Origin of the sequence: Pseudogemmobacter blasticus (assembly GCF_003071405.1) — a bacterium.
Classification (GTDB): domain Bacteria; phylum Pseudomonadota; class Alphaproteobacteria; order Rhodobacterales; family Rhodobacteraceae; genus Pseudogemmobacter; species Pseudogemmobacter blasticus.
This window is the reverse complement of sequence record NZ_CP020470.1, coordinates 2472501-2529835: the sequence shown is the minus strand read 5'-3', so window position 1 is coordinate 2529835 and position 57335 is coordinate 2472501. Positions and strand designations below refer to the sequence as shown.

Sequence of the window (57335 nt, the reverse complement as noted above, 5' to 3'; positions counted from 1 at the left end):
AGGCCTTGCAACTGCTGGGCTTCCGGCAATGATACGGGAACCGGGCACCTGGGGGTCCGGCACCAATCTCTCGACAGGGGCGTAATGCGATGCTGACTCAGGCAGGGGTAACCGAGGGCCGTGCGCCCTTTGGCGAATATCAGACCTGGTATCGCATTACCGGCGACATGGCGTCCGGGCGCACGCCCCTGATCGTTGTCCACGGCGGCCCGGGCTGCACCTGGGATTATGTCGAAAGTTTTGCCGCCCTGGCCGGGGCCGGCCGCGCGGTGATTCATTACGATCAGATCGGGAACGGAAACTCGACCCGGTTGCCGGACAAGGGCGCGGATTTCTGGACGGTCGACCTGTTCCTTGCGGAACTGCGGAACCTGATCGCCCATCTTGGCATCGAAGGTGGCTACCATCTTCTGGGGCAGTCCTGGGGCGGGATGCTGGGCGCGGAACACGCCGTCACCCGTCCGGCGGGGCTCAGGGCGCTGGTTCTGGCGGACAGCCCCGCGTCCATGCCGGTCTGGATCACGGAAACCGCCCGGCTGCGCAACGCCCTGCCCGCAGAAACCCGCGCGGTGCTTGATCTGCATGAGGCGGCGGGAACCACCGACCATCCGGATTATGAAGCCGCAACAAAGGTGTTCAACGCGCGCCATGTGTGCAGGCTGAACCCCGCGCCCGATGGGGTGCAGCGCACCAACCGCGCCATGGCCGCCGATTCCCATGTGTACAACCTGATGATCGGCCCGAACGAGTTTCACATCACGGGCACGCTGAAAGACTGGGACATCAGCGACCGTCTTTCACGGATCACTGTGCCGGTCCTGCTGATCTCGGGCGCCTTTGACGAGGCCACGCCCGCCACGATACAGCCCTTTGCCGACAACATCGAAGATGTTCGATGGCATATCTTTCCAAACTCCAGCCATATGCCGCATGTTGAGGAGTTTGACGACTGCATGAAAAAGGTTGGAGCGTTTCTGGCCGAATGTGATGCAGGTACCGAGTGTGTTCAGAGCTTTGCCACGGTTCGGGCCGGGCAATAACCACAGCGGCAAAGACCGCAATCTCATCCTGAGGGAGTCCCTAGAAATGTGTGAAACACGGTCTCTGATGACCAGGCTGCGTGGCCATATCCTGTGTGGCGCGGCGGCACTGGCGCTTGGCACCGCCTTCCAGCCGGCCTTTGCGGATGACGGCCACTATGGCGGCACGCTGAAGCTGCTCGGCGTTTCGTCCGAAGGCACGCTCGACCCTCAGATCAACTATACGGCGCGCTACTGGCCGCTGTTCATCTGGACGCATGACGGCCTGATGGCGTTCAAAAAGGTCAATGGCCCGGAAAGCGCAGAAGTGGTGCCGGATCTGGCCGAGGACATGCCGGTGCTGTCGAATGACGGCAAGACCTACACGTTCAAGCTGCGCCAGGGGATCAAGTTCTCGAATGGCAAGGATCTGACCGTGGACGACGTGGTTGCGTCCTTCCAGCGGATCTTCAAGATTTCCAGCCCGACCTCTGGCAGCTTCTACAATGGCATTGTCGGCGCGGACAAATGCCTTGCCGAAGCCGCCACCTGCACGCTGGAAGGCGGCATTGTGGCCGATGCCGCAACGAACACCATCACCATCAACCTCGTCGCCCCGGATGCGGAATTCCTGTACAAACTTGCCGTGCCGCACGCCTCGATCGTGCCTGCCGACACGGTGATGAAGGATGCCGGCAATGAGCCGATCCCCGGCACCGGCAGCTACATGTTCGAAAGCTATGACCCGAACGCCTCGCTCATCATGGTGCGCAATCCGCATTTCCAGGAATGGAGCAAGGAAGCCCAGCCCAAGGGCTATGTCGACCGGATCGAATACACCTTCGGTGGCACCGAAGAGGCTGCGGTCAATGCGATCCTGAACGGCCAGGCAGACTGGATGTATGAGCCGGTCCCGACCGACCGTCTGGCCGAACTCAGCGTCTCGAACCCCGATCAGTTGCGCGTCTCGCCGCTGGTGGCGTGGTGGTATGCGCCGATGAACGTGAACATCGCGCCGTTCAACAGCCTTGAGGCGCGCCAGGCGCTGAACTACGCCGTTGACCGCGATGCGCTGGTCTCGATCTTCGGCGGCCCGGCACTGGCCACCCCGGTCTGCACCATCCTGCCGCCCGACATGCCCGGCCATGTTGACCGCTGCGACTACACCGCCGATCCGGGCGAGCTTTGGTCCGCCCCCGACATGGACAAGGCACTGGCGCTGGTCGAGGCTTCCGGCACCAAGGGGCAGAAAGTCACCGTCGTGACCGATGATTCCGTCACCTCGCGCGGTGTTGGCACCTATCTGCAGACCGTACTCAGCGATCTCGGCTATGACGCGACCGTTCAGTCGATCTCGGGCGACATCCAGTTCACCTATATCCAGAACACCAACAACAATGTTCAGATCTCGGTGACGCAATGGTATCAGGATTACCCTGCCCCCTCGAACTTCCTGAATGTCCTGTTCGGCTGTGACAGCTTCACGCCCGGTTCTGACAGCTCGGTGAACATGTCGGGCATCTGCGACAAGGGCCTTGATGACCGCATGAAGGCGGCGATGGTTCTGGGTTCGACCGACCCGGAAGCCGCGCTGAAGGAATGGGGCGACATCGACTATGACATGATGAAGCTGGCCCCCGCTGTCCCGATGTTCACGCCGAAGGACGTTGACCTGATCTCGACCCGCGTCGGCAATTACGAGTTCACGAGCCAGTTCCACTGGCTGGTCGGCACGGCCTGGGTTCAGTGATCTGACGTGATGACGCCTGACTCTGACAACAGCGCTCTCTCCCCGGTGGTTCCCGCCGGGGAGGAGACGGGCGCGCGGCGCGGCCCCTGGAAGCGTGTCTTCCAGGGGCTGATCGCCAGCCCGACCGCAATGATTTCCGCAGGGCTTCTGATGCTGATCGTGGTCGCAACGCTGCTTGCGCCCGTCTATGCGAAACATGTCGCGGGAACAGACCCGTTCCGGTCCGGGCTGTCGGCAAAGATCAAGATCGACGGCAAGCCCACCCCCGTGATGCAGCAGTCAACCGAAGGGCTTGGCCTGGGCGTCACGCCGATCGGCCCGACCTGGGGGCCGCAATACATGCTGGGCGCCGATGGCCAGGGCCGCGATGTGGCGGCCAGGATGCTGTATGGTGGCCGCAATTCGCTGCTGATCGCCGGGGCGTCCACGCTGATCTGCCTGTTCTGCGCCGCGATCATCGGCATCGCCGCCGGCTATTCGGGCGGCATGGTGGATGGTGTCCTGTCCAACCTGATCGACATGATCTGGGCCTTCCCGGTCTATCTTCTGGCGATCTCGCTCTCGATCGTGATGATCGGCAAGAGCTTCGCGCTTGGGCCGTTCGAAATATCATCGGGCAGTCTGATCGTGCCGATCCTGATCATCGGCCTCGTCTATGTGCCTTATGTTGCGCGGCCCATCCGCGGGCGCGTCATGGCAATCAACCAGTCCGAATTCGTCATGGCGGCACGGGGTCTTGGCATCCGCCGCTGGAAGATCCTGCTGCGCCATATCCTGCCCAATGTCTCGACCACGCTGATCGTGTTCGCGCCCATGCTGATGGCACTGAACATCGTGACAGAAAGCTCGCTTTCGTTCCTGTCGGTCGGTGTGCAACCGCCGAATGCCAGTTGGGGAACAATTCTCCAGGACGGGCAGACGCTGCTTTACTCCCGCCCCTGGGTGTCACTGGCGCCAGGCCTTGCCATCATGGTGACGGTGCTTTTGCTGAACCTGTTCGGGGATGTGTTGCGCGACGTGCTTGACCCGAAATCGGCACGGGGGCGCTGAAATGCTGGCAGCCATCCTTTCGCGGCTTTTGCGCATGGTCGTGGTGATGTTCGGGATCTCGGTCATCACCTTCCTGATCTTCTTTGCAACGCCCTCTTCCGACCCGGCCGCCCGCATCGCGGGCAAGAACGCCGCCCAGGAAACCATCGAGGCGGTCAGGAAGGACTTTGGTCTCGACCGCCCGCTTTACGTTCAATACGGGCTGATGATGCAGCGGCTGTTCATCAGCCAGGACCTGACCTCTTTCGCCAATCGCGGCCAGAAGATCATCCCGACCGTGATGGCCGCCGCCCCTGCCACGCTGTCGCTGGTCTCTGGCGCCGCCGTCCTGTGGATGCTGGGCGGTATCCTGACCGGCATCACCGCGGCGGCCTTTCGCGGGCGCTGGCCCGACAAGATCCTGATGGGTCTTTCGATGATGGCGGTCGCGATGCCGGTCTTCTGGGTGGGCGAGATGGTGAACCTTGTCACGCAGAACCGGCTGCATGACACCTGGGCCTTTTCCTGGGTGCCGGCGCTTGGCTATACGCCCTTCTCGCAAGACCCCGGCCTCTGGTTCCGCTCGATGGTCTTTCCGTGGCTGACGCTCGCCTTCCTTTACATCGGGCTGTATGGCCGGATGCTGAGGACCGGCATCATCGAGACCTATCAGGAAGATTTCATCCGCACCGCCCGCGCCAAGGGGCTGACCGGCCGCAAGGTGCTGCTGAAACACGCCACCCGTTCGGCCATCATCCCCATCGTCATCATGTTCGGAATGGATTTCGGCGTGCTGGTCGGCGGCGCGGCCGTGCTGACCGAGGTGGTCTTCGGCATCAACGGGGTCGGACGGCTCACCTATCAGGCGCTTAAGGTGCTTGATCTGCCGATGATCATGGCGACCGTGCTCTACGCCTCGTTCTTCGTGGTGATCGCCAATGCCGTGGTTGACCTTCTTTGCCTGCTGATCGACCCAAGGATGCGCCGCGCATGAAAGAACCTGCTGAAATGACCGCGCCGATCCTGAAGATCGAAAACCTGTCGGTCGCATTCCTTGGCGCGCGCAATAGCTGGAACCGCGTGATCGAGGGGCTTTCCTTCGACATCCGCCCGGGCGAGACGGTGGCGCTGGTCGGTGAATCCGGCTCTGGCAAAAGCGTGACCTCGCTTTCGGTCATGGGCCTTCTTGACCCGGCAACCAGCAAGGTCGAAGGCCGCATCCAACTGGCCGGGCATGAGGTGCTGAACCTCGATGAGGCGGGCAAGATCCGCCACATTCGCGGCCAGGCGGCGGCCATGATCTTTCAGGAGCCGATGACCTCTCTGCATCCGATCTATCGGGTCGGCGATCAGATCACCGAGGCGCTGACCTCGCATCGCGATCTGCCGAAGGCCGAAGCCCGCAAACAGGCGATTGCCCTGCTGGAGCGCGTCCGCATCCCCAATGCGGCGCGGCGGATGGAGGATTATCCCCATGCGTTTTCGGGGGGGATGCGCCAGCGCGTGATGATCGCCATGGCGCTGGCCTCGCGCCCGAAGCTGCTGATCGCCGATGAGCCGACCACGGCGCTTGATGTGACGGTGCAGGGCGAAATCCTTGATCTGCTGAAAGATATTCAGGCCGAATACGGCATGGCGATGCTGTTCATCACGCACGACATGGGGGTCGTGGCGGAAATGGCGGATCGCACCGTCGTCATGCTGCGCGGCCGCACGGTCGAACAGGGGCCGACGGCCGAGATCTTCGCCCATCCGCGCGAACCCTATACCAAGGCATTGCTGGCCTCGGTCCCGGTGCTGGGCAGCATGAAGGGCAAGCCCGCGCCCCTGCGCTTCCCGCTGGTCGACATGAAAACCGGCGTCGCCGGAGAGGCGCTGCCCTTGCAAAGCAGCCCCGACCTTTCGAAGCCGATTCTTGAGGTGCGCAATCTGGTGACGCGCTTCGATGTGCGGGGCGGCCTGCTGAACCGGCGCGTGGCGCGGGTTCATGCCGTCGAGAATGTCTCGTTCCGCATTTTTCCAGGCGAGACCCTCTCGCTGGTCGGCGAATCCGGTTGCGGCAAATCGACGACAGGGAAGTCGATCATCCGGCTTACCGACCACGCGACCGGCTCGGTCGCGATGGCGGGGGATGAGCTGTTCACCCTGCGCCCCGAAGCGTTGCGCCTGAAGCGGCGCGAGATCCAGATGATCCCGCAAGACCCGCTGGCAAGCATGAACCCCAGGATGACCGTGGGGGATGCGCTGGTCGAGCCGTTCACCGAACACCGGATGGGAACGGTCCCCCAGGCGCGCGAAAAGGCCGCAAGGCTGATGGAACAGGTCGGCCTGACCCGCGACATGCTGGAGCGCTATCCGCACGAATTTTCCGGCGGTCAGCGCCAGCGCGTCTGCATCGCACGGGCGCTGATGCTTGACCCGAAGCTGATCATCGCCGACGAATCCGTTTCGGCGCTGGATGTCTCGGTCAAGGCGCAGGTGGTGAACCTGCTTCTCGACATCCAGGACCGGCTTGGCATCGCGTTCCTCTTCATCAGCCATGACATCGCCGTGGTAGAACGTGTCAGCCACCGGATTGCGGTGATGTATATGGGCGAAATCGTCGAGATCGGCCCGCGCGCGGAAATCCTGGAACGCCCGCGCCACGCCTATACGCGCCAGTTGATCGGCGCGGTCACGGTGCCGGACCCGGGCCGCCGCCACCTGCGCCGCAACCAGCAGATCAAGGAACTGAAAACACCGATCCGCCCGCTGGATTTCAGACCGCCGGCGCGGCATTACGAAGAGGTGGCGCCCGGCCATCTGGTGATGGTCGAGGCGTAAGGAAAAGGGCGGCCTTTCGGGCCGCCCTTTTGTTTCAACCGCGGAACTTCGCCGCCGCGCCAGAGGTGATCCATTCCTCAAGAAGCTGGACGCCAAAGCCCGCCCCGCCCGCGCGGGCATGAAGGCGATCCTGGTCGATCAGCTCTTTTCCGGCAATATCAAGATGCACATAGGGCACGCCTTCCGCGAAGGTCTTCAGGAAGGCTGCCGCCACCGGGGCATCCCCATCTTCCAGATCGCGGCCATGCTGGCGCAGATCGGCAATCGGCGAGATCAGGTTTTCCTCATAGGCCGGGTCCAGCGGCAGGCGCCAGAAGCGCTCGCCCGTTGCCTCGCCCGCGGCAAGCAGGCCATTGGCCAGCTCGTCATGGGTGGCGAAAAGGCCGGCAAAGGCATGGCCAAGGCCGCGCATCACCGAATAGGTCAGCGTGGCAAGATCGACGATGGCTTTCGGCTGGAACCGGGTTGCCGTGTAATGCAGCACATCGGCCAGCACCATCCGGCCCTCACAATCGGTGTCAAAGACCTCGACCGTGCGACCCGACATGGTGGTGACAATGTCGCCCGGCTTGTAGGAACTGCCCGAAAGCATGTTCTCTGCCACGCCCAGCACGCCGACGACATGCACCGCCGCCTTCTGCCGCGCCAGCGCCAGCATCGCGCCGATGACCGCCGCCGCTCCGCCCATGTCCCCCTTCATGGTGAACATCTGCGGCCCGGTCTTGATGCAAAGCCCGCCCGCGTCAAAGCACATGCCCTTGCCAACCAGCGCCAGGGGCTGGCCTTCCGCCCCCTTGTAACGCAGCACAATCACCCTGGGGCCCCGCGCCGACCCGTTCCCCACGGCCAGGATCGCCCCCATGCCAAGGCGTTCCAGTTCCGCCTTGTCCAGCACCTCGACCGCAATCCCGGCCGCCTGCAGCGGCTCAAGATAATCGGCAAAGTTGTCCGGGTTCAGATGGCTTGCCGGATAGTTCACCAGCGTCCTGGCCAGCGCGACACCGTCAGCCACCGCCTCACTGCGGACAAGCGGCTTGGCCTCGGCCTCATCATGTTCCAGCGTCAGGGTCAGGTCGAACGCCTTCTCCGTTCGGGCCATCAGGGCAAAGCGATAATTCCTGAGCCGCATCCCCAGCAGGATCTGGGCAAGAAGGTCATTCCCCGCCAGCGCGGCACCCGCCGAGGTTTCGAACAGAACCAGCGCCGTCTGTTCCCCTTCGTTTTCCAGATGCCGGGCCAGCGACGACCCCGCCCTGCTGGCCGAAAGCGCCGTCAACGCCGCCGGGTCCCCCAGATCCAGCACAACCACGCGGCGTGCCTTCAGCCCCACCGGGGCCAGAATATCAATACAGTCGCCCGACTTGCCGCTGAACCGCGGTGCCGACGCCGCCCGACCGGCGGCCCCGCCGATGGCATGATCCACGGCCCGGGCCTTCGGACCGAAACCACCATGCCCTGCCCTGAAAATCACCACCGCACCGTCAGTTTCCCAAGCGGTCGCCGCACTCGAACGAATGGAATGAGTTGAGATAGCCATCGAGCGATTCCATGATTTGATCATTTCCCACCGTTCTAGATTGCCCGTCCCGCGGTGAATAGAGCCGGTTCGGAAAATCTGAACAGCCAGACCAAGCCGCCCCCACGCCACAGAGGAGACGGCCATACCCGGCCCACCTCCCCCTCTGCGCCGCCCCCGGGTGGGGGCGACTGCGGCGACCACGGCAATCTGCATCGCCTGTTCCTGGTTTCGATCCGCGCCCCCGGGTGGGGGCGACGCGCGGTTCTATGAGCGGAACCCAGATGTCATGCGGTTTCGATCCGCGCCCCCGGGTGGGGGCGACCGGCACGAAGGCAGGCCATGATCGCCGCCTTGGTGTTTCGATCCGCGCCCCCGGGTGGGGGCGACAACTGCCCAATGCCTGTTCCAGCACCGCGTCAGCAGTTTCGATCCGCGCCCCCGGGTGGGGGCGACCCCTGATCGCTCTGGCTGGATGCGTCTCCACCGAGGTTTCGATCCGCGCCCCCGGGTGGGGGCGACATGGCCGTATCCGACTATTCGACCACGCCAAGTGCGTTTCGATCCGCGCCCCCGGGTGGGGGCGACGGCAGGACGGAGGGCGAGACGTTTTTAGCGGTGCCGTTTCGATCCGCGCCCCCGGGTGGGGGCGACACTCCATGCCGGCGGCATTCATGTCGCCCACCCACGTTTCGATCCGCGCCCCCGGGTGGGGGCGACCTTACAGGGCCGATCCACACGTTATCGACGTGGTCGTTTCGATCCGCGCCCCCGGGTGGGGGCGACGCTTCGGCTTCCGCCGCCGCTCTGGTGCGTGCCTGTTTCGATCCGCGCCCCCGGGTGGGGGCGACGTCCCGCAGGTCTGCGGCGATGCGTTCGATCAGCTTGTTTCGATCCGCGCCCCCGGGTGGGGGCGACCCTACCTCCACATCAACGTCAAGCGATGCGCGGCTGTTTCGATCCGCGCCCCCGGGTGGGGGCGACGATTTGCGCAGCGCACCGGCCCCGAGGTTGAACGTGTTTCGATCCGCGCCCCCGGGTGGGGGCGACTTGTTTGGTATTTTCGCGTTGTGAGCGGCGGCGTGGTTTCGATCCGCGCCCCCGGGTGGGGGCGACCTCCATTTCGCTCACCGATTTCTACAATGCGCAGTTTCGATCCGCGCCCCCGGGTGGGGGCGACTTACGCTCCGCGGTTGTGCCCCGGCTTCAAAGTCCGTTTCGATCCGCGCCCCCGGGTGGGGGCGACCAAGCATATTTCAACTTGACGTTTCGTAACGTGTTGTTTCGATCCGCGCCCCCGGGTGGGGGCGACCCCGCCGCCTCAAGGAGGTCAACTCCCAGAAGGAGTTTCGATCCGCGCCCCCGGGTGGGGGCGACCCTTCAAGGACGAGTGGACGTGGCTGACCGGAAAGTTTCGATCCGCGCCCCCGGGTGGGGGCGACGCGGATGCGCGAAGGCGGAGGCCAACCGGACGAGGTTTCGATCCGCGCCCCCGGGTGGGGGCGACTGCAGGGCGATCACCGTTTGCACGGCGGCATTGAGTTTCGATCCGCGCCCCCGGGTGGGGGCGACGTCCTGATCCTGATCCAATTTCGCTCGACCCAAGGTTTCGATCCGCGCCCCCGGGTGGGGGCGACGCTCAGCGTGGACGCCAGATCGGCCTCGATCTTGGTTTCGATCCGCGCCCCCGGGTGGGGGCGACAGGGCAGCGTCACCCTCTCGCTGGCCTTGAAGATGTTTCGATCCGCGCCCCCGGGTGGGGGCGACCCACGCGCCCCTCTTGGCCATATCCTGCGGCAGGCGTTTCGATCCGCGCCCCCGGGTGGGGGCGACCTGCTGGCCCCGCACGGGCCGAAGGGGGCCGCATGTTTCGATCCGCGCCCCCGGGTGGGGGCGACCGCGCGGCAGCCCGAAACTGCCGCTGCGCCGGCGTGTTTCGATCCGCGCCCCCGGGTGGGGGCGACGCTGGCGGATGGCGAAAGCCGCGAGGCCGCAGAATGTTTCGATCCGCGCCCCCGGGTGGGGGCGACTTCGGGAAGCAGGGTTCCCTTTCCGTCGATCTTGAGTTTCGATCCGCGCCCCCGGGTGGGGGCGACTGTGGGGGTATATCTGGCGGAGGACAAAAAGGAAATCGGGCCTTGGCCGCGAATGCCGGGCGGTTCTGGTTCCGCCCGGGTGTTTTCCGGCGCAGGCGGCAGGAATGTTTCACGATTTCAAAGAGCTGGAAAGGGTGCGAACCTCGGCGGGGAAGGCGCCATGCTGCAGGTTCGCAGAGGAGGTCAGAGGATCAGCGGGCCGTTCAGGTCTTTCGCGGGTTTCGCGCCCACATGTTCGATGCGGCGTTCCCAGTTGGCGCCAAGATAGTAGTAGCGCAGGCTGTCATGGGCGGGGTCGATCAGCCCCTCCAGCCGCGCCTTGAGCCGGGTCCATTGCGCCGGGTCAACCTCAACCTCGAAGACCGAGAACTGGACGCGCTGGCCGTAATCCTCGCAGGCCTGGGCGATCTTGCGAAGGCGTTTCCTGCCGCCCGCTTCCAGCGTGTTCACATCATAGGTCACAAGGACGAGCATGTCAGGTCCAGAACCATGGCGGATAGGCATCCATGTCGCCGCGCAGGTGGCGGGCCAGAAGCTGCGCCTGAAGATGCGGCACCAGCCCCAGCGGGGCCTTTTCGTCCAGGAAGGCATGTTGGCGCTCTTCTCGCTTGCGCTCTTGCCAGGCGGTCAGCACCTTCTTGCGCCCTTCGTCCGTCAGAAGCACGGCGCCGCTTTCGGTCTGCCGGAAATCCCCGGCCCGCAACTGGCGCCGGTTGACAAGCGACAGCGCCAGCCGGTCGGCCAGAGGCGCACGCAGCTCTTCCATCAGATCCAGCGCCAGCGAGGGGCGGCCGGGGCGATCCCGGTGCAGAAAGCCCACGGCCGGGTCGAGGCCGACACTTTCACAGGCTGACCGGCAGTCATGTGTGAGCATGGTATACAGAAACGACAGCAGCGCATTCATCGCATCCAGCGGCGGGCGGCGCGACCGGCCGGTCCAGCGCAAGGCAGCGTCGGGGCTGCGGATCAGGCGGTCGAAGACGGCAAAGTAAAGGTTCGCGGCCTCGCCCTCTGATCCGCGCAACTGGTCGGTTGTCCTGTCGGAAAGCTGCACCCGGCGCAGGATCTGGGCCATGCGTTCGGTGGCCTCCTCCAGCCCCGGGCCGGCTTCGTGGTCACGGATCGCCCGGCGCAGGACAGCGCGCTGATTGGCGATCTTGGCCAGAACGAAAGACCGCACGATGTCGGCGCCACGGTCATTCCCGGTTTCCGCCAGCCGGTACTGCGCGCGGCGCAGCAGAACATTGCCCTGGGCTGGGCCTTCGACGCGGGCCTGAAAGCGGCCGGAACGATCAAGAAGGACAAGCGTGATGCCGCGCTCGGCACAGGCGCCGATCAGCGCAGGCGTGACAAGAACCGGGCCGAACGCCACAACCGAAGCCAGCATGTGCAGGGGAACGCGGGATTTCTCGGCGCCGTCGATCATGGCAACCAGGTTTTCGCCATCCTTGTGCAGCGCGGCCCCTTCCGAGGTGACATAGGCGGTGTTCAGCAGCTTTTTCATGGGTCCGTATCCTCAAGCGCCCTTGCAACCGCCCGGTCACGCCAGGCGCGGGCGGGGCGGCCACAGGCTTCGGGGCGGCAGAGGTCAAGCAGGGAACAGGCCCGGCAGCGGGATTTCTGCAGCGTGGGCGGCGGGGTTTCCTCGGCGGCAAAGACGCGGGCCAGATCGACAACGGCAGCTTCCGTCAGGGCACGAAGGTCTGCATCGAAGGGAACGATGACCCGCCGCCGCGTCTCGGCGTAGAACAGCGCGCCCTCGGGAACGGGACGGCCGGTCATCTCTTCCAGACACAGCGCCTGCGCACAGAGCTGCGCCTCGTCGGCGCGGTGCAGCTTGGGCTTGCCGCGCTTGTATTCCACCGGAAAGGCCGTTCCGTCGGGGCCGAACTCAACCAGATCGGCCACGCCCGACAGGTTCAGCCGCGCCGATCCGAGGGGCAGCGACAAGACCCGCCGCGCCCCTTTGATGCGCCGGGAGCCGCCCTTGTCGGCCACCGTATGCAGCACATCCCCTTCCGCCGTGAAGCGGTTTTCGGCCCAAAGCCGCTCCAGATGGATCAGCGCCGCCTGCCGTAGGCAATAGACAGCGTGCTGGATGGCCGAAAGGGGGATGGGTTCCATCTACACCAGGTCCAGAATCTCCACCCCCTCCGGCAGGCCTTCACGGTCGATCTCGATCACATAGTCCGAGAACCGCCGGGCCGGCGCCAGGTTGCCCAAGCCCCTGTCATCCAGCGCGCGCCACTCCCCTTCGACATTGCGGCCGATGCGGACCCGGTCAAACAGCTTGTGGGCCGGGGCGTTGCCCAGTGCGTTCTGGTGGCGGAAGACAATCAGGCGGCGGGTGGTCATCTCGCCCCGCGCGGCAGACCGATCATGCTCGAACATCGAGGTCAGGGCTTCGAACAGCAGGGCAAGATCATCTTCCGAAAACCCGGTCTTTTCCGCAAACTTCGCCGAAACGAAGCCATGGGCAAGGTAAAGGCCGTAGGGAACAATATGCTTGCGCCCCATGGTGCGATTGTCGCTGCGCTGGTCGTCCCCGCCTTCAGCGGCTTTCTTCTTTTCGGCCTCATTGGTGGCGGCCATACGGGTGACGGTGATTTCGACCGGCATGATCGGTTCAACCGAGGTGGCAAAGGTCATCTGCACCGGCCCCTTGACCTGGCCACAGTTGATGCCGGTGGACATGACGGCGCCGAAGGTGCGCACATCGAAGAAGTTGGCGCACATCCAGTCGCGCAGTTTCAGCGCCTCGGCGTCGTCCTTGGGGTTGAGCTTGGCATCCTTGGCCGCCTTCGTGTCATCGGGGCGCAGCGCAACATAGGCCTTGCGATGCATCTCGTTCAGGATGGCGCCTTCCTGAACATAGATGTGGTGCCCCGCCTCGCCCGTGCGGGCAAGGTCAACATAGTTGCGGATCTTGCGCTTGAGGCTGACATCGCTGACGAGACCGTGGTTGGTCTCCGGGTCAAGCCGCGGCATGTTGCCGGCGTCCGGGTCGCCATTGGGGTTGCCATTGGTCACATCGAAGATCAGCGCAAAATCGTGGCGGCGGGAAAGGGGGGTCATGGGGCTGTCCTTTTCGGCAAATCCATAGGGGAAATCGGGCGGTCAGGCGCTGGCGTCCGTCACGGGGGAACCCTCGGGGTCGGCCTCGTCGCGCTTGCGGAAGAAATCGCTGCGCTGGTGGTAATACCCGATGCCGAACAGCGCCTGTTCCGCCGCCGAAAGCGATGACGGGATCGGGTCGTTCCCCGGCTCCATCAGATCGGTGATCGAGGTCAGCAGCTTTTCAAGGTTCACCGCCCGTCCCGCCGACAGTTTGCGCAGCTTGGAAAAGTGGTTCTGCGATCCCGCATCCAGTGTGCGGAACACCTTCTGCGGCGTGGCCGAGGCCGCACCATAGAACTTGTCCTTGATCGTGGCGTTCACATGGCCGCCCAGCGCGGCGCGCTGAACCTCTTCATAGACGGCGAACAGGCGGCCAAGGATATAGCCCTTGTTCTGATTGGCAGGATCAAGCGCCACGGGGGCCTCCATGGAAAGGTTGCGTTTCAGGACAGATTTCAGGATGGCGGCGCGATAGGCATTCACCTCGCCGTCGGAGCGGACCCGCATCAGGGTGGTGGACAGCAGCGTCATCGGATAGCGGCTGCCGGTAAGGATGGCGCGCATCCATTCCCCGGCGATCAGGGGGGGCACGTTCTCGCGCTTGCCCTGCACGGCCAGTTCCACCAGATACCGCCAAAGCGGCGGCCAGCCGTCGCGGGGCGGCGGCTCCAGCGCCATGTCGGCCAGAAAGCGCTGATAATTCGCCACAAGCTGGCCAAAGGTGCTGTCCCAGTAGAACCGCACCGACAAGCGCGCGGCATTGGGCGCAAGGCCCAGAACATGGAACCGCGCGCCCGCAAGATCGGGCAGGATCTGCACCAGCGGCTTGCCCTCGCGGATCGCGCCCAGCTTTTCGCCAACCTTCTGCGCCAGGGTCGCCTCGGTTGCGGCAAGATCGTCCCGGGTTGGCGCGGTATCGAAAAAACCGGCGAACAGGCTTTCGGCCTCGGCGGCCGCGCTCTCCTCGGCCTCGGCCCAGAACACCGTCGAGGTGTCGCCGATCTGCAGGCGATGGTGCTTGTCCGACAGGAACAGGTTCAGCGCGGTCGTATAGGCGAAGGTCGCCGCCTCGGACACCGGGGCATTGTCGCCCTGTTCGTGGCCGTAAGATTCATAAGCATCCGAGTTGAATGAAACCAGGGCCGCCCCAGCAACCTGAGCGCCCCACACGCCCTTGATCGCCGCATGTGTTCGGGCAATCGGGGATCGTCTGCCTGTCAGCAGGCAGATGGCATCCGCAGAGCTTTTACCTTCAACAGCCTTCCAACGTTCCCCTTCTGAGGACCAAAGGGCGTGGAGTTCGGGAAGTTCATGCAGAAATACCTTCGCAGGATTGCCAGCGAGGGCGAAAACGACGCCTTCCGTCGGCGGCTTTGCCATGTCGAAGTAATCTGCAACGCAGCACGGATCCCAGGTTTCCAGAAAGCGGCAGAAAGCCCGCGCGTCAGGAAGTTGAAGGTCACGCAAGTATTCCAGATGCTTGGCTTTGAAGGCATCGAACCTGCAATCGTTCGGATCACCCAGCAAGCCCGCGCCTAGCGCGTAATTTATGTTATCCCAGGTGAAATTCGGCCTTGGCGTGCTTCCAGACCGTTTGGGCGCCGCCGGCACCTGCATGATCCGCGGACTGCGCTTCTTGTCCGTTCCGCGCAGGTCGGCAACCTCGGCAACCGTGCCATCCGGGTTCAGGATCACGCAGAAACCGATCTTCTCTGAAGAATAGCCGTAGGGCGGCGCGTGCGGCAGGCGGTCATAGGCGGCGGCAAGGGCCGAAAGCAGGCTCATTGCCGGATCTCCGGACTGCCGGGCTGGGGCACCTCCATCACACCATCGCGCAGGCTGGCGCGGAACAGCAGTGACGGGCGCCCCGGTTTGGCGTGGTCGATGTCCCACAGCATGAACCCCAGATCGCGGGGGGTGCCAAAGCCAAGCTCGGGGGTTTCCGCCTCGGGGTTGCGCGGGGGAAGGGGCGCGCCGGGGGCGATCAGCGCGAAATCGGCGGCGAATTCGCGGGTGCCCAGGCAGGGCTGATGAAAGCACTGCCCCCGGGCCGCCCGGCGGTTGAAGATGTCCAGATGCTTGCCTTCGCTGTCATCGGCATCCGCGCGCGGGGTCAGCACGAAATGCGCCTCGATCACATAGGCCGGCGCCACCAGCACGGTCGACGCACGCTGCTGGCGGTCTTCATCGACCAGAAGCTGCACCCCGCCAAGATCACCCCGGTTCATCGCCTGCCTGATCTTGCCCGCCGGGGCCTTGTGGCCCACCTCATTCCTGCGGATCGACTGGAACCGGATCGGCTCCAGCACATGGATGCGGTCAATCACCCAGCGGATGGCGGGCTTCCAGTGGATAGCCTCCAGAACTCCCCGCGCGGCCGAGGGCGGCATGACATCATAAGATGCCCGCTCCACCTTGAGTTCCGGGCGCGTGAACAGCGCATGGCGCCCCCGGACGTGCAATCTTATGCCATAGGACATGAAATCCCCCACACCACAAATGCCACCAAGAGGCGATTAAAATCTTTTATACTTTTCCATAAGGCGAATTGCCTGACAAATTCTTTTTCGCGAAATATGAAGCAAATGATTTTCAGAAGGCCTTGGCCTGACGCAATCAACTCAGCCGGCCTTGTCTTGGCATCAGCCCTGCGCGGATGGAAACTTTGCCAAGGCGGTCGCGGCACCTTGGGGCCGGTCCGTCAGGGGCCGGGCGCCTTCAGATGAACATCTGGTCCTCGCCCAGATCCTCGGCCCCTTCCCAGAAAAGGCCGATGTCGCGGCGATAAAGCTCGGTGCCCGACAAAACAAAGAACTGGTCGCCGCGCTGCTCTGCCGCCACGAAGCCTCCCTTGCCATTGACCCGCAGCTTTTCCCGGTCGCGGGCGGGGATCTGCACGGTATAGGGCTGCAAGGCCCGGGCGATCTTGCCCGAAGGGATTTGCCCGAAAGCAAGTTGCCGGATGGCGTCATCCGACCCCTCGCAGGGGATGATCACCGGCAGAAGCGGGCTGTCCACCATGCGATAGGCGGCCGCAACGCTGCGATAGGCAAAGTTCACCGGGCCTCGGGGGGTGAACAGGAACCTGTCCAGCAGGCCTTCGCTGTCCAGCCGTGCATCACCGGCCCGCCAGTAAACCTCTTCGAACCAATGGCGAATGGCCTGCGGGTCGCCCAAGGCGGGGCTGCCGAATGTTGCCAGAGTGGCCCGCATTGCCGTCGCCAGTGCCCGGATCTCGGCCGGGGCAGGATGGTCCGGCGCCGAAAACAGCGTCAGCGTGCTGTCTTCCGGCGGGCGGCGCCCTTCCCGGTTCACGCGCCCCGCCGCCTGAATCACGCTGTCCAGCCCGGCCTCGGCCCGCCAGCCCACCGGAAAATCCAGATCGACGCCCGCCTCGATCAGGCTGGTCGCGATCAGCCGGCAGGGTGCCCCCTGCGAAAGCCGCTGCCGGATATCGGCAATGATCTCGCGCCGGTGGGCGGGGTATTGCCGCGTGGTCAGGTGCAGGGCGCCGGGCTGGTCCTGCACCTTGCGGAACAGGGCCAGGGCATGGGCGCGGCTGTTGACGATCACCATGGACTGCGGCGCCTGTTGCAGCGCCGCCGCCAGCGCCCCGTCCTCAATCGGCCCGCCGTCCACCACCTGCGCACGGCGAAGCCGGCGGAACAATCCCTCGGGATCGGGCGCCAGTTCGCGCCCGGCCAGGGCCAGCCCGATCTTGCGCTTGCGCTTCGCGTGGCGGTCCAGTTCGGCGCTGTCAAAGGCGGGCTGCGTGGCGGTGCACAACACGATGGTGCAGCCATACTGCGCCGCCAGCGCCTCGATCATCTTCAGCGTCGGCGCCAGCAGGCCGCGCGGCAGGCATTGCGCCTCGTCCAGAATGATGATGCTGCCCGCGATGTTGTGCAGCTTGCGGCAGCGCGAAGGGCGGGCCGAAAACAGGCTTTCGAACAGTTGCACATTCGTCGTCACCACCAGGGGCGCCGCCCAGTCCTCCATCGCCAGCCGCAGCTTGTCGCGCGCCTCGGCCCCCGGCTTTTCGCTGTCGATGGCCGAATGATGTTCCAGCACCAGGTCGCCGAACATGTCGCGGAAGGTGGCCGCCGTCTGGTCGATGATCGAGGTATAGGGGATCGCATAGATGATCCGGCGGTGGCCGTGCACCTGCGCGTGATCCAGCGCGAACCCAAGCGAGGCCAGGGTCTTGCCGCCCCCCGTGGGAACGGTCAGGGTGAACAGGCCCGGCGGGAGGACGGCCTGCGCGCGAAGATGGGTCAGGATCGTGCCGCGCAGCCGGTTCAGGTCAGTGTCGGGAAACCCCGCGATGCGCCGGTCGAAAGCAGCCCGCATGTCGGGCAGCACATCCGCCAGCGCGGGCCAGTCGCGCGCCAGCGGGTCGGTCTTACCATAGAACGCCTCGGTGTCGCGGAAGTCGGCATCGACCAGACAGGAAAACACCATCCGGCCCGCCAGGGAAAGATCGAAGGCCGGACTCTCGGGACGGGTCTTTGCCACCAGTTCCCGCGCGGCGGGCATCAGGTCAACATCGGTCGCGGCCGTCACCTCGGCGGGAATACGATCCACATAGCCATCGCGCCGCGCCGAAAGCGACGCGTCGCCCAGGCTGTCGGGCAGGCCCGCGTGATGCCCAAGGATCGCCTGCGCCAGAAGATCGGCGGCAAAGCCGGTTCTGGGGTCCGACCGGCGGATCAGAAACATGCCTCCGGCGGTGGAATGATCCACCCGTTCCAGCCGGCCCTGCAGCACACGGTCGAAGGCCGGGTCGTGCTTGCCGAAATCGTGCAGCTTGCCCGCAAGCCGGGCCGCTTCGGCCAGGCCCAGGGGCGCGGCTTTCGCGGCGGCAAGGTCAGCCACCTGTCGCAGATGGTCCTCCAGCAACTGCCAGTCGCTGCGGTCGCTTTTGCTGCCGGAATGGGCATAGGCGGGCATCACGATAAATCCGGTTGGTGCAATGCCCCCTTGATAGCATGGCCGGTCTTTCAGAGGGAGTCATCCTGACGGCCAGAAAAACAGGGACAGACCCCGATTCGCGGGATCAGGCCCCTTTCCACATATGGCGACAATTCATGTTTCTTGGATAATGAATTGGCGTCCCTCCAATATGATCCTGCTTCACCGCGCAAGACGGCTGGAATACGCAAAACGGGCAGTATACGCGTCTTTGTGTATTCAGGTTAAGATCGCGGCCGCAGGGCATCCATGGATCAGCGTCAAATGGAAGACACGGCGGGCGTTTCGCTGAATATCAGGTATCTGGTTGCGCAGTTCCCGTCGATTTCTGTGGCATCGGCACGGCTTGGGATAAACCGGCAGCAGCTCAACAAGTATCTGAACGGATCAAGCATCCCTTCCCTGAACACATTGCGCAGGTTTTCCGCCGTTTTCTCGGTGCCGACCGAGGCTTTGGCCCTGCCGCTGCCCGAAATGAAGCGCGCCATGCAGGCCGGGCCGGTTCCCGCCCTCGGGACGGATGGCGACGTGTTCCTTCGTGTGCTGTCCGGCGCCGCGGCACGATCGGCCCCGGCGCTGGCGCCCTATGTCGGGCGCTACTTCCGCTATACCCGGATACCCATGATGCCGTCATCCCTGTTGCGGACCTATGCCGTGGTCCTCCAGAGAAACGGCACGACCATCGCGAAGGTTCTCGAACGGTTTTCGTTCCCCGGCACCCCGTGGCGCCTGCAGGAAATCCGCCGCAGCCAGCAGGTGGTGACCTATGTCAAGGACCGCATCCAGACCATCGACTGCGGCGATACCAATGATGAGCTGACGCCGGGCTTTGCGATCTTCTACCCCAACTATACCTCCGGCGATCAGTATCTGAACGGCTACATGCTCAGCAGCTTCAGCTACGGAAACCGCCCGATCTACACATCGGCGGTGGTCCTGCAACGGCTGGCGGGGCACCGCCACCTGCGCAGCGACCTGCGGGCCTGCGGCATGGTTCCCCGCGATGATCCGTCGATTCCCGCCGAGATCCGGGATTGCCTGAACAAGCAGGAAAACGAACCAACCTATCACCTGGCCGGTTGATCAGGCGAAACCAGGATGCGCAGGCACGACCATCATCACTTTCCCCGGAACCTGCGCACCCTGCTTGGACAGTATCCCACCGTATCGCAGGCGGCGGATGAGCTGGGGATCAATCGCCAGCAGCTCAACAAGTATCTGAACGGGCAGGGTATGCCCTCGCTTGTGACGCTGCAATCCATCGCCCGGCATTTCGGGCTTGGGCCCGATGATCTGCTTCTGCCCGCCGAAAGATTCGCCCAACGGTGGCGCCTCCCGCCCCGGCTGGTTGGCCTGTCCGCCGGAACCACGCGGGTCTTCAACCAGCTTGTTGATAACATGGCGAAAACGCGCCTTGCCCTGGCGCCGTATTGCGGCGTCTATCACGCCTATCTGGCGTCCCGCGCCTCACCAGGCAAGACCATCCGGGCCTGTTCGGTGATCGGCCAGGATGGCGATGTGACCACCATCAAGACGATCTATTTCCTGACCAATGCAGGCGAACAGCGCAAGGCCCGCGCTCCCAACAAGATCAACGGTATCGTCCAGATGCTGGGCGAGCGCATCTACATGTTCGATGTGCAGAATGTCGGCAAACCACATGCGCGCATCCAGTCGGTGATCCTGTATCCGCCGCCCCTGCCCTCGGTTCCGGTTCTGAGCGGCATTCTTCTGACCGCGAACAACGCCCAGATGCGCCCGGTCTATTCCACCCAGATCATCTTCCAACGGGCCTCGAACGGCCCTCTTCGCAAGAGCGACCTTGCAAGCTGCGGGGTCTACGGCAGCGATGCCCCGGAAATTCCAGACAGCATCCTGCGCATGATGCGGTTTCCGGTAATGCCCCTGTAACGGGCAATCCGAAGACGCCCCGCCCAGAGAAACGCGCACCCTTCGCGAGGCGATTACAGCCCTGACGCCAACCAGCGAATATTCTACTCCGCCGAATCTTATATGTTTGGTTCACCAGTCATTTCGCAATGTCACACATGATCCGTGACTTCGGTTTGATTATCGCTGCCCGCCCCGGAAACGCGCCGCGATCCGGGACGGGTCTGTTTCGGATGTGCCTGCGCCGTGAATTGCGCATGGGTTGAGGGTTAGGGGACGGTCATGGCTGACACAATGCTGGGTGCCGGCAGCAACAACTATACGAACACTTCCGGTTCCAACCTGCGGATATACGGCGAGGGCGGAAACGACACGATCACAGGCGGGAACTATACCTCGCCGGTGCTGTTTCCCGGGTCGAATTCGGCCGCCAACGGGGAATGGATCTACGGCGGCAGCGGCAATGACCTGTACTATGGCAATGCCGGCAACGACATGCTTGTCGAAACCGACTCCGACATCGGCCAGGACACGATGTACGGCGGCATCGGCAACGACAGCATGTATGGCGGTGGCGGCAATGACGCGATCTCGGGTGACACCGGGAACGATTTCGTCATGGCCGGCATCGGCAATGACACCGTCAATGGCGGCGACGGCGCCGATTCCCTCTGGGGGGACGACGGCAATGACGAGGTCCACGGCGGCGCCGGCGACGACCAGATGGGCGGCGGGCAGGGCCATGTAGACCCCAACACCGACACCGGCGCAGACAGCCTGTATGGCGACGCCGGAAACGATTCGATCTGGGGGTTTGCCGGCAACGACTACATTGATGGCGGGATCGACAACGACTATCTGATCGGCGATTTCACCAGCATCAACGGCGGGGTTTCCGGAAACGACACCCTTTACGGCCGGACCGGCGACGACTCGATCTGGGGGGATGCCGGCAACGATCTGATCGACGGCGGGGACGACAATGACTATCTCGTCGGCGATTTCAACGGGGCTGCCCCAAACAGCACCGGGGACGACAGCATCTATGGCGGGGCGGTCAACGATTCCCTCTGGGGCAACAACGGCGCCGACTATCTGAGTGGCGGAACCGGCAACGACATCCTGTCGTCTGGAGCCGGCGATGACACCACCTTTGGCGAGGACGGGAACGACTCGCTTTGGGGGGAAGCCGGCAACGACTATCTCGACGGTGGCGCCGATAACGACAGCCTCGACGGCGATCTGGGCAACGACACCCTGACGGGCGGAGGCGGAAACGACTCGGTCAGCGGCGGCGATGGCGATGACAATGTGATTGGCGGGGCCGGGGCAGATATCCTTGATGGCGGCGCGGGTGCCGACAAGATCTGGGGTGACTCCGATACCAGCGCCATCGGCGAGCAGACAAGCGATGCCGCCGACACCATCACCGGCGGTCTTGGCGACGACTCAATCTATGGCCTTGGCGGCAACGACATTCTCGATGGCGGCGACAATGACGACATCGTCATGGGCGGCAGCGGGGATGACTCGATCCTTGGCGGCGCGGGGCTTGACCACCTTGAAGGGGGCGACGGCGCCGACACCATCGACGGCGGCACGGGCGACGATTCCCTGCTTGGCCAGGCGGGCAACGATCTGCTTCTTGGCGGCGCGGGAAAAGACAATATCGACGGCGGCGCTGACAACGATACGGTCGATGGCGGAGCCGATGACGATGTTGTTGCAGGGGGCGGCGGGAATGACTCGGTCTCCGGCGGCGATGGCAAGGACACGCTGACCGGCGGGAGCGGCACGGACACGCTTGATGGCGGGATCGGGAACGATGTTCTCTGGGGCCAGGCCGGCGCTGACCTGATCCGTGGCGGCGATGGCAACGACAACATCTATGGCGAGGATGGTGACACCGCCACGGGTTACAACGATACCGTCGATGGCGGCGACGGCAGCGACAAGATCTATGGCTTCGGCGGCGATGATTCCCTTTTTGGCAACACCGGCAACGATACGGTTGTCGGCGGTGACGGGGCCGATACCCTTGACGGCGGGGTCAACAATGACTCGCTTCTTGGCGGCAACGGGGCCGACAGCCTGAATGGCGGGACGGGCAACGATACGCTTGATGGCGGGGCCGGCGACGACAGGCTGACCGGCGGCACGGGCGATGACCTGTTCATCTGGACCGGCGCCACCAACGATGTGATCACCGATTTCGGCACTGACAGCGGTGTGCTGAGCAACAGCATCCATACCGACAATGACTTTGTCGATCTCTCTGGCATCTATGACAAGTCTGCCCTCGGGGCGGTCAACACCAGGATCACGGCGGCGGGCGGCAAAGCCTTCCACACCGAACTCGGGATGCTGCGGGCGGATGCCGCGGATGGCAAGATCGACGGCATCCTCAATGGCACCGATTACCGCACCGAACTGGGCATCACCGGCAGCCTTGAAATGACAGGCGTCGCCTCCGGCTTCCTGAACTTCGACAATACTGCCGTCGTATGTTTCGGGGCCGATGCGCTGATCCTTACCCTTGAAGGGCCCGTCCGCGCCGGCGACCTGTCGGCCGGCGACATGCTGCTGACGCTGGACAACGGCTACCAGCCGGTGCGCTGGATTGGCAAGCGGCGGTTCAATGCGCTGGATCTGGCGCGGGCGCCGCACCTGCGCCCGGTCCGTATCCGCGCCGGGGCGATGGGGGCCGGTATGCCCGAGGCTGACCTGATCGTTTCGCCGCAACACCGCGTTCTGGTGCGCGGCGCGGTTCCCGAACGGATGTTCGGCGTGCAAGAGGTTCTTGTCGCCGCGAAACAGTTGCTTGGGCTGGATGGCTTTGCCGTGGCGCAGGATCTGGACCAGATCGAATATGTCCACTTCCTGTTCGATCAGCACCAGATCGTCTGGTCGAACGGCGCCCCGACGGAATCGCTGTTCACCGGGCCAGAGGCGCTGAAATCGGTCAACCCCGCCCAGCTTGAGGAAATCCTTGCCATCTTCCCCGAACTGGCGAACACCGAAACCGTTGTGCCCGAGCTGTTCCCCCCGGTCCGGCTGTTGGTTCCGGGCCGCCGGGCGCGGTCCATGGCCGACCGGCTTGCCCGCAACGGCCAACGCCCCCTGCAGGGGCACGGCCACAGACCCTTGCCCTCTTGCGGGCGGCAGGAAATGGAGATGGCCGCGCTGTCCTAGGCGGCGGCTTGCGGGCGCCGGATGTCGGCCTCGGGCAGGCCGGCCTCAGCCGCTGGCACCATCAATGTCTGCAAGGGGGCCGTTCTCGGCCCCCTTTTGCATTGAACGGTGGGGACGTATCTGCCCGATCCGGGCCCGGCCGCCGCATGGCGATCACCCTCCGAGCGTCGCGCCAGTCGCGCAAATCATTCCGGTTGCCGCGCATGAAGGCGGCATCAAGGCCCCCGGCGTGAAAGCGGCGCCGCTTCCGCAAGCGCCCACCAGGATCGGCTAACCGATCTGTTTCAAGGCACGCTCCAGTCGCGCAAGCCTGGGCGCGCCCCCGCTGCGTTGGGCACGGGCCCGCAGCCCCTCCACATAATCCGGCAAGGTGCGGCACGCCCTGTAGTGCTTCATCAGGGTGGCAAGGCTGGCCTTTCCCGTGGCGATGTCGCGCATCACCGCGCTGAGAACGCGGCCGTTGCGCAGCATCAGCGCGGTCTTGTGATCGGCATAGCGCAACGGAACGCGCACCACATTCGGCGAGGTGAACCGTTCAACGTGACGGCGGTCCATCGGCACCGCAGGATCATAGAACAGCCACACCTGGCTTGCGCTGCGCGCCTCTTCGGCCGCATCCGAGAAATGGCCCGCCCAATCGGCGCGTTTGCCCGTCGGATAGCGCGGATCCCAGCCTGCCAGACGCGGCGACAAGGTTGACTGGGGGGAAAACGCCGCGACCCTGCACCCCGGTGCAAGCGACGAAAATGCCGCCGCCCCATAGCCGCCCATTGAGGTGCCGAACATCGTGACCTGTTCGAACTGCTCGAAGAATCCGCTGTCGCGCAGCGACCGCAGGTAGGTGTGCAGGTTCACGTCCCGGAACCAGCCCGGCACATAGGACAGCACCCCGAGATGCGACCAGTTCTCCTTGCGAACAAAGTCATATCCCCAGGGTTGCCGCGAGACCGGGTTCTCACGAACCGAAGCAAGGTTGTCGAACGAGATCAGCAGATGCTCTCGGCTGCGGGCAACATAGGTGCAGGCGTAGTTGGGCATCGAATGATAGAACCCGTGCGCCTGCCCTGACAGACGCAGGTCGGACAGCCAGGCCGGGGCCGCGATCACGGCCTTGTCGGCCCGCGCGGGGGCTGGCGTTTCGGAGTCCGGGCCATCATCGGCATCTGCCCAGATCTGTTCTTCCGCCTCTTCTTCGGCCTCAGGCTGGTCTTCGGTCCGAACCAGCCGTTCCGCCCAGGCCGACTGCGCCTCGGACAGGATCGGCGGAGTGGTGTGGGCCCCGAACGGAACCGGCCAATCAAAACTGTCGAGTGTGATGTTTGCCCCGGCAAGGAACGCCGCCACGATCTTTGCGGCCTTGGGGTCTTGAACGGCCAGCAGGCGCTCCAGACGCCCCGAGAATTCTGCGATCACCTCTGCATGAAGGCGCGCAATTTCGGGATGCCCGGCCACGAACGCGGCGCGCGTCTCCTGCAAGTTCTGCGGACCCGCCCCGAATGGCCCCATCTCGGCCATCGCGAAGTTCAGCTTGTAATACCTCTGGATCGTGCCCTTGAGGTGCTCTGGCGTCATGAAGGGCAGGGTCTCTCCAGACCCGGTGTGACGCAGAAGAAACGTTTCCTTGTCCTGCGCCATGAAACTTATGACATGGGCAAGCCCAAGGCCCGGCTTGTCCGGCATCGCCAGCCAGCCCTTTTCAAGATAGCGCTCCGCGACATCTTCCCCCGCCCCGTTCAGCCAGGAGACGGGCTCTTTCCGGCGAATGTATTTTGCCTTGAGCTTGGGGCGGGCGGTCTGCAGCGCCCGCGCCATGCCGGGCCGAAAGATCGTTCGCAGCGGCACACCCAGGAAAAGAGGGCCGGTCGCCCCGCCCGTTCCCCGCGTGAACCGCGTCGGCAAGGGGGCATCGGCAAACCGCGCCTGGCCGGACCCGCCGGCAATCTGCATCGTCAGGCTGATCAGATCCGGGACCGTGCTCAGCCCGGCAACCAGATCTTCCAGCCGCCCTTCCCCGGCATCAATCACCAGAAAATCATCCGGTTGAAGCCAGAGGAAATACTCGCGCCGCGCGTCGGTTTCGGCTTGCAGCGCCTTCTCCTGAACGCTGATCTCGCGGGCCCGGGCATTGGCCAGACCCGGACGATTTGTCGGACTGAAGGTGATCAGCCCGGCATCGGCCAGCGCCTGCGCAAGTTTCGTGGCCTGCGTGTTCGCCCCGTCGCCATGCACAGTGATGGCTTCAATCCCCAGGGCCCTGTGGTGCAGCACCCAATCCACAAGCTGCGGGGCGCTGTCCTGCATCAGCATATGCAGCGCAAGATCGGGCAGCTTGATTTTCTTACGCGGGAAACCCTCTTTCAGGGACGTTCTGGCGCTTTCCATGGTCCGTTCCATTTGGCGTATCTCGGTCAGCGCGACTTGGGTTCAAGCCCTGCGGCCCGCGCTTCCAGCATCCGGGCGACATTCGGGCGCCCGTTCTGCCGGGCAATCCGGGACAGGCGCAACACCCAGTCAAGGCGGCGGCGGTCCAACAATCTGGCGCCAAGTGCGTCCAGATACCAGGGCTGCATCCGGGCCGAACGGTAAAGGCTGTGAAAGCCGGCCTCATCCAGAGTCCGCGTCGCCAGCCCCCGCACAACCTTGCTGAGAAGCTCGCTCTGGCGCAGCCGCAGAGCCGTCTTGTGGCCGGCAAGCGGGGTTGGCAGGAAGGTGATGTTCGGCCCCGAGAACCGATCGACATGGGCGCGGTCTGCGGCTTCCAGCGGATCGTAGATCAGGAAGACCCTTTCCGCAGATGCGGTTTCACCCGCGGCATCCGCAAAATCGCCCTTCCAGTTGGCCAAACGCCCCGATGGAAAGCGCGTTTCCCAGGGAACCAGAGCAGGCGAAAGGGTGGATTGCGGTGAAAACGCAATCACCTGCGCCCCCGGCGCCAGGGATGAGAAAGCGCAGGCGGCATAAGCCCCCATCGACGTTCCCGAGAAGGTCACGGTCTGGTAGCGCGCAAAAAGCCCGCTATCGCGCAGATGACGCAGGTAATCGAACAAGACATCATTGCGGAACCAGTTGGCCCGGAAGGCAAAGATGCCAAGCTGCGACCAGTTCGATTTGCGCGCGAACTCATAGCCCCAGGCCTCACGGTCAATCTGCTCGTCCCCGACCTGTGACAGGTTGTCGAAGCTGACGAACAGATGCGCGCGTTCTCGTTCGACATGCAGCGCAGCGAACTCTTCTTCCGAGTGATAGAACCCGCGGCGCCAGGGCGACCGGCGCAGATCAATCAGCCATTGCGGCGGCACGTCCGGGCGGGGCTCGGCCTCGGCCGGCGCGGCAGCCGTCTCCGGGGCGGGCGCCGGATCGGCGGCCGGCTCGACCCAGGGCGTCATTGCCGAAAGCGGCATGGTCGGCACCACGGCGTCGGCGTGCAGCGGCGTCAGCAGGATGGGCGACCGGATCACAGGGCGCGCTTGCGCGGGGGCCGCGGCCTCGGCCTCATCCAGCGCAACCGGCCGGGTCGCCTCCGCGCGCTCTCGCCGCGCCTTCAACTCGGCCTGGCGGCGCCGGGTTTCGGCTTCCAGGATGGCAGGATCGAACAGCCGCGCATACTGATCGGGGGCCTCGGCCTGCAACTGGGCCTTCAGCCGGTCGATCTGCTTCCGATACTCTTCGATCGCAGTCGCATGAAGCCCCCCCAGCTCCGGGATAAGCCCGAACAGTTCTGCGCGCGCCTCGTCTACCCGGTCAGCCCAGCGGGTGATCCCGGTCTCGGGAACCACATTCAGGTTGTGCTGATCATAATAGTCGAAGTTGATCCGTTCCGCGTTCGAACTGTTGGCGGTGCCCCGCCAGCGCTTCATCAGGAAGACTTCGCTTGAGCGGATCATGTAGTGGTTCACATGGCACAGGTCATAGCCCGCCATTTTCGGAGAGGTGGTCCAGCGGCTGCGCAAAAGCGGCGTGGTGACGTCTTCCCCCGAACCGTTGACGAACAGCAGCGGATGGGCCGGCATCCCGTAAAAATTTTTGAAGACGGGCCGATGAACGCCCAGTTGCTGAACAGGCAAGGGCCTGAACATGGACTTCACCGCAAACTGGCTGTGGGTGAACGGCACGTCCTTCGGAGAGGCCAGCGTGAACTGCCGGATCTGCAGGTCATCCCGGAACGGGATCACCCCGCCATTGCCAAAGATGCGCCATTGCGCGGCAACGGCATCGGTGCGCGGCGGCAGCGCTGCGAACAGGTCGTCCAGCGTGCCTTCGCCCACGTTGACGGTAAAGAACTCGTCGCCATCCAGAACGGCAACCCAGTCGCTGTTCTGAACTTCGGGCAGGGCGATCGCGCGGGAATAGGCGCGCCGCTGCGGGTCTTCCGGCAGCCCGGGCAGAAGTGTGCCGTTGTCGTAATGGCTGACAATCCCCGCCGCATCCAGAATCTGCAGCATCTCATGCGTGCCGTCGGTGCAATCGTTGGAATAGATCACAAAGCGGTTGAAGCCGATCAGCCGGTGATAACACAGCCATTCCAGAAGAAACGGCCCCTCGTTCTTGATCGTCGTCACAACGGTGCGGATCGCATTCGATTTCCATCGTGCGGCCTGCTCTTGTTCACGCGGGCGAACATTCATGGACAAAGCAACATTCCTGTAATCCGGCTGCGGTCATAACAGAGGGAAAACCGTTTGCCTAATGCGCATGACACCCTACCGAAGACCCGCCCTGCGCAAAGCACGGATCCACGGAACAGCCGAAGGCCCGACGACACGGCATGAGGCGCGCAAGACGGGCGGCAGGCAAAGCCGCCGCCCCGCGCGAAATGACCCTCAGCAGAACGACTGCAATCCGGCGCGGCGCGCCCGGCATGGGCGCCTTCCCCTGCCCGCCGCACAGGCGGTGCCGCCTTTCCTGACCTCGCCAACTGAAATGCGCCGCCAATTGGGAAGCGACGCCTCATTTCTTGGCTTCTGGCTTATTTCTACTGGCCTGCAAGGCAAGGTTCTCATCCAGAGGATAGAACTTGGCCTCATGCTGGGCGTTGATCCGTTCAAGATCGGCCTGGCGTTCATCCTCGGTCAGCGGCGGCCAGGGCTTGGTGCCTGAAATCATGCCGCGCTCGCGCAGGGCTTCCCATGTGCGGGGGAAATCCATTTCCCCGAAAGAACCGCGGCCGGGCCGCAGGGCGCGGCCCTGCACCCAATCCTGAACCAGGGTATTGACCTCAAAGGCCTCAATCCCCTTGAACTCTTTCATCTGGCGCACAAAACTTGGCGCAAGATCCATGCTGCGCCGCGTCAGAATCCCCACGCGCTGCGAGGCATTTCCGACATAGGCCACCATGTGCAAAGGTGAGCAATCCACCGAAATGATGTCGCGCGCCGCCTTGTAATGCGCAATCTGGGCGGCGGCAGAATGCTTTTGCGGATGGAACATCTCATAGCCCTCTTCGGCCAGATATTCCTCCAGCAGGCTTTCGGCGATCAGCCCGCCCCGCTGGGGTGGCAGAAGGCTGCGCGAGATGTAAATCCGCTCGGGGCCCTCGGGCGCAATGCCCGCTCCGGTATGGGTGGCGACAAAATCGCGGAACTTGCGGCTGCCGATCGTCAGATCGCCCATGCCCACACCTTGCCGGGGCACATAAAGCTCTTCAACCTGCGTGGGCGCCATGATGCAGCGCACCGGCACATCCAGACCCATGGCATCCATCAGGGGCCGCAGCGCCTTGACGATGTGCTCGAAGTTGCCGGCTATCTGCTTGGGCGTGAAAAGCACGCCCTCGATCTTGCCGCGCAGTTCGGCCAAAGCCCAGGCCCTGGCAAAGGACTCGACAATGAAATGTCCGAAGTGGCCGTACAGGATACCGCCGAACATCCAGCTTCCGCCAAGGGCTTCATGGGTTTCGGGCATGTCCGGCGCCGTGTTCACGGCTTCCTGGCTGTTGGACCAACTGATCGAATTCTCGACCATCTGGCCGTCGGGGGTCAGCACGCCCGAAGCCTGCTGTCGCCCGCGCCCCTCGGCAGGTGGCGGGACAAGCATCGCGTCACGGACGAGAACAAGATCGTCCTGGGCTTCCAACATGAACATCTTACAGACCGCTCCAAAACTGTGACGCCGCGACCCCGAAATGACCGCATGAACGTGCAGGTTTGACCTACATGACAGAGCCGATGCGGTCTAGCCGTTCTCGCTTCACCTGCACCGCCGCCGCCCCATCGCGCAAGGCTTGCGGGGCCCCGGGACCGGGGGCGCAGATCAGGAAATGCTCCGGTGGCGAACCCCGTAACTGGCGATCGCGGGAGGACTCGAACCCCCGACCCGCTGCTTAGAAGGCAGCTGCTCTATCCAGCTGAGCTACGCGACCGTGCGCTGTTTCTAGCGAAGCGTTTTCGTCATGAAAACCGAATTCGGATCTTCATGATAGCCTTCGAACGGCCCGCATTCGGCAAAACCCGCCCGGGCATACAGCGCGCGGGCCGCCACGAAGGTGGGCTGAACCCCGGTTTCCAGCGAAAGGCGGGCAAATCCGTCCCGCGTTGCCTCGGCCAGCAGGTGCTCCAGCATCGCGCGCGACAGGCCGCGACCGCGGTCTTCGGCCAGCACATGCATCGACTTGATCTCGGCATGAGTCGCATCAATGCGCTTGAAGGCCCCCATGGCCACCGGACGCCCCGCATCGCGCATCACGAAGAACCGGATGCCCGGGCTGGCCAGCGCGCCCTTGTCCATCATGTGAATGGATTCGGGCGGCGTATCGGCGTGCATGTCGGCGGTATGGCGCTGGAACAGCAGCTCCAGATCCGGCGTCAGCGGGTGTTCTTCGGCAATGGTCACGGGCATGGCAGTCTCCTTGCCGAAGGACTCGCAGGATCGGAGCCCTGCCGCAAGCCTTGGCCCGCGCTTAGTGCGTCCAGACGCCCCGGCGGTCGGTGGCGAAGTTCTCGCCATAGCCGCGGGCGCGGATATTGGCCTTGCGCGCCTTGGGTTCGGTCACCGCCACTTCGATCCCGCGGGCGGCGGCATAGGCTTCGGCGGCCTCGCGGGTGTCAAAGCGCAGGCGCACCTGGGTCTGGGTGTCGCGGGTCGAGGTCCAGCCCATCAGCGGATCAACCTCGCGGGCCGACCCTTGGGCGAATTCCAGCACCCAGCCCTTGGTCTTGGCTGTGCCCGATTGCATGGCGGTCTTGGCTGGCTGGTAGATGCGCGCGCGCATGGAAACCTCCGTCTGTCACAGCGGTTTTGTCCGAACAGGGGGGAAAGCGCAAGGGCCCGCTTCGGCTGCACGCCGCAGGAGGCGGGTCGTGCAAACTGCTGCCGGCCGATCGCTAAGGTTGGATGGGTGTGTGGTCGCGATCGACCGACAGCTTGGTGTGCTGCTTGCCCTGTAGTGCTGCACTACTTTTAGGCGAACCGCAAGCCTTTGATGCACATCTCGCCCCAATTTTGCCGTAATTTTTTCCGGCAAGTGTCAGCGCGGCTGCAAACGCAGGATGAGATAGCGGTTGTAGTGGCAGAATTCTTCGGCTGTCCGGGTCGTGTCGGCCAGCCGTGACATCAGGTTCCGGCTGCGCTTTTCCGACAGGACCAGCCGCAACACCCGCGACAGCAGCCAGTAGATGCGCGGCTTGGCCCGGCGGATTTCCTGCTGGCAGCGCGTCACACCCAGACCCAGAACGTTGAAGAACTGCTGTTCCAGCGTGATCGAGGGCGCAACACTTTCAGTGATGTCCTCTTCATGCGCAAGCTGAAGCGGCTGGCCGGCCAATGCGCCGTGAAAGGCCGCCAGCTTGTGCCCGCCCCCTGGCTTGGGCCCATGCACATCGCGCCCCAGATAGGCCTCGGTGCGGAAACAGTCGGCAATCAGGATCTGCCCGCCGGGCGCCAGAAGTTGCAGGCAGCGCGGCAGGCTGAACTCCATCGGCATGTACTGGAAGCTTTCCGAGAACAGACACAGGTCGAACGGCCCCTGTCCCGTGAAATCCTCGAACCGGCATTCATGCACCACGGCCTGCGGGGCGTTCGCCCGGCACCGGCCCGCCAGATAGGCCGACGGCACCACGATTTCGACCGTATGGCCCAGCGCGATCAGTTTCCGGGCCGTCTCGCCGGCCCCGCCGCCGATATCAAGGATTCGCAGCCGTCCCGCCGGCAACTGGCCGAACAGCTTGTCGGTATAGGCGTCCTGCGCCTGCCGCAGGTTGCCGGCAGACAGCTCAAGCCCGTCCCACAGCCCGTAATGCAGGTTCTCGGCCCCGGTGAGCCATTTGATAAGGGCAAGCCCGGTATCCAGGCCAATGGCGCGCGTGTCGATTTTTTCTCCCATGGATTTCCCTTAGCGGGTTCCGCGGATTCCGGCAATCCGGCGCTTGAACCGGAACAAAAACAGATCAAATCTGTTCCGTCCGAAGGGAATCACCCACATGCCCCACAACAACTCGAATGCCCTCAATCCGCGCCCCGATGTGCTGACCAAGCCCAAGCTGGAAGGCGGGCGGCGTTTTGTCATGCAGACGCCGTTTCAGGCCGCCGGCGACCAGCCTACGGCGATTGCCGAACTGGCCACCGGCGTGCTGGCGGGGGAACGGGATCAGGTGCTTCTTGGGGCCACCGGCACCGGCAAGACCTTCACCATGGCCAAGGTGATCGAGGAAACCCAGCGCCCGGCCATCATCCTGGCGCCGAACAAGACGCTGGCAGCGCAGTTGTATGGCGAATTCAAGAGCTTCTTCCCCGACAACGCGGTGGAATACTTCGTTTCCTACTACGACTACTACCAGCCCGAGGCCTATGTCGCCCGGACCGACACCTATATCGAGAAGGAATCCCAGATCAACGAACAGATCGACCGGATGCGCCACTCGGCCACCCGGGCGCTGCTGGAACGCGACGATGTGATCATCGTCGCCTCGGTGTCCTGCATCTACGGCATCGGCTCGGTCGAGACCTATTCGGCCATGACGCAGGATCTGGTCGTTGGCCAGATGTATGACCAGCGCAAGATTCTGGCCGAACTGGTGGCGCAGCAATACCGCCGGCTTGAGGGCAGTTTCCAGCGCGGGTCGTTCCGGGTGCGCGGCGACAGTCTGGAAGTCTGGCCCGCCCACCTGGAAGACCGCGCCTGGCGGTTTTCCTTCTTTGGGGAAGAGCTGGAAAGCATCGTCGAATTCGACCCGCTCACCGGCGCCAGGACGGGCAGCTTCACCCAGATCCGCATCTATGCCAACAGCCACTATGTGACCCCGCGCCCGACGCTGGCGCAGGCCATCAAGGGCATCAAGGACGAACTGTTCCACCGGCTCAAGCAACTGACCGACGAAGGCAAGCTGCTTGAGGCGCAGCGGCTGGAACAACGCACACGCTTCGATCTGGAAATGCTGGAAGCCACCGGAAGCTGCGCCGGCATCGAGAATTATTCCCGCTGGCTGACCGGCCGCGCCCCCGGGGAACCGCCGCCCACCCTGTTCGAGTTCATCCCCGACAATGCCATCGTCTTTGCCGATGAAAGCCACGTCACCGTGCCGCAGATCGGCGGCATGTATCGCGGCGACTACCGGCGCAAGTTCACCCTGGCCGAACACGGGTTCCGCCTGCCCAGTTGCATGGACAACCGTCCGCTCAAGTTCGAGGAATGGGATGCGATGCGTCCGCAATCGGTGTTCGTCTCGGCCACCCCAGCGGCCTGGGAACTGGAACAGACCGGCGGCGTCTTTACCGAACAGGTCATCCGCCCCACCGGCCTGATCGACCCCGAGGTGGAAATCCGCCCCGTCGAGATGCAGGTCGATGACCTGCTGGACGAGGTGCGCCGCGTCTCGGCCAGGGGGCTGCGGACGCTGGTCACAACCCTGACCAAGCGCATGGCGGAAGACCTGACCGAATACCTGCACGAACAGGGCATCCGCGTGCGCTACATGCACAGCGACATCGACACGATCGAGCGGATCGAGATCCTGCGCGATCTGCGGCTGGGCGCCTTTGACGTGCTGGTCGGCATCAACCTGCTGCGCGAGGGGCTGGATATTCCCGAATGTGGGCTGGTGGCGATTCTCGACGCCGACAAGGAAGGGTTCCTGCGGTCGGAAACCAGCCTGATCCAGACCATCGGCCGGGCCGCCCGCAACGCCGAGGGGCGGGTCATCATGTATGCCGACCGCATCACCGGCAGCATGGAACGCGCCATGGCGGAAACCGACCGCCGCCGCGAAAAGCAGAAGGCCTATAACAAGCTGCACGGCATCACGCCCACGACGATCAAGAAGAATGTCGAGGATGTGCTGCTGGGCGTCTATCAGGGCGACACCGACATGTCGCGCGTGACGGCCAAGGTTGAAAAGGCGATGGTCGGGCAGAACCTTGCCGCCCATCTGGACGCGCTGCGAACCGCCATGCGCAAGGCGGCCGAGAATCTGGAGTTCGAGGAAGCCGCCCGGATGCGGGATGAAATCAAGCGGCTTGAGGCGGTGGAACTGGCGGTGGCCGACGATCCGCTTGCGCGGCAGTCAGCCGTTGAGGAAGCGGTTGAAGAGGCGGTGAAATCCGCGGGCCGCTCCACCGCGGGCCGGCCCGGACAGCGCGGCGGTGTCAAGCGGCGCGGCCGGCGTTAGGCCGCCTGCTGCGGCACCAGCGCCAGATCCTTCAGCGCGGCGCCCTCCGGCCCATGCGTGCCCCGGATCAGGAAACCGGGGCGCGTCACTTCGGGGTGATCCTCGGCCCAGTCGCGGAAGCGGTCGTTCGACACCACCGAAGCGCGGCGCTTGCGCGCCTCGGCCAGAACCAGCGGGTCGGCGGGCTGGCCCTTGGCCGCGACAAGAATCTGCTTCTGCGGCAGGTTCAGCACCTTGGACAGTTCCCACGGACCCATCCAGTCACCGCCAACCTTGTAGCCTACATTGGCATCGAACCAGATGACCGGCTGAAACCCCTGCGATTCCAGCAGGCGCAGCACATCGGAAACGGTCGCCAGCGACGGCCCGACCGGGTTCCAGTACAGCACGTTCGACCCGTCGACGATGATCCAGCGCGGGGTTGCCCGCTTGCCGCGCGACGGGCGCCGCTTCTGGCCAGCGTCGCGCGTGGCAGGGCTGGGCCCGCGCGCGGCGCGCAGCGCCAGCACGAAGCTGGCCACCGCGGCCAGCACCGCAGCCACGGCCGGTGCCGACTGCGGGTCCAGCACCACGATGGTGATGACCACGAAGGCCAGAACGAAAAGGGCGAAATAGACGACGCGCATGTTTGTCAGGGCAAGGGGGCTAGGGCGGCCTGAGGCCGGTCATACCCCGTTCGCCGGGAAGTTTCCATCAGTAGGCGGTAACAACCTCATACATCACAGGCTCGAAGTTCTTGCTCAGCTCGTTGATATGGCGATTGCGTTCGCGCATCTCGGGGTTGCGCAGCATGGCCTGATAATCCTCGCGCCGCTGCCATTGCGAATAGTTGCAGACGCGGGTGCGGGCATCGTTGACATGCAGGCCCGCCGATATGAACCCGGGCTGCTTCGAGATGCACGCCGCCAAGGCGGCCTCCAGCGCCTCGATCAGGTCAAAGGCCATCGCAGGGGTGGTCTCGAAGGTGGTGATCACGGTCTGGCCTTGAAAGTCCTTGGAAATCTGCGGCATGGTAAGGCCCTCCTTTTCCGCCATCCTGCCACGGGACGCCCCAGAAATCATGCGGTTAATTGACCCGAAAGACCCTTTCTTTGCAAAGACTTGGGTTCGCTGGGCCACGGTGCTGGCGCCGGCGGCCTGGGGCGTGGCGGAACTGGCCCTCGGCAACCCCGGCTGGGCGGCGGTCTTTCTGGTGGCGGGGGCCTATGCGGGCTGGGTGCTGATCCTTAACAGGTGACCAGTCCCCGCATTTCGCCACTGTCCCCCTGAAGCGAGGTTTCGCGCAGCCGGCACCCCGTAACCTGCGGAATCAGCTCGATCATATCGGCGCGGATCTGTTGATGTTCCCCCCGGCGGGCATATCCAAGCCGGATGATCTCCACCATGCTGCCCTTCTGGAACACCACATAGTGCCGGCCGTTGCGGGTTACCTCGGTCTGCTCCGCCCCCCACATCTGGGGCGCAGGCTGGGCACCGCAAGCGGCCAGGAAAATCAGGGGAAGAAGGCGTTTCATGCCGCCAGTCTGCCGGGCCGTGGTTAACGGCAGGTTAACACGCAACCGGCGCGGCTTTACTCTGCCGCCGCTTCCCGCACCCCCTGCAGCCGCCAGACCGGCGGGCCGAAGCTGAAGCGTTCGCTGTCCAGCACCAGATTCTCGTTATAGGCCCGGTCTTTGAACGCCGGAAGGTTCCAACGGTCCTGCATGTACTCACACTCGCGCTTGAAGCGCACCAGCTTTTCCGGCGTGTCCTCGGCCCCGCGGGTTGCCGATTCATGGTGCACAAGCTCGGCCCAGGGCGTCCAGACATTGGTGTAGCCCGCCTCCTGAACCTTAAGGCAAAGGTCAACATCGTTGAAGGCCACCACAAGATCGGCCTCGTTCAGCCCGCCCACCTCGTCAAAGATCTCGCGCCGCATCACCAGGCAGGCCGCAGTTACAGCGCTGTAGTTCTGCCGCAGCTTCAGGCGCCGGAAATAGCCGTTGTCCTCTCTGGCATATTTCAGATGCCCATGACCGGCCACACCGCCAAGGCCGACCACCACGCCCGCGTGTTGAATACGCCCGTCCGGGTAATACAGCTTTGCCCCGACGCAGCCGGTTCCCGCCCTGACAGCCAGGGAAACCATCTCACGCAGCCAGCTTGCACTGATGATCTCCAGATCGTTGTTCAGCAGCGCGATGATCTCGCCACGGCTTTGTGCCACCGCCGCATTGTTCAGCGCCGAGTAATTGAACGGACGGTCATCGCGCAGAACCCGCACCCGGCTGTCGCGCCGCTGCACCTCATCCAGCCAGGCCAGCGTCGCCGGCTCGGTCGAACCGTTGTCCACGATCAGAATCTCGTAAGCCGCGTAATCCGTCTTGGCGATCAGGCTTTCGACCGTCACGCGCAGCAAATCCAGCCGGTCGCGCGTCGGAATGATGATCGAGACAAGCGGCTGCCCATCAAGCGGCCAGTTGACCCTGTAGGTGAACGGAAACGGGCCAGCCTCGACGGCAATGTCCCGACCATGCACCCGCTGCAGATGCTCGGCAAGGGCCCGCCGCCCTGCCTCGGCGGCATAGGGCTTCGCCTCGCCCGAGGCGGCGGTGCTGCCCGGCGTTGCCCGCCAGGAATACAGAACCTTCGCAATATGGGCGATCTCGCCGTCCTGCACCTGTTCGACGCAGCGCAGCAGCAGGTCGTAATCCTGCGCTCCTTCAAAACCGGGACGCAGCCCGCCCACCTCGCGCACCAGCGCGGCGCAATAAACCCCCAGATGCGACACATAGTTGTTGCCGTAAAGGAAGTCCCTGTTCCAGTCCGGCTTGAAATGCGGATCGTAGCGCGTGCCGTCCGGGCGGATCTTGTCCTCATCCGTATAGATGATCTTCGGCTTCGGCCCCTGCACGATACGCTGCGCCACTAGCAGAAGCGCATCGCGGTCCAGCAGGTCATCGTGGTCCAGCAAGGCAATGTAATCGCCGGTCGCAACCTCGATGGCCGAATTCGTTGCGCGCGAGATGTGTCCGTTCTCGTCGCGCAGAACAAGGCGGATACGGCTGTCGCGCTGCGCAAGGCCAGTCAGGATGTCGCGGATCTCCGCGTCTGACCCATCGTCGGCGATACACAGTTCCCAGCGGTCATAGCTTTGCCCCAGCACGGAGTCGACCATGGCGGTCACCCCCTCCGCATCTGGATTGTAGACCGGAACGACAACGGAAATGACCGGGCCATCCGCCAGTTGCGCCTTCAGCGCCAGAACATCACCCTTTCGCTCAGCCCGGATACGCTCCCACGCGGCAACAAGCTGTTCATACTGCGCTTCCTGCCGGGCTGCCGATGCCGCCCCGGGCGACCGGAAGTCGTCGCGCGCCGGATCGCGCTTCTCGGCCGATCTTGCAAACCGCTGGGCGGTGCGGGCCGAAAGCGGCGGGCTTGCCTTGGACAAGGCGCGCAGGATGGAGAACACCATCTTGCGCTTCAGCATCTTCAAGGGCTTTCGGCGGGCCTCGACCAGTTGCTGCTGAAGAAGATCAACCCGATTCGCCAGTTCCCGGGCGCGAAGCTGGGCCTGCTCGCGCAGTTCCAGGCTTTCGCCAAGCCGGCGCTGGAAATTGGCCTCGGCTTCGCGGTGCAGGCGCTCGGCCTGTTGCAGGTTTTCCCGCATCTGTTCCAGTTCGCGGGTCAATGAATCCGCAGTCCTCTTTCGGGTGAATATCATGGCAGGGTTTGGCTTTGTTGCTTTGGGTGTCCGGCGAAACGGCTCCTGGCCGCCGCGCGGGCGGTCAGCGTCCGCTGTCGCGGGCGCGGATTTCGGTCAGCAAGGTCGGCGGTGGTGGCGGCAGATCGCCGGCATCCATGGCCTTCATATGCGCCACCCGCCAGGCCCGGCTGATCGGCTCGGACGATTTCTTCAGCAGCGGATAGCCTGTCAGATGCACCATGGCATAGGGAAAGCTGGAATAGGCCATGCGCTTTTGCAGCACCTGGCTCACATGATCCAGCGCCGCGGTCTGCCAGCCCGGTCGGCGCCATGACAGCAGCCGGTCCCGCTCGGCGGCAAGCTTGGGGTCGATATAGGCGCCGTAATGCAACGTCCGCTCAAGGAAATCGGTGTCCTGATCCGCGATCCGGTCCACCAGCGCCGATGTGTCGTAAACCCCGGCCACGCGCAGACCCGCGGCCCGCATCGCCGCGCTGAACCCCCGCTCGCCCCGGCGGATGACGTGATACTTGTTCGAGGTAAGCTGCAGATCCTTCCAGAAGGTCGAGAAGGCCGGATGTTCCAGCGCCGGGCGCCGCAGCCGGTAAAGATAGCTTTCCAGAAACCGTTCCTCGCCCCGCTCGCGCAGGATGGTCCCGGCAATCTCGGCGGGTTCCAAGGCCAGCCGTGCCAGGATGTCGGTTTCGGGCAGTACGGGCAGCCAGATGCTGTCGTTCAGGATCAGCAGTTCCTCGGGCTCAACGCCCCATTGCGCAAGGCAGGTCAGCCCGTCGCGATAACCGCCGAAGTCATAGCCGAAGTTTGGCCGCTCCACCGCGCGCCAGACGACCTCGGCCAGCGGCTCGCGATCTTCCTCTGCGATCTGCGCGTTCGACACCACCAGCGGCGCATAGCCAGCCTCTGCCAGCCAGCGGCAGGTCCGAAGCGTGGACTGCTGAATCCCCGACGGCTGGAAGATCAGGAGCAGCGCAATCTTGTCGGCCCGGGGCATGGCGCCCTGCAGCAGCGGAAGACCGTCCTCCACCAGACTGTCCAGCCTGCGCTGCGCCACGGGGTCGGTCAACTGATTGCCGATCCCCTTCGTCTGTTGCCATAGCCGCTCCAATTCGCGGCGGACTTTCCAACCAGTAACCACAACCAACTCCGTCCAAAGCACACGTCGAGACAGCCGGCGCAACCGAAACCTTAGCCAGCGATATCGTTCAGATAACGCCCGTATTTGTTCTTCGCGAAAAGCTTTGCGCGCTCGCGCAGCGTCTCGCGGCTGATCCACCCCTTGCGGAAGGCAATTTCGTCCGGGCACCCCACCTGCAGGCCCTGGCGTTCTTCCAGGGTGCGCACGAAGTTGCCGGCGTCCAGCAGGCTGCCATGGGTGCCGGTGTCCAGCCAGGCGAACCCGCGCCCCAGCAGTTCAACGTTCAGGCTGCCTTCGGCGCGGTAGATTTCCAGCAGATCGGCAATCTCCAGCTCGCCCCGGGCCGAAGGTTTGACCCGCCGCGCCAGTTCGGGGGCGCGACCGTCCAGATAGTAAAGCCCGGTCACCGCATAGTTCGACGGTGGCTTCGCTGGTTTATCGATGATGGCGCGGACGCGGCCCGCCTCATCGAAATCAACCACGCCATAGCGCTCGGGGTCGGCAACGCGATAGCCGAAGACGGTGCCGCCATCCGGCCGGGCATCTGCCGCGCCCAGCAGTTCGGGCAGGCCATGACCGAAAAAGATGTTGTCGCCCAGAACCAGCGCGCTGGGGGCACCGGCCAGAAAATCCTCGGCCAGAAGATAGGCCTGCGCCAGCCCGTCCGGGCTGGGCTGCACGATCCATTCAAACCGCATTCCATAGGTGCTGCCATCGCCCAGCAGGCGCTGGAACTGTGCCTGATCCTCGGGCGTGGTGATGATCGCCACCTCGCGCATACCGCCCAGCATCAGGGCGCTCAGCGGGTAATAGATCATCGGCTTGTCATGCACCGGCAGCAGTTGCTTCGACACGCCCAGCGTGATGGGCCAAAGCCGGGTGCCGGACCCCCCGGCCAGAATGATGCCCTTTCTGGCAAGCGTCATGCGACAAGCTCCTTCACGATACGATCAAGGCCTTCGCGCCAGTCGGGGCGCGTTACGCCGAAGGCGGCGGCAAAGGCCGAACAGTCCAGCCGCGAATTGGCCGGTCGGCGGGCCGGGGTGGGATAGTCGGCGGTGGTGATGTCTTCCACCTGCGCGGGCAGGCCGGCCGTGGCCATGATCGCGCGGGCAAAATCCGCCCAGCTTACGTCCGGCGCGCCCGAGAAATGATGCGTGCCGCCGGGGGCGCCCTGCACCATGGCCCGCGCGGCGGTGATCAGCGCAGCGGCAATATCGGCGGCGGGGGTCGGCCCCCCCACCTGATCGGCCACCACGCGCAGGACCGGGCGGTCCTGCCCCAGGCGCAGCATCGTTTTCACGAAGTTGCTGCCATGGGCCGAAACAACCCAACTGGTCCGCAAAATCAGATGCGCCCCTCCGGCCGCCCGCACGCCCTGTTCGCCAGCCAGCTTGGTGCGGCCATAGGCGCCCAGCGGGCCGGTCTTGTCATCCGGGCGGAAGGCGCGGGTGCCGGCCCCGTCAAAGACGTAATCGGTCGAGATGTGCAGGAAGGGAATCCCGCGCCGCGCGGCAGCTTCGGCCATGGCCGCAGGCGCGGCGGCGTTCACCAGATGCGCGGCGGCTTCCTCGGTCTCGGCCTTGTCCACTGCCGTCCAGGCGGCGGCGTTGATCACGGCGTCGGCCTCGCCCCCCGCAACGGCCTGCGCCGCCGCCGCAGGGTTGGCAAGGTCAAGCTCGTCCCGGCCCAGGAACCGGGCCGTCACATCGGCAGGCAGGGAACGCGCCAGTTCCTGCGCGACCTGTCCGGTTTTCCCGATGACAAGCAGCTTCATCGCGCGGCCTCCTGCGGTCCGGCGCTCATGCCCGCGTTCCCAGCCGTTGCCCCACGCCCTGCCGTTCCAGCAGCGGGCGCCACCAGGCTTCGTTGTCCAGATACCAGCGCACCGTGCGGCGCAGCCCTTCCTCAACCGTCACGCTGGGCCGCCAGCCCAGTTCCGTGCGGATGCGGGCCGGGTCGATGGCATAGCGCGCGTCATGCCCCGGCCGGTCGGTCACAAAGGTGATCTGCTCGGCATAGCTGCCCTTGGCCCGGGGCTGCATCTCGTCCAGCAGGGCGCAGATCGTGCGCACCAGGTCGATGTTGCGCCGCTCGTTCTCGCCGCCGATGTTGTAGCTGCGCCCGACCGCCCCCTTCTGCACCACCAGAAGCAGCGCATCGGCGTGGTCTTCCACATACAGCCAGTCGCGCACATTCTCGCCCGTGCCGTAAACCGGGATCGGCCGGCCATGCAGCGCGTTCAGGATCGTGACCGGGATCAGCTTCTCGGGGAAGTGATAGGGGCCGTAATTGTTGGAACAGTTGGTCAGTACCACCGGCAGGCCATAGGTCTCGGCCCAGGCGCGGACCAGATGGTCGCTGGCCGCCTTTGACGCCGAATAGGGGCTGCGCGGATCATAGGGCGTGTCCTCGGTGAACTGCCCTTCGGCGCCCAGGCTGCCGAACACCTCGTCGGTCGAGATGTGGTGGAACCGGAAGCCGGACGGGCGGCCCTGCCGCATCCAGTGGGCGCGGGCGGCTTCCAGCATGTTGAAGGTGCCGGTGATGTTGGTTTCCACGAAATCCGCCGGACCGTCGATCGAACGGTCGACATGGCTTTCCGCCGCCAGATGCATCACCGCATCGGGGTTATGCGTGGCAAAGACCCGCTCCAGCGCGGCGCGGTCGCGGATGTCGGCCTGTTCAAAGCTGTACAGGTTCGATCCCGACACAGGCGCGACATTCGCCTCGCAGGCGGCATAGGTCATCGCGTCAAGGTTCACCACCTCATGCCCGCGGGCCACCGCCAGCCGCACCACGGCGCTGCCGATGAACCCCATTCCGCCGGTAACCAGCAACTTCATCACTTGTTCTCCCACTGGAAGGGGCGCGGCGCATCGGCCAGCAGCGGCGCGGTGGCATCCTTGGCCGACAGCACCGGCGGCGCGGTCAGGCCCCAGTCGATTCCGATCTGCGGGTCGTCCCAGCGGACGGCCCCGTCACAATCGGGTGCATAGAAATCGGTGCATTTGTACTGCACCTCGGTGTCGTCGGTCAGCGTCACGAAACCGTGCAGGAACCCCTTGGGCACCAGCAACTGCTGGCCATTCGCGGCGCTCAGTTCCACCGCAACCCATTTGGCAAAGGTCGGAGAGCCGGCGCGGAAATCCACCGCCACATCCAGAATCGCGCCGCGAGAGCAGCGCACCAGCTTGTCCTGCGCATGGGGCGGCGCCTGATAATGCAACCCGCGCAGCGTGCCCTTGGCGGCGCTGAAGCTGTGGTTGTCCTGCACCCAGTTCAGATGCCCCAACCCCGCCTCGGCCATCCGCGCCGCGCTGAACGTCTCGCAGAACCAACCCCGCTCATCGCCAAACCGGCGCGGCGTCAGAACCACCACATCGGCAAGGCCATCCGAAATCATATTACCGCCCACAGGGCCTCCAGTCAGACCAACACGTTTCGCCAGTCCGTAAGTCCGCTTCCCACAACCGTCAATGCCGACCACAGTTCCGTTGCGGCACGCGGGGCCGGCAGGGCGGAAAATCGGCGGATTCAAGCTAAACACACGAAAATACCAAGAAATCCTGAACGCCGATTCCCGCCTGCCGGCAACACAGGATAGTCACCGTCGCGGCACCCGTTCAGGGGGAATTTTCGCCGCCCGCGAACTGCTGATCATAAAGCGCCCGGAACTTGCCGCCGGCCTGCAGCAGATCATGCAGGGTGCCGGCCTCCGCGACCTGGCCGCCCTCGATATAGCAGATGCGGTCCGCGCGCATCACGGTTGACAGGCGGTGCGCAACCACGATGGTGGTCACCCCTTGCGTGATGCGATCCAGCGCGTCGCGCACCAGAACCTCGGAATGGCTGTCCAGCGCGCTGGTCGCTTCATCCAGCAGCAGAATGGGCGCCTTGCGCAGAACCGCCCGCGCGATGGCAAGGCGCTGGCGCTGCCCGCCGGACAGGAAGGTGCCGTTCTCGCCGATCTGGGTCTGGTAGCCCTGCGGGAAACTTCTGATGAACTCGTCGGCATGTGCGACCCGCGCCGCCTCGATGATTTCCTCATCGCTGGCCTGGGGGCGCACCATGCGCAGGTTGTCCATCACGCTGGCCGAGAACAGGAACGTGTCCTGGCCAACATAGGAAATCTTGCGCCGCAGCGAGGCAAAGGTCACCTGCCGGATGTCGGTTCCATCCACCAGAACCCGGCCGCTGTCGGCGTCATACATCCGCAGCATCAGGTTCAGCAGGGTAGACTTGCCGCCGCCTGACGGCCCCACCAGCGCGGTGGTCGTGCCTTCCGCGAAATCCAGCGTGATGCCGTCGATCACCGGCCGGTCCGGCGCATAGGAAAAGCGCACATCCTCAAGCCGCAGCCCCGAAGGCCCGTCGGTCAGATCAACCGCGTCCGGCGCTTCTGTCAGGCTGCGCGGCTGGTCCAGCAGGGCATACATCATCCGCACGCCCACCATGCCGCCTTCGATCGTCACCCGCATCCGCGACAGGCGCTTGGCCGGCTCATAGGCCATCAGGAAGGCCGTCACGAATGACATCAACTGCCCGGCGGTGCCCGCCGCCTGCCCGAAGACCTGCACCGCGCTGAGCAGGACAATCCCGGCAATCGCCAGCCCGGTGATCGTGTCCATCAGCGGCGAGGTCGCCGCCTCCAGCCGGACCATCTTGTTCGCCCGCTTCTCAACCTGACGCACGGCGGTTTCCATCCGCTGCGCCATCTGGCTTTCAAGGGCAAAGGCCTTGACCACGCGGGCACCGGTCGAGGTTTCCTGAACGACCTTGATGATCTCTGTCAGGCCGGCCATTTCCTGCGCCATGACATGACGCACCTTCCGCAGGATGAGCTGCACCCCGAAAACAGCCGCCGGCCCGACAATGAGACACACCGCCGAAAGCAGCGGTTGCTGGTAGATCATCACCGCCACCAGCCCGATCAGCGTCAGCATGTCGCGCACGAAGCCGGTGACGATCACGTCAATCACCGAACGGGCCATCTGCGCGCTTTGGGTCACGCGCAGCAGAACATCGGACGACTCGGTGTTGTTGAAGAAGGCAACACCTTGGTCCAGCAGCTTGCGGTAAAGCTGAACCTGCTTTTGCGCCACGATGCGGTTTCCCGCCCGCGCCATCAGAACGGCCTGCGCAAAAGACGCGATGCCCTTCAGGAAGAAGATCACCGCCACCCCGGCCGCCACCAGATACACCCGCGACCTGTCCGGCGCCGTCATCGAATCGACGATCGCGCCCATGATCCAGGCCGAGGCGGCGGTGGTGCCCGCCACGAAGACCATCGCGATGATGGCCGCGAAGTAATGCGCCTTATGCTCGGGAAAGCTTTCGACCAGAAGCCGGACAAGCAGGCTGTCGGCGGTCTTTCTCTCCAGCCAGCCGGCCAGGCCGGACTTTTCCTTCGGCATCGGGGGTCTTCTCACTTGGTTCTTACAGGGCCACACGATTACAGGCGCGCTGATAGCAGAGCGGGCGGGTGGCGTCACGGCCATGACGAAGGCACCCGGCCGGAACCGGCGGCAAACGGCAAGGAACCGCAGATCGCCGATACGCCGGCGGGCGGCCGGACCATCCGCAGAAAAAACGTCAGGTCTGCGGGATGAAGATGAACAGGGGCTCCGTATGCAGGGCAACTGCATCACAGGTAAGGCGCGCGTATGTCCAGCACCACCCCCACCCGGACGGAAATTCCCCTGCCCGGCGAACCGGCCCCGCCTTTCACCCAGCGCACCCCGGCCAATCCGCAGTTCAACTTTGACACCGCGGCCGGCCGCTATCTGGCGCTGTGCTTCCTGGGTTCGGCGGCCGATGCGCAATCCCGCGCGGCGGCCGGGGCGGTTCTGGCGCGGCCCGATCTGTTCAACGATGTGACCGCGGCCTGTTTTCTGGTCAGCAACGACCCGACCGACGAAACCGAAAACCGGCTTGCCAACCAGCTTCCCGGTTTCCGCGTGTTCTGGGATTTCAATCTTTCGGTCGCCCGGCTTTACGGCGCGGCGGCCCCGGACGCCCGGCCCCCCGCCCTGCCCGCAACCCGATTCTGGCTGCTGCTTGACCCGACCATGCGGATCATCGCCACGGTCCCGTTCCGCGAAGATGGCAGCGACGCGGCCGCCTTCATCCGGCTGCTTGAAACCCTGCCCCCGCCGGCCCGCTTTGCCGGGATCGAGCTGCAGGCGCCCGTCCTTTACCTGCCGAATGTCTTTGAACTGGAATTGTGCCGCCACCTGATCGGGCTTTACGAAACCAACGGCGGCCACGAAAGCGGCTTCATGCGCGATGTCGGCGGCCGCACCGTCGGCATAAGCGATGCCAGGCACAAACGCCGCAAGGACTATGACATTCACGACATGAACCTCATCGCCGGGCTCCGGTCGCGCATTGCGCAGCGCGTGGTGCCGGAAATTGCCAAGGTCCATCAGTTCAAGGTCACCCGGATGGAGCGGTATATAGTCTCCTGCTATGCTGCCAAGGATGGCGGGCATTTCGCGGCGCATCGGGACAATACCACCGCCGGAACCGCGCACAGGCGCTTTGCGGTCTCGATCAACCTGAACGACGATTTCGATGGCGGAGAGGTCAGCTTCCCCGAATACGGGCCGCGCAGCTTCAAGGCGTCGCCCGGCGGGGCCGTGGTCTTTTCCTGCTCGCTTCTGCACAAGGTCGGCAAGGTGACACGCGGCCGCCGCTTCGCCTTTCTGCCGTTCCTTTATGACGAGGCTGCCGCACAGCTTCGCCAAAGGAATGCCGCCCTGGTCGGAGAGAAGGGATCGCGCTACCGTGCGGGGTGAAACGGAAGATGCCACATGACCCGGCTTGACATCGAACCCTGCCTTGGCGCGCTGCGCCGCTATGCGCGGGTTCTGACGCGGGCCGGTCAGGAGGCCGACGATCTGGTGCAGGGCGCGCTTCTGCGCGCCTATGAACGACGGGCCACCTTCCGCGAAGGCGCCGATCTGCGTGTCTGGCTGATGACCATCCTGCACAACCATTTCATCGACACGCTGCGCGCCCGGAAATCCGCGCTGGCCCGCGAACAGGCCTGGGCGGAAACCACGCCCGGCTTCGTTCTGCCCGAGGGCGAACACGCGGCGCGGCTGGCCCAGTTGCGCCGCGCCTTTCTTGCGCTGCCCGCAGACCAGCGCGAGGCCCTGCACCTCATGGCCGTCGAAGGATTGAGCGTGGCCGAGGTCGCGGCCGTTCTGGCAATTCCGGCCGGAACGGTCATGTCGCGCGTCGCCCGGGCGCGCGCGGCCCTGCGCGATTTTGAAAACGGCCCCGCCGAGAAACCCGAACCCACCCGCCTCAGGCTTGTGCGAGGACATGATGACACCTGACCGTGACACCAACATGGATCTTGAGATTGATGCCTTCGTGAACGGCCAGCTTGATGGCGAGCGGCGCTTTGCCGTGGCGGCATTTCTGGCCCGGCACCCCGACCGGGCGGCCGAAGTCATGTCGGACCTGCACCTGACAGAAGGCCTGCGGCTGGCGCTTGGCACCATCGACGCCCCGCCCGACCCGCGGCTTGATCTGGCGGCGGCCCGCGTCAGCCGGGGGCTTGAAGCCCGGCATCGCCTGCGCCACTGGGCCCCCTTCGCGGCGGCGGCGGCCATGTTCGTGGTCGGCTGGACGGCGCAGTCCCTGGTCTCTGGATCGGCGCTGCTTATGCAAGGCTCCGGCACCGCCAAGATTTTCGAAACCGCGCTGGACGCGCAGGATGCGGTGTCCCTTCGGCTGATGCTGTCAGGCGAACTTGGCCCGATGTCGAAGGACGCCCAGGCGATTTCAGACCGGCTTGGCATCCCCCTGCCCGACCTGCCGGCGGGCTGGTCCGTGCGGGCCGCCCAGGTGGTGGCAACGCCGGACCGCCCCGGGATCGCGCTGGTGATCGACACCCCGGACCTGGGCGAGATCATGCTGTTCAGCGTCCTGCGCAGCGACAAGGGGCCCGGCGCGGCGGCCGACACGCCCGTCGACACCACCACACAGGACGGCCGGCTGCTGGCTGTCTTTGAAAAGGGCCAGGCGGCCTATGTTCTGGTCGACAATTCCGGGCCGCTCAACGACCTGCGCCGCGGGGCCGAGGAGCTGCGCCACAGCCTGACCCAGGGGTAAACCCTGCCGCCGGATGCGGTTTCACGCCGGTTTCCGGCCCCTGCCGGCAGACGGGTTTGCGCCGGCGGGACGCCGGTGATAACACCGGAAACGGGCCTGACGTTCAGGCCCTGTGCCAGTGTCCGTGTAACCAGTCCCCTTTGTAAGTGGTGTAATCGTGGCTACCTATGTTCTGAACTTCGCCAACAATCAGCTTGGCAATTTCAACTCGTCCGGCTTCACGGGCGGCTTCTTCGGGTCGCAGAACCTGAAAATCAACAGCGCGCATCCGGGCGACCGCCTGGTTACTTCCGGGGCGATCGGCTCGGTCAGCCAGATCACCGGCTGGCGGCTGACGGTTCAGGGCGACATGGAACCGGGCGATAACGATGTGGTGCCCGGTGCGCCGATGATCATCGAATATTCCACCGACAACGGCGCGACCTGGCAGTCCTACTCGGTCGGGATCGGCCAGCCGGATGCCGTGTGGTATGCCCGGCAGGATGAAGAAGGCTGGATGGCGATCACCGCCAATGTTCCGGGCCAGCCCGACGGCCAGATGGGCTTCATCGTGGCCGACGCCGGCGTCACCCCCGGCCAGATCTTCACCACCGACGAAACCGTTCTTGAAACGCAGATCGGGGAATATGCCCTGCCCTGCTTTACCGCCGGCACCCTGATCACCACGCCAACCGGCCCGCAGCCCATCGAAACCCTGCGTCCCGGCGATCTGGTGATGACGCTGGACGGCGGGGCGCAGCCGCTGCGCTGGATCGGGCGCCGCCGCGTGTCGCGCGCCGAGATGCAGCTCAATCCGAAGCTGCGGCCCATCCGGTTTGCGGTCGGAAGCCTGGGCGAAGGCCTGCCGCGCCGCGAGCTGCTGGTGTCGCGCCAGCACCGCATGTTCCTGCGCCGGGATGCGGCGCGCAACATGCTTGGCAGCGACGAGATCCTTGTCGCGGCGCATCACCTGACCGGGCTGCCCGGCGTGGAACAGGTCATGCCTGACACCGCGGTGACCTATGTCCACCTGCTGTTCGACCGGCATCAACTGGTCTGGGCCGAGGAATCGCTTTCGGAATCCCTGTTCACCGGGGCCGAGGCGCTGAAGGCGCTGGGGCAAGCGGCGAGTGAGGAAATTGCCATGCTGTTCCCCGAACTCCTGCAAAAGAAGCCCAGACCCGCACGCCCGTTTCCGCAGCGCGGGAAGCAGGCGCGCAGCCTTGTGCAACCCGATCTGGCAGCCTGAGAGGCGAATGCCGGCACCTTCGGACTTCCCTGCCCCGCCAGTATTATGATGGGGCAGGGCTTGCCTTCGACAGGAACCTACCCCACGCGGAACGGCGAAGGCGCCGGTCTCAGGCGGTTTCGGCCAGTTCGGCGCCCGGCGCGCAGGGCTGTTGCGCCGGGGTGGTGGTGTCCCATGCCGATATGGCCTGCCGTGCGGCGATGCCATTGATCAGCGGCCGCGCCGGCACCGGCAGTTCATCCGGCCCAAGGCCCAGTTCGGCAGGCAGGCTGTCGCGAACATCCACCGGCAACATCCGGCGGGCTTGGATTCCCAGATACAGGCTTTCGGTCACCAGCCCCTCACTCAGCAGCAGGTGATGCCGGGGCAGCAGCAGGTGGTGGTAGGTCACGCCCTGTCCGGGGTCGGCCAGATGGATGCCCGCCAGCCCCACAAGCCGGATCGCCGGCACCAACACCTCTGCCGTGCCACAGGCCGCAGCGATGTGCGGCCCGCTCAGCAGAACGCGGTGGTGGGGCGAAAGCGCAAGGCGCCGGCTGGGCCGGCCCCCGCCAAGGGCGCCCTGCGGGATGATGACCGGGCAAAGATGCCGCTTCTGCTGCAGGCTTTCGGCCCCCAAATGCCGCCGGCCGGCCCAGATGACCGCCGTTGACCCGCCATCGGCCAGCGTCACCAGATCGCCAGGACGCAACTCCTCAACCGGGCGCGCTCCGCCGGGTACCGCAATCAGGGTTCCGGCGCAGAAACAGGGCGGCGGCGTCGCGTCCAGATTGGCCGGATCGACATTGAACTGGTTTCTCAGGCCGGCCTTCAGGCCCGGTATACCCGCCTGATAGGCCGTGGCGGAATAGATGATCCCCGCGCCGCCGGGGGCGCCGTCGAACAGCACCGTCGCCGTTCCCCCGTTCAGACCAAGCCCGCCCCCGGTATAGCTTTGCCATTCCTGCGCATTGACCAGACCGTCACCGTTGCTGTCGAGGATGAAGATGGTGTAGCCGCCCGGGTTCGAAGGCCCCACCCACACCGTCACCATTGTCGAGGCCGCCGTCGATGTTCCGGCGCTGTTCACAGGCGTTGCGTACCATTCATAGGCCGGCATGAGGGTGCTCCTGCAGTGACCGGAAACCGAACTCGTCAGAACGGCAGCATAGGGGCCGGGGGTGCGCTTCCGTCAATCGAATATGCGATTCCAAGGCCGCCTCTACGGGTTGGATGCGGCATTTCCCCCGGCATGAGACATGGCTGTCGCATTGGCCGTCACAACCTCGCGCCTGGCATGAGAATCACAGGCAAAACACACCCTTAAGGCGATTTGACGCCGCGTCGTCGCGCCGGTGCGTCCGGCCTCAACAATCCGGCTTGTGAGGCGTCCGTCTTCCTCGCTACACTTCGCTGGCAAACCTCGCCGTCGCACCATGAAACGCGAACAAGGCGAGGAGCGGTAAACAACCCGGGAGAGACCCAGATGATGTTCAAGCGTATTCTCGGCACCACCGTCAGCCTGTCGGTGATGGTGTCGGCCGCGGCCGGCTTTGCCCAGTCAGAGGAAACCATCGCCGCGGCCAAGGCCGAAGGGATGCTGACCACCATCGCCCTGCCGCATGACTGGTGCGGCTATGGCGAAATCATCGCCTCCTTCAAGGCCAAGTACCCCGAGATCAAGGTCAACGAACTGAACCCCGATGCCGGCTCGGCCGATGAGGTCGAGGCCATCAAGGCCAACAAGGACAACAAGGGTCCGCAGGCGCCCGACGTGATCGACGTTGGCCTGTCCTTCGGCCCGTCGTCGCAGGCCGAAGGTCTGCTGCAACCCTACAAGGTGGCGGTCTGGGATTCGATTCCCGGCGCGATCAAGGACCCGGATGGTCACTGGTACGGGGCCTATTACGGCGTCATGGGCTTTGTGGTGAACAAGGACATGGTTCCCAACCCGCCGCAGGACTGGGCTGATCTGCTGAAACCCGAATATGCGGGCATGGTGTCGCTGGCCGGCGACCCGCGCGCCTCGAACCAGGCAATCCTGGCGGTGCTGGCCGCAGGCATGGCCATGGGCGGCGCGCCCGGCAAGGAAGCCGGCGAAAAGGGGCTTGAGTTCTTCAAGCAGCTCAATGACGCGGGCAACTTCGTTCCCGTCATCGGCAAGGCCGGCACGCTGGCGCAGGGCACCACCCCGATCGTCATCGCCTGGGACTACAACGGCCTGAGCTGGGGCAACTCGCTGAAGGGCAACCCGCCGGTTGAGGTGGTGATCCCGAAATCGGCCGCGCTGGCCGGCGTCTATGTCCAGGCGATCAGCGCCTATGCGCCGCAGCCCAATGCCGCGAAACTGTGGATGGAGCACATCTTCTCGGACGAAGGCCAGCTTGGCTACATCAAGGCCGGCTGCCAGACCGCGCGCTTCAACGAACTGGTTGCGGCGGGCAAGGTCTCGAAGGAAGTTCTCGATGCCATGCCGCCGGCCGAAGCCTATGCCAAGGCCTATTTCCCCACGCTGGATGAAGTGAACGACAACAAGACGGCCGTCACCGCCGGCTGGGACAGCACCGTCGGCGCCAACGTCGAATAAGACCGCCTTCCCCGCCCCGGCACCAGCCGGGGCGGGTTCCATCAGACGGGCCAACAGAAGCCCGCAGGACAGGGAACCCCATGGCTACCAGACCTTCGCGGATACGCCCTCATCTGGCGTGGCTCGGGCTGTTGCCCTTTCTCGCCTTTGCCCTGCTGTTCCTGATCCTGCCGACGATCAAGATCGTGATCGGCGCCTTTCAGGCACAGGGGGGCGGCTTCACCCTTCAGAATTTCGTTGAACTCAACACGGCCTCGAACCGCAGCGCCTACTGGACCTCGATCAAGCTGTCCTTCGTGACGGCGGCGCTGGGGTGCCTGGTGGGCTTTGGCATGGCGGCGGCGGTGTCCTTTGGCGGGTTGCCGCGGTTCCTGCGCAGCCCGCTCCTCACCTTTTCGGGCGTCGCTTCCAACTTCGCCGGCGTGCCGTTGGCCTTTGCCTTCATCGCGACGCTGGGTCCGGTCGGGCTGATCACCGTCTGGCTGCGCACCGAATTCGGCATCAACCTGCGCGCAATGGGCTTCAACCTGCTGTCCTACTGGGGCCTGGTCATCACCTATCTGTTCTTCCAGATCCCGCTGATGATCCTGATCATCACCCCGGCGCTGGACGGGCTGAAACGCGAATGGCGCGAGGCGGCCGAGGTTCTGGGCGCCACCGGGGCACAATACTGGCGGATGGTGGCGCTGCCGATCCTGTTCCCGGCGATCCTGGGCACCTTCGCCCTGCTGTTCGCCAACGCTTTCGGGGCGGTCGCAACGGCCTTTGCCCTGACCGGCCCGCAGTTGAACATCGTGCCGATCAAGCTGTTCGCGCAGATCCGGGGCGATGTGCTGGGCAACCCCAACCTGGGATACGCGCTGGCCTTCGGGATGATCCTCATCACGGCAGCGGCGAACATCCTGTATATCTGGCTGCGCGTCCGGTCCGAGAGGTGGCTGAAATGATCCGCACCCTTGCTTGGATCGTCTTCATCCTTGGCGGCCTTTATTTCCTGCTGCCGCTGGTCGGCATGGCGGAATTCTCGCTGCGGATGCGGCGCGGCGAATATTCGCTGGATGCCTATCGCGTTGTCTTCGCCGACCCGAACTTCTGGGCAACCTTCGGCTATTCGCTGAAGCTGGCGGTGGCCACCATCGTCTTCGGCGTCTTCCTTGTCATGCCCACGGCCTATTGGGTGCGGCTCAAGCTGCCGCAGGCCCGCCCCGTGGTGGAATTCATCACCCTGCTGCCGCTGGTCATTCCGGCCATCGTGATCGTGTTCGGCTACATCCGCCTTTACAACACCTCGTCCTTCCTGCCGCTGACCGGCTCTGCCGTCGGAACCGACATCCTGCTGACCATGGGCTATGCCACGCTTGCCCTGCCCTACATGTATCGCGCCGTCGATACCGGGCTGCGCACCATCGACGTGGCCACCCTGACCGAGGCCGCGCAAAGCCTGGGCGCGGGCTGGTTCACCATTCTGGGCCGGGTCATCCTGCCCAATGTGATGGCGGCCGTGCTGTCCGGCGCCTTCCTGACCCTGGCCATCGTCATGGGCGAATTCACCATGGCGGCGCTTCTCAACCGGCCCGCGTTCGGCCCCTTCATGCAGTTGATGGGCGCCAACCGCGCCTATGAGCCCCCCGCGCTGGCCGTGATCGCCTTCGCGCTGACCTGGGGCTGCATGGGGCTGATGCAACTGGCCACACGTTTTGCCAAACACGAAAGGGCAAAGGGCTGATGTCCTATCTCTCGATTGACCATCTTGAAAAGTCCTTCGGCGCCAACCGCGTGGTCAAGGATTTCTCGCTTGCCGTCGAGAAGGGGGAATTCGTCTCTCTGCTTGGGCCATCGGGCTGCGGCAAGACAACGGTGCTGCGCATGGTCGCCGGCTTCGAAAGCCCGACCGCCGGCCGTATCGTGATCGACGGGCAGGATGTCACCGGGCTGCGCGCCAATGCCCGCAACATCGGCATGATGTTCCAGGCCTACGCGCTGTTCCCCAACCTCACCGTGGCCGAAAACGTCGGCTTCGGCCTCAAGGTCAAGGGCGTGCCCCGGGCCGAGCGCGAGGCCCGCGTGACCGAAATGCTGCGCCTGATCGGCCTGCCCGATTTCGGCGCCCGCTATCCGTTCCAGCTTTCGGGCGGCCAGCAGCAGCGTGTCGCGCTGGCCCGCGCGCTGGCCCCGCGCCCGCGCGTCCTGCTGCTGGACGAACCCTTGTCCGCGCTGGACGCCAAGGTTCGGGTCTCGCTGCGCAACGAGATCCGCATGATCCAGCGGGAACTTGGAATCACCACGATCTTCGTGACCCATGACCAGGAAGAGGCCATGAGCATCTCGGACCGCATCGTGGTGATGAACGGCGGCGTGGCCGATCAGGTCGGCACCCCGTTCGACATCTACAACCGCCCGACCACCCGCTTCGTGGCCCAGTTCGTCGGCACGCTGAACACCTTCGATGTGACCGTGCGCGACGCCGCCGCAGGCCAGGTTGACCTGGCGGGTCAGACGCTGACCCTGCCCGAAGCGCTGCAGGTCAGCACGCCGGTCATCGCCCTGCGTCCCGAAGCGCTGCACCTCGGCCGCGTTCCGGGGGCCGAGGCGCTTCTGCCCGCCCGCATTGACGAAGTGCATTTCATGGGCTCGGTCATCCGCCTGCGCGCCACCATGGCCGGCACCCGGGTCTCGCTCGACACCTTCAACCGCCCGGACCAGCCGCCCCCCAGCCCCGGCACCGACGTCGAGATCAGCTTCTCGGGCCGGGACGCCATCGTTCTGCGTCAATAGCTGGGGAGTGAGGATCGCGTCGGCGGTCAAATTCCGTGCGGATGGCATCAAGCCAGCACGCTGGTTGTGCTTGGCGTCGCACGCAGTTTTGGGTAAGCGTTTCCAGCCTCCCACCTTCCGGCTCTCATCCTGATCGGTTCTTTGGACTTTGGTGATTGTTGGAATGGATTTTCTCCATGGAGACTACATTGGAGGTTTTCCCGGTTGGCGGTCGCGGCCGTCGGAACCGGAAGTGGCCTGATGAGGTGAAGGCCCGGATCGTGGCGGAGACGCTGACGCCGGGTATCACGGTGAATTCTGTCGCGCGGCGTCATGGTGTTCCGGCGAACCACGTTTCGGCGTGGCGGACGCTGGCGCGCAAAGGGCGGCTGGTGCTGCCGGCGCCGGAGGATCCGGTGGAATTTGCATCGTTGATGATTGGCCCGGTTGGTGATGGACCGCGTTGTGCCGTGGGCGCCGCGGACCGGCCCGAGATCATCGCGGGCGCGGTGGCTATCCGTCTGGAAACCGGAGCCTCGGCGGAGCGGATTGCGTCGGTCGTGCGCGCCTTGGCTGCCAGCCCATGATGTTCCCGTCGAACCGGGTTCGGATCATGGTCGCGACAAAGCCCATCGACTTCAGAAAGGGTCATGATGGCCTGGCAGCGCTGGTGTCGTCTGTGCTGCGCAAGGATCCGTTCACCGGGGCGGTCTTTGTCTTCCGCTCGCGTAAGGCGGACAGGCTGAAGCTCTTATACTGGGACGGCACCGGCCTCGTGATGGCCTACAAAAGGCTGGAGGATGCGACGTTCACCTGGCCCGCGATCAAGGACGGGGTGATGGCGCTGAACCATGCCCAGTTCGAGGCGCTGTTTGCCGGGCTGGACTGGCGCAAGGTAAAGGCGCTGGAGGGGCGTCCACCGGCTGCGGCAGAGTGAACCAACCATTTGGTTTTGCGTGTTTTTGCGGGGATATTATGGTAGCTCCAGCCCATGCAAACCGCACCCGTCATCGACCTTTCCACCATCCCTGCCGCGCAACGTGCGGCTGTTCTGGCGTTGATGGAAACCGTGGCGGCGCTGACGGAAATCACCCGTCGGCAAGAGCATCTGATCGCCGAACTAAACCACGCCCTGCATGGCAAGCGGTCAGAAAAGCTGTCTGAAGATGAACGGCAGTTGGCGTTTGAGGACCTGTCCATCGCTCTGGCCGAAGTCGAGGCGGAGAAGGAAACGCGTGCCGCCAAAACAGGTGACGGGGCGGCCAAACCTGCGCCAAAGCGCACCATCGGCAACCTGCCCGCTGCGTTGCCGCGCATCGAAGAGGTCATCGAACCTGACAGCCTGATCTGCCCCTGTGGCTGCGGCGTCATGCACAAGATCGGCGAAGACCGTTCGGAACGTCTGGACATCGTTCCCGCCCAGCTGCGCGTGATCGTGACCGTGCGTCCGAAGTATGCCTGCCGCGCCTGCACCGATGGCGTGACCCAAGCCCCTGCGCCGTCTCACCTGATCATGGGCGGCCTGCCGACCGAGGCAACGCTGGCCCATGTGCTGGTCAGCAAGTATGCGGACCATCTGCCGTTATATCGGCAGAGCCAGATCCTGGCGCGCGCGGGTCTTGATCTGCACCGCGCAGTCTTGGCCGACTGGGTCGGCAAGGCTGCGTTCCACCTGAAACCCATTGTCGACCGGCTGGCTGAACATCTGAAGCGGTCATCCAAGCTGTTCATGGATGAAACCACTGCCCCGGTGCTGGATCCGGGGCGCGGTGTGACAAAGACCGGATACCTTTGGGCGCTGGCCCGCGATGACCGACCGTGGGGCGGCGAGGACCCGCCCGGCGTGGTCTACTTCTATGCCCCCGGCCGCGCGGGAGAGAATGCCGAGACCTTCCTCACCGGCTTCGACGGCATCCTGCAGATTGACGGTTACACCGGCTACAACCGCCTGACCAAACCATCCCGCAAGGGCGGCGCGCCCATTCGGGTGGCCCACTGTTGGGCGCATGCACGGCGCAAACTCAAGGAAGTCTTTGACCGCGACGGATCGGAGATCGCCGCCGAGGGTCTGCGCCGCATCGCCGAACTCTATGCCGTCGAGGCCGACATCCGCGGCATCTCGCCCGGCCAGCGCCTCTCCGCCCGTCAGGCCCGCACCGCGCCGCTGGTGGCCGCCTTCGGCGACTGGCTGCAGGCACAACGCCGCAAGATCTCCGCCAAATCCCGGCTCGGCGAAAAGCTCGCCTACATCCACAATCACTGGGACGGGCTGCAAACCTTCCTGACCGACGGCCGCGTCGAAATCGACTCCAACAGGGTCGAAAACCTGATCCGCCCGATAGCCCTCAATCGCAAAAATACGCTCTTCGCCGGCCATGACGAAGGCGGCATCGCCTGGGGCCGCATCGCCTCGCTGATCGAAACTTGCAAGATCAACGGCATAGAGCCCTTCGCCTATCTCAAGGCCACCTTGACAGCTATCGCCAACGGCCACCCGCAAAGCCGCCTCGACGACCTGCTGCCGTGGAACTTCACGCCGTCAAGATAAGCCGTCCGTGGTCCCCCGCGAACGCTTACAGTTTTGGCGCGTTTATAGCCTGACTGTTTATCTGCGTTTGCAACGCAGAAAGCCCCGCGGAAGGGCGGGGCATAAGGGATTGATGTAGCTAAGAGATTTGGTTGCGGGGGCAGGATTTGAACCTGCGGCCTTCAGGTTATGAGCCTGACGAGCTACCGGGCTGCTCCACCCCGCGACGGTATGATGTCTGGTTGGTGATATTGTATATGAGATCGTAGAGGGGATGGGCATTGGACAGGTTTGGCGGTGACCTACTCTCCCACGTCTTGAGACGCAGTACCATTGGCGTGACGGCCCTTATCGGCCGAGTTCGGGAAGGGATCGGGAGTTTAGCCGTCGCTATGACCACCAAACCGGTTCAATGCCCAGCGGAATTAATCCGCAACATCAGTGTATTGTTCCAGGTCGTTCTTCTGATTGTGCCTTGCTGTTTCTGGATCAGATCAAGCCAATCGGGCGATTAGTACCGGTCAACTGAACGCATTGCTGCGCTTACATCTCCGGCCTATCGACGTGGTCGTCTTCCACGGCCCTCAAGGGAGACCTTGTTTTGAAGGGGGCTTCCCGCTTAGATGCCTTCAGCGGTTATCCTGTCCGAACATAGCTACCCAGCACTACCGTTGGCACGATAACTGGTCCACCAGTGGTTCGTTCAACCCGGTCCTCTCGTACTAGGGTCAACTCTTCTCAAGTCTCCTGCACCCACGGCAGATAGGGACCGAACTGTCTCACGACGTTCTAAACCCAGCTCACGTACCTCTTTAAATGGCGAACAGCCATACCCTTGGGACCTGCTCCAGCCCCAGGATGAGATGAGCCGACATCGAGGTGCCAAACGATGCCGTCGATATGGACTCTTGGGCATCATCAGCCTGTTATCCCCAGAGTACCTTTTATCCGTTGAGCGATGGCCCTCCCACTTGGGACCACCGGATCACTATGACCGACTTTCGTCTCTGCTCGACTTGTCAGTCTCGCAGTCAGGCTGGCTTCTGCCATTGCACTCAACGAGCGATTTCCGACCGCTCTGAGCCAACCATCGCGCGCCTCCGTTACGATTTGGGAGGCGACCGCCCCAGTCAAACTCCCCACCATGCAGGGTCCCGGACCCGGATAACGGGCCGCGGTTAGACATCAAGAAGGCGAAGGGTGGTATCTCAAGGGAGGCTCCACGAGGACTAGCGTCCCCGCTTCAAAGCCTACCACCTATCCTGCACATCACATTCCTGATGCCAAT

At 64.4% G+C, this 57335-nt stretch carries 46 protein-coding genes, 2 tRNA genes, 2 rRNA genes and 1 CRISPR repeat array (1 of these 51 only partly in view); of the genes, 21 read left to right on the top strand and 29 right to left on the bottom strand.

Annotated features, from left to right (window positions below):
* The first annotated feature begins 89 nt into the window (after positions 1–89).
* The 5 genes from B6K69_RS12300 (at position 90) to B6K69_RS12280 (ending at position 6621) form a co-directional block, all read left to right on the top strand.
* Positions 90–1040 carry a proline iminopeptidase-family hydrolase gene (locus B6K69_RS12300; protein WP_108643986.1) on the top strand — a complete coding sequence of 317 codons (951 nt, stop codon included), beginning with the start codon at positions 90–92 and terminating at the stop codon, positions 1038–1040.
* Between the two features lie 67 nt (positions 1041–1107).
* A complete protein-coding gene (locus B6K69_RS12295; RefSeq protein ID WP_228156723.1) occupies positions 1108–2769 on the top strand; it encodes an ABC transporter substrate-binding protein in 1662 nt (553 codons plus the stop codon).
* Between the two features lie 9 nt (positions 2770–2778).
* Positions 2779–3819, top strand: coding sequence for an ABC transporter permease (locus B6K69_RS12290; protein ID WP_107673140.1), 1041 nt, complete (start codon positions 2779–2781; stop codon positions 3817–3819).
* 1 nt (position 3820) lies between these two features.
* Positions 3821–4792, top strand: a complete 972-nt coding sequence (locus B6K69_RS12285) for an ABC transporter permease (RefSeq protein WP_107673139.1) — start codon at positions 3821–3823, stop codon at positions 4790–4792.
* On the top strand, positions 4789–6621 hold the full coding sequence (locus tag B6K69_RS12280; RefSeq protein ID WP_164681954.1) for an ABC transporter ATP-binding protein: 1833 nt from the start codon (positions 4789–4791) through the stop codon (positions 6619–6621). Before B6K69_RS12285 ends, B6K69_RS12280 begins: the two co-directional genes overlap by 4 nt.
* A gap of 34 nt (positions 6622–6655) precedes the next feature.
* Here the strand turns inward: B6K69_RS12280 and B6K69_RS12275 are convergent, their stop codons facing one another.
* The 8 genes from B6K69_RS12275 to B6K69_RS12240 all read right to left on the bottom strand — a co-directional run bounded on the left by B6K69_RS12275 (position 6656) and on the right by B6K69_RS12240 (position 18300).
* On the bottom strand, positions 6656–8158 hold the full coding sequence (locus tag B6K69_RS12275; protein ID WP_108644916.1) for a leucyl aminopeptidase: 1503 nt from the start codon (positions 8156–8158) through the stop codon (positions 6656–6658).
* A gap of 207 nt (positions 8159–8365) precedes the next feature.
* Positions 8366–10233: a CRISPR direct-repeat array (repeat unit 31 nt; unit sequence GTTTCGATCCGCGCCCCCGGGTGGGGGCGAC).
* Between the two features lie 183 nt (positions 10234–10416).
* A complete protein-coding gene (gene cas2, locus B6K69_RS12270; RefSeq protein WP_108643985.1) occupies positions 10417–10707 on the bottom strand; it encodes a CRISPR-associated endonuclease Cas2 in 291 nt (96 codons plus the stop codon).
* Position 10708: 1 nt separating this feature from the next.
* A complete protein-coding gene (gene cas1c / locus B6K69_RS12265; RefSeq protein ID WP_108643984.1) occupies positions 10709–11737 on the bottom strand; it encodes a type I-C CRISPR-associated endonuclease Cas1c in 1029 nt (342 codons plus the stop codon).
* Positions 11734–12357, bottom strand: a complete 624-nt coding sequence (cas4, locus tag B6K69_RS12260; RefSeq protein WP_108643983.1) for a CRISPR-associated protein Cas4 — start codon at positions 12355–12357, stop codon at positions 11734–11736. Before cas4 ends, cas1c begins: the two co-directional genes overlap by 4 nt.
* Positions 12358–13308: a type I-C CRISPR-associated protein Cas7/Csd2 gene (cas7c, locus tag B6K69_RS12255; protein ID WP_108643982.1), complete on the bottom strand. Its 951-nt coding sequence runs from the start codon at positions 13306–13308 to the stop codon at positions 12358–12360.
* Between the two features lie 42 nt (positions 13309–13350).
* Positions 13351–15135 (bottom strand): type I-C CRISPR-associated protein Cas8c/Csd1, encoded by a 1785-nt coding sequence (gene cas8c, locus B6K69_RS12250; protein WP_108643981.1) that lies wholly within the window; start codon positions 15133–15135, stop codon positions 13351–13353.
* Positions 15132–15830, bottom strand: coding sequence for a type I-C CRISPR-associated protein Cas5c (gene cas5c, locus B6K69_RS12245; protein ID WP_108643980.1), 699 nt, complete (start codon positions 15828–15830; stop codon positions 15132–15134). Before cas5c ends, cas8c begins: the two co-directional genes overlap by 4 nt.
* A gap of 238 nt (positions 15831–16068) precedes the next feature.
* A complete protein-coding gene (locus tag B6K69_RS12240; protein ID WP_108643979.1) occupies positions 16069–18300 on the bottom strand; it encodes a CRISPR-associated helicase/endonuclease Cas3 in 2232 nt (743 codons plus the stop codon).
* 270 nt (positions 18301–18570) lie between these two features.
* On the opposite strand from B6K69_RS12240, the gene B6K69_RS12235 reads away from it, so the two are divergent.
* The 3 genes from B6K69_RS12235 to B6K69_RS12225 all read left to right on the top strand — a co-directional run bounded on the left by B6K69_RS12235 (position 18571) and on the right by B6K69_RS12225 (position 23403).
* The gene (locus B6K69_RS12235; RefSeq protein ID WP_108643978.1) at positions 18571–19404 is read left to right on the top strand and encodes a helix-turn-helix domain-containing protein; all 834 of its coding nucleotides are present in this window, start codon (positions 18571–18573) and stop codon (positions 19402–19404) included.
* A gap of 15 nt (positions 19405–19419) precedes the next feature.
* Positions 19420–20232: a helix-turn-helix domain-containing protein gene (locus tag B6K69_RS12230; RefSeq protein ID WP_108643977.1), complete on the top strand. Its 813-nt coding sequence runs from the start codon at positions 19420–19422 to the stop codon at positions 20230–20232.
* A 261-nt stretch (positions 20233–20493) separates the two neighbouring features.
* Entirely contained in the window at positions 20494–23403 is a 2910-nt protein-coding gene (locus B6K69_RS12225; protein ID WP_108643976.1) for a Hint domain-containing protein, read from the top strand.
* 270 nt (positions 23404–23673) lie between these two features.
* On the opposite strand, the gene B6K69_RS12220 is transcribed toward B6K69_RS12225, so the two are convergent.
* The 7 genes from B6K69_RS12220 to B6K69_RS12190 form a co-directional block, all read right to left on the bottom strand.
* Positions 23674–25797 carry a hypothetical protein gene (locus B6K69_RS12220; protein ID WP_108643975.1) on the bottom strand — a complete coding sequence of 708 codons (2124 nt, stop codon included), beginning with the start codon at positions 25795–25797 and terminating at the stop codon, positions 23674–23676.
* Between the two features lie 14 nt (positions 25798–25811).
* Positions 25812–28028 (bottom strand): glycosyltransferase family 2 protein, encoded by a 2217-nt coding sequence (locus B6K69_RS12215; RefSeq protein ID WP_108643974.1) that lies wholly within the window; start codon positions 28026–28028, stop codon positions 25812–25814.
* A 322-nt stretch (positions 28029–28350) separates the two neighbouring features.
* Positions 28351–29484, bottom strand: a complete 1134-nt coding sequence (locus tag B6K69_RS12210) for a glycosyltransferase 61 family protein (RefSeq protein WP_108643973.1) — start codon at positions 29482–29484, stop codon at positions 28351–28353.
* A gap of 200 nt (positions 29485–29684) precedes the next feature.
* A tRNA-Arg gene (locus B6K69_RS12205) sits at positions 29685–29761 on the bottom strand.
* Positions 29762–29772: 11 nt separating this feature from the next.
* Positions 29773–30237 carry a GNAT family N-acetyltransferase gene (locus B6K69_RS12200; RefSeq protein ID WP_107674417.1) on the bottom strand — a complete coding sequence of 155 codons (465 nt, stop codon included), beginning with the start codon at positions 30235–30237 and terminating at the stop codon, positions 29773–29775.
* 61 nt (positions 30238–30298) lie between these two features.
* The gene (locus B6K69_RS12195; RefSeq protein WP_107674418.1) at positions 30299–30610 is read right to left on the bottom strand and encodes an ETC complex I subunit; all 312 of its coding nucleotides are present in this window, start codon (positions 30608–30610) and stop codon (positions 30299–30301) included.
* Positions 30611–30865: 255 nt separating this feature from the next.
* Complete coding sequence (locus B6K69_RS12190; protein WP_108643972.1) at positions 30866–31720, bottom strand: class I SAM-dependent methyltransferase; 855 nt, start codon at positions 31718–31720, stop codon at positions 30866–30868.
* 97 nt (positions 31721–31817) lie between these two features.
* Here B6K69_RS12190 and uvrB point away from each other — a divergent pair, with 97 nt between their 5' ends.
* A complete protein-coding gene (gene uvrB, locus B6K69_RS12185; RefSeq protein ID WP_108643971.1) occupies positions 31818–34001 on the top strand; it encodes an excinuclease ABC subunit UvrB in 2184 nt (727 codons plus the stop codon).
* Here the strand turns inward: uvrB and B6K69_RS12180 are convergent.
* Positions 33998–34627: an NYN domain-containing protein gene (locus B6K69_RS12180; RefSeq protein ID WP_107674421.1), complete on the bottom strand. Its 630-nt coding sequence runs from the start codon at positions 34625–34627 to the stop codon at positions 33998–34000. The two genes, uvrB and B6K69_RS12180, sit on opposite strands and share 4 nt — an antisense overlap.
* A 67-nt stretch (positions 34628–34694) precedes the next feature.
* Positions 34695–35012 carry an antibiotic biosynthesis monooxygenase family protein gene (locus B6K69_RS12175; RefSeq protein ID WP_107674436.1) on the bottom strand — a complete coding sequence of 106 codons (318 nt, stop codon included), beginning with the start codon at positions 35010–35012 and terminating at the stop codon, positions 34695–34697.
* A gap of 49 nt (positions 35013–35061) precedes the next feature.
* On the opposite strand from B6K69_RS12175, the gene B6K69_RS18205 reads away from it, so the two are divergent.
* Complete coding sequence (locus B6K69_RS18205; protein WP_164681953.1) at positions 35062–35238, top strand: hypothetical protein; 177 nt, start codon at positions 35062–35064, stop codon at positions 35236–35238.
* Here B6K69_RS18205 and B6K69_RS12170 read toward each other — a convergent pair.
* From B6K69_RS12170 to B6K69_RS12135, 8 genes are all read right to left on the bottom strand, one after another.
* Entirely contained in the window at positions 35228–35515 is a 288-nt protein-coding gene (locus B6K69_RS12170; RefSeq protein WP_107674422.1) for a hypothetical protein, read from the bottom strand. The genes B6K69_RS18205 and B6K69_RS12170 overlap by 11 nt on opposite strands.
* 56 nt (positions 35516–35571) lie before the next feature.
* On the bottom strand, positions 35572–37674 hold the full coding sequence (locus B6K69_RS12165; protein WP_228156722.1) for a glycosyltransferase family 2 protein: 2103 nt from the start codon (positions 37672–37674) through the stop codon (positions 35572–35574).
* Between the two features lie 97 nt (positions 37675–37771).
* Positions 37772–38773, bottom strand: a complete 1002-nt coding sequence (locus B6K69_RS12160; protein WP_108643968.1) for a rhamnan synthesis F family protein — start codon at positions 38771–38773, stop codon at positions 37772–37774.
* A gap of 122 nt (positions 38774–38895) precedes the next feature.
* Positions 38896–39771: a glucose-1-phosphate thymidylyltransferase RfbA gene (rfbA, locus tag B6K69_RS12155; protein WP_108643967.1), complete on the bottom strand. Its 876-nt coding sequence runs from the start codon at positions 39769–39771 to the stop codon at positions 38896–38898.
* On the bottom strand, positions 39768–40622 hold the full coding sequence (gene rfbD, locus B6K69_RS12150; protein ID WP_108643966.1) for a dTDP-4-dehydrorhamnose reductase: 855 nt from the start codon (positions 40620–40622) through the stop codon (positions 39768–39770). Before rfbD ends, rfbA begins: the two co-directional genes overlap by 4 nt.
* 25 nt (positions 40623–40647) lie before the next feature.
* Positions 40648–41691 (bottom strand): dTDP-glucose 4,6-dehydratase, encoded by a 1044-nt coding sequence (rfbB, locus tag B6K69_RS12145; RefSeq protein WP_107674426.1) that lies wholly within the window; start codon positions 41689–41691, stop codon positions 40648–40650.
* Positions 41691–42251: a dTDP-4-dehydrorhamnose 3,5-epimerase gene (gene rfbC / locus B6K69_RS12140; protein WP_108643965.1), complete on the bottom strand. Its 561-nt coding sequence runs from the start codon at positions 42249–42251 to the stop codon at positions 41691–41693. Before rfbC ends, rfbB begins: the two co-directional genes overlap by 1 nt.
* Before the next feature lie 220 nt (positions 42252–42471).
* A complete protein-coding gene (locus tag B6K69_RS12135; RefSeq protein WP_108643964.1) occupies positions 42472–44262 on the bottom strand; it encodes an ABC transporter ATP-binding protein in 1791 nt (596 codons plus the stop codon).
* 249 nt (positions 44263–44511) lie between these two features.
* Here B6K69_RS12135 and B6K69_RS12130 point away from each other — a divergent pair, with 249 nt between their 5' ends.
* The 4 genes from B6K69_RS12130 (at position 44512) to B6K69_RS12115 (ending at position 48200) form a co-directional block, all read left to right on the top strand.
* The gene (locus tag B6K69_RS12130) at positions 44512–45645 is read left to right on the top strand and encodes a 2OG-Fe(II) oxygenase (protein ID WP_108643963.1); all 1134 of its coding nucleotides are present in this window, start codon (positions 44512–44514) and stop codon (positions 45643–45645) included.
* Positions 45646–45660: 15 nt separating this feature from the next.
* Positions 45661–46191 (top strand): sigma-70 family RNA polymerase sigma factor, encoded by a 531-nt coding sequence (locus B6K69_RS12125; protein WP_108643962.1) that lies wholly within the window; start codon positions 45661–45663, stop codon positions 46189–46191.
* Complete coding sequence (locus tag B6K69_RS12120) at positions 46181–46972, top strand: anti-sigma factor family protein (RefSeq protein WP_164681952.1); 792 nt, start codon at positions 46181–46183, stop codon at positions 46970–46972. Before B6K69_RS12125 ends, B6K69_RS12120 begins: the two co-directional genes overlap by 11 nt.
* 157 nt (positions 46973–47129) lie before the next feature.
* Positions 47130–48200 (top strand): Hint domain-containing protein, encoded by a 1071-nt coding sequence (locus tag B6K69_RS12115; protein WP_108643960.1) that lies wholly within the window; start codon positions 47130–47132, stop codon positions 48198–48200.
* 109 nt (positions 48201–48309) lie between these two features.
* On the opposite strand, the gene B6K69_RS12110 is transcribed toward B6K69_RS12115, so the two are convergent.
* On the bottom strand, positions 48310–49299 hold the full coding sequence (locus B6K69_RS12110; protein ID WP_108643959.1) for a Hint domain-containing protein: 990 nt from the start codon (positions 49297–49299) through the stop codon (positions 48310–48312).
* A 366-nt stretch (positions 49300–49665) separates the two neighbouring features.
* Between B6K69_RS12110 and B6K69_RS12105 the strand changes: the two genes are divergently transcribed.
* The 7 genes from B6K69_RS12105 to tnpC all read left to right on the top strand — a co-directional run bounded on the left by B6K69_RS12105 (position 49666) and on the right by tnpC (position 56068).
* A complete protein-coding gene (locus tag B6K69_RS12105) occupies positions 49666–50766 on the top strand; it encodes an ABC transporter substrate-binding protein (protein ID WP_107674433.1) in 1101 nt (366 codons plus the stop codon).
* 80 nt (positions 50767–50846) lie between these two features.
* On the top strand, positions 50847–51713 hold the full coding sequence (locus B6K69_RS12100) for an ABC transporter permease (protein WP_107674434.1): 867 nt from the start codon (positions 50847–50849) through the stop codon (positions 51711–51713).
* Positions 51710–52492, top strand: coding sequence for an ABC transporter permease (locus tag B6K69_RS12095; RefSeq protein ID WP_108643958.1), 783 nt, complete (start codon positions 51710–51712; stop codon positions 52490–52492). Before B6K69_RS12100 ends, B6K69_RS12095 begins: the two co-directional genes overlap by 4 nt.
* Positions 52492–53541 (top strand): ABC transporter ATP-binding protein, encoded by a 1050-nt coding sequence (locus B6K69_RS12090; RefSeq protein WP_108643957.1) that lies wholly within the window; start codon positions 52492–52494, stop codon positions 53539–53541. The genes B6K69_RS12095 and B6K69_RS12090 overlap by 1 nt, the downstream gene beginning before the upstream one ends.
* Positions 53542–53717: 176 nt before the next feature.
* Positions 53718–54107 (top strand): IS66-like element accessory protein TnpA, encoded by a 390-nt coding sequence (gene tnpA, locus B6K69_RS12085; protein ID WP_107673214.1) that lies wholly within the window; start codon positions 53718–53720, stop codon positions 54105–54107.
* A 26-nt stretch (positions 54108–54133) separates the two neighbouring features.
* Entirely contained in the window at positions 54134–54457 is a 324-nt protein-coding gene (gene tnpB, locus B6K69_RS12080) for an IS66 family insertion sequence element accessory protein TnpB (RefSeq protein WP_206340516.1), read from the top strand.
* Positions 54458–54511: 54 nt separating this feature from the next.
* Entirely contained in the window at positions 54512–56068 is a 1557-nt protein-coding gene (gene tnpC, locus B6K69_RS12075; RefSeq protein ID WP_108643956.1) for an IS66 family transposase, read from the top strand.
* Positions 56069–56196: 128 nt separating this feature from the next.
* Here tnpC and B6K69_RS12070 read toward each other — a convergent pair.
* The 3 genes from B6K69_RS12070 to B6K69_RS12060 form a co-directional block, all read right to left on the bottom strand.
* Positions 56197–56273, bottom strand: a tRNA-Met gene (locus B6K69_RS12070).
* A gap of 63 nt (positions 56274–56336) precedes the next feature.
* Positions 56337–56451: ribosomal RNA gene (gene rrf, locus B6K69_RS12065) — 5S ribosomal RNA — on the bottom strand.
* 86 nt (positions 56452–56537) lie between these two features.
* A 23S ribosomal RNA gene (locus tag B6K69_RS12060) occupies positions 56538–57335 on the bottom strand (it continues 2034 nt past the right edge of the window).

What these genes read in the sequence shown, in the direction of transcription:
- B6K69_RS12300 (WP_108643986.1), top strand. Translation starts at nt 90, where the DNA reads ATGCTGACTCAGGCAGGGGTAACCGAGGGCCGTGCGCCCTTTGGCGAA.
- B6K69_RS12295 (WP_228156723.1), top strand. Translation starts at nt 1,108, where the DNA reads ATGACCAGGCTGCGTGGCCATATCCTGTGTGGCGCGGCGGCACTGGCG.
- B6K69_RS12290 (WP_107673140.1), top strand. Translation starts at nt 2,779, where the DNA reads ATGACGCCTGACTCTGACAACAGCGCTCTCTCCCCGGTGGTTCCCGCC.
- B6K69_RS12285 (WP_107673139.1), top strand. Translation starts at nt 3,821, where the DNA reads ATGCTGGCAGCCATCCTTTCGCGGCTTTTGCGCATGGTCGTGGTGATG.
- B6K69_RS12280 (WP_164681954.1), top strand. Translation starts at nt 4,789, where the DNA reads ATGAAAGAACCTGCTGAAATGACCGCGCCGATCCTGAAGATCGAAAAC.
- B6K69_RS12275 (WP_108644916.1), bottom strand. Translation starts at nt 8,158, where the DNA reads ATGGCTATCTCAACTCATTCCATTCGTTCGAGTGCGGCGACCGCTTGG.
- cas2 (WP_108643985.1), bottom strand. Translation starts at nt 10,707, where the DNA reads ATGCTCGTCCTTGTGACCTATGATGTGAACACGCTGGAAGCGGGCGGC.
- cas1c (WP_108643984.1), bottom strand. Translation starts at nt 11,737, where the DNA reads ATGAAAAAGCTGCTGAACACCGCCTATGTCACCTCGGAAGGGGCCGCG.
- cas4 (WP_108643983.1), bottom strand. Translation starts at nt 12,357, where the DNA reads ATGGAACCCATCCCCCTTTCGGCCATCCAGCACGCTGTCTATTGCCTA.
- cas7c (WP_108643982.1), bottom strand. Translation starts at nt 13,308, where the DNA reads ATGACCCCCCTTTCCCGCCGCCACGATTTTGCGCTGATCTTCGATGTG.
- cas8c (WP_108643981.1), bottom strand. Translation starts at nt 15,135, where the DNA reads ATGAGCCTGCTTTCGGCCCTTGCCGCCGCCTATGACCGCCTGCCGCAC.
- cas5c (WP_108643980.1), bottom strand. Translation starts at nt 15,830, where the DNA reads ATGTCCTATGGCATAAGATTGCACGTCCGGGGGCGCCATGCGCTGTTC.
- B6K69_RS12240 (WP_108643979.1), bottom strand. Translation starts at nt 18,300, where the DNA reads ATGCCCGCCTATGCCCATTCCGGCAGCAAAAGCGACCGCAGCGACTGG.
- B6K69_RS12235 (WP_108643978.1), top strand. Translation starts at nt 18,571, where the DNA reads ATGGATCAGCGTCAAATGGAAGACACGGCGGGCGTTTCGCTGAATATC.
- B6K69_RS12230 (WP_108643977.1), top strand. Translation starts at nt 19,420, where the DNA reads ATGCGCAGGCACGACCATCATCACTTTCCCCGGAACCTGCGCACCCTG.
- B6K69_RS12225 (WP_108643976.1), top strand. Translation starts at nt 20,494, where the DNA reads ATGGCTGACACAATGCTGGGTGCCGGCAGCAACAACTATACGAACACT.
- B6K69_RS12220 (WP_108643975.1), bottom strand. Translation starts at nt 25,797, where the DNA reads ATGGAACGGACCATGGAAAGCGCCAGAACGTCCCTGAAAGAGGGTTTC.
- B6K69_RS12215 (WP_108643974.1), bottom strand. Translation starts at nt 28,028, where the DNA reads ATGAATGTTCGCCCGCGTGAACAAGAGCAGGCCGCACGATGGAAATCG.
- B6K69_RS12210 (WP_108643973.1), bottom strand. Translation starts at nt 29,484, where the DNA reads ATGTTCATGTTGGAAGCCCAGGACGATCTTGTTCTCGTCCGTGACGCG.
- B6K69_RS12200 (WP_107674417.1), bottom strand. Translation starts at nt 30,237, where the DNA reads ATGCCCGTGACCATTGCCGAAGAACACCCGCTGACGCCGGATCTGGAG.
- B6K69_RS12195 (WP_107674418.1), bottom strand. Translation starts at nt 30,610, where the DNA reads ATGCGCGCGCGCATCTACCAGCCAGCCAAGACCGCCATGCAATCGGGC.
- B6K69_RS12190 (WP_108643972.1), bottom strand. Translation starts at nt 31,720, where the DNA reads ATGGGAGAAAAAATCGACACGCGCGCCATTGGCCTGGATACCGGGCTT.
- uvrB (WP_108643971.1), top strand. Translation starts at nt 31,818, where the DNA reads ATGCCCCACAACAACTCGAATGCCCTCAATCCGCGCCCCGATGTGCTG.
- B6K69_RS12180 (WP_107674421.1), bottom strand. Translation starts at nt 34,627, where the DNA reads ATGCGCGTCGTCTATTTCGCCCTTTTCGTTCTGGCCTTCGTGGTCATC.
- B6K69_RS12175 (WP_107674436.1), bottom strand. Translation starts at nt 35,012, where the DNA reads ATGCCGCAGATTTCCAAGGACTTTCAAGGCCAGACCGTGATCACCACC.
- B6K69_RS18205 (WP_164681953.1), top strand. Translation starts at nt 35,062, where the DNA reads ATGCGGTTAATTGACCCGAAAGACCCTTTCTTTGCAAAGACTTGGGTT.
- B6K69_RS12170 (WP_107674422.1), bottom strand. Translation starts at nt 35,515, where the DNA reads ATGAAACGCCTTCTTCCCCTGATTTTCCTGGCCGCTTGCGGTGCCCAG.
- rfbA (WP_108643967.1), bottom strand. Translation starts at nt 39,771, where the DNA reads ATGACGCTTGCCAGAAAGGGCATCATTCTGGCCGGGGGGTCCGGCACC.
- rfbD (WP_108643966.1), bottom strand. Translation starts at nt 40,622, where the DNA reads ATGAAGCTGCTTGTCATCGGGAAAACCGGACAGGTCGCGCAGGAACTG.
- rfbB (WP_107674426.1), bottom strand. Translation starts at nt 41,691, where the DNA reads ATGAAGTTGCTGGTTACCGGCGGAATGGGGTTCATCGGCAGCGCCGTG.
- rfbC (WP_108643965.1), bottom strand. Translation starts at nt 42,251, where the DNA reads ATGATTTCGGATGGCCTTGCCGATGTGGTGGTTCTGACGCCGCGCCGG.
- B6K69_RS12135 (WP_108643964.1), bottom strand. Translation starts at nt 44,262, where the DNA reads ATGCCGAAGGAAAAGTCCGGCCTGGCCGGCTGGCTGGAGAGAAAGACC.
- B6K69_RS12130 (WP_108643963.1), top strand. Translation starts at nt 44,512, where the DNA reads ATGTCCAGCACCACCCCCACCCGGACGGAAATTCCCCTGCCCGGCGAA.
- B6K69_RS12125 (WP_108643962.1), top strand. Translation starts at nt 45,661, where the DNA reads ATGACCCGGCTTGACATCGAACCCTGCCTTGGCGCGCTGCGCCGCTAT.
- B6K69_RS12120 (WP_164681952.1), top strand. Translation starts at nt 46,181, where the DNA reads ATGACACCTGACCGTGACACCAACATGGATCTTGAGATTGATGCCTTC.
- B6K69_RS12110 (WP_108643959.1), bottom strand. Translation starts at nt 49,299, where the DNA reads ATGCCGGCCTATGAATGGTACGCAACGCCTGTGAACAGCGCCGGAACA.
- B6K69_RS12105 (WP_107674433.1), top strand. Translation starts at nt 49,666, where the DNA reads ATGATGTTCAAGCGTATTCTCGGCACCACCGTCAGCCTGTCGGTGATG.
- B6K69_RS12100 (WP_107674434.1), top strand. Translation starts at nt 50,847, where the DNA reads ATGGCTACCAGACCTTCGCGGATACGCCCTCATCTGGCGTGGCTCGGG.
- B6K69_RS12095 (WP_108643958.1), top strand. Translation starts at nt 51,710, where the DNA reads ATGATCCGCACCCTTGCTTGGATCGTCTTCATCCTTGGCGGCCTTTAT.
- B6K69_RS12090 (WP_108643957.1), top strand. Translation starts at nt 52,492, where the DNA reads ATGTCCTATCTCTCGATTGACCATCTTGAAAAGTCCTTCGGCGCCAAC.
- tnpA (WP_107673214.1), top strand. Translation starts at nt 53,718, where the DNA reads ATGGAGACTACATTGGAGGTTTTCCCGGTTGGCGGTCGCGGCCGTCGG.
- tnpB (WP_206340516.1), top strand. Translation starts at nt 54,134, where the DNA reads ATGGTCGCGACAAAGCCCATCGACTTCAGAAAGGGTCATGATGGCCTG.
- tnpC (WP_108643956.1), top strand. Translation starts at nt 54,512, where the DNA reads ATGCAAACCGCACCCGTCATCGACCTTTCCACCATCCCTGCCGCGCAA.